At 56.3% G+C, this 57,671-nt stretch carries 53 protein-coding genes (1 of these 53 running past the window's edge); 41 read left to right on the plus strand and 12 right to left on the minus strand.

What is annotated here, in order from left to right:
* From ACNQ0W_RS00005 to ACNQ0W_RS00025, 5 genes are all read left to right on the plus strand, one after another.
* Positions 1–1,174: DUF1983 domain-containing protein (locus tag ACNQ0W_RS00005; protein ID WP_417933157.1), on the plus strand; the 1,174-nt coding region annotated here is incomplete at its 5' end.
* A complete protein-coding gene (locus ACNQ0W_RS00010) occupies positions 1,171–1,437 on the plus strand; it encodes a hypothetical protein (protein ID WP_127353258.1) in 267 nt (88 codons plus the stop codon). The genes ACNQ0W_RS00005 and ACNQ0W_RS00010, both read left to right, overlap by 4 nt.
* 337 nt (positions 1,438–1,774) lie before the next feature.
* Complete coding sequence (locus ACNQ0W_RS00015; protein ID WP_052948721.1) at positions 1,775–2,326, plus strand: hypothetical protein; 552 nt, start codon at positions 1,775–1,777, stop codon at positions 2,324–2,326.
* A 182-nt stretch (positions 2,327–2,508) separates the two neighbouring features.
* Entirely contained in the window at positions 2,509–2,682 is a 174-nt protein-coding gene (gene cor / locus ACNQ0W_RS00020; RefSeq protein ID WP_074165530.1) for a phage exclusion lipoprotein Cor, read from the plus strand.
* Between the two features lie 58 nt (positions 2,683–2,740).
* On the plus strand, positions 2,741–4,060 hold the full coding sequence (locus ACNQ0W_RS00025) for a phage tail protein (protein ID WP_417933158.1): 1,320 nt from the start codon (positions 2,741–2,743) through the stop codon (positions 4,058–4,060).
* A gap of 81 nt (positions 4,061–4,141) precedes the next feature.
* Here ACNQ0W_RS00025 and ACNQ0W_RS00030 read toward each other — a convergent pair whose 3' ends face one another.
* Entirely contained in the window at positions 4,142–4,408 is a 267-nt protein-coding gene (locus ACNQ0W_RS00030) for a DinI family protein (RefSeq protein WP_116329931.1), read from the minus strand.
* Between the two features lie 85 nt (positions 4,409–4,493).
* Between ACNQ0W_RS00030 and ACNQ0W_RS00035 the strand changes: the two genes are divergently transcribed.
* The 9 genes from ACNQ0W_RS00035 (at position 4,494) to acpS (ending at position 11,790) form a co-directional block, all read left to right on the plus strand.
* Positions 4,494–4,733 carry a hypothetical protein gene (locus tag ACNQ0W_RS00035; RefSeq protein ID WP_058657732.1) on the plus strand — a complete coding sequence of 80 codons (240 nt, stop codon included), beginning with the start codon at positions 4,494–4,496 and terminating at the stop codon, positions 4,731–4,733.
* Positions 4,733–5,122, plus strand: a complete 390-nt coding sequence (locus ACNQ0W_RS00040) for a S24 family peptidase (RefSeq protein WP_126787203.1) — start codon at positions 4,733–4,735, stop codon at positions 5,120–5,122. Before ACNQ0W_RS00035 ends, ACNQ0W_RS00040 begins: the two co-directional genes overlap by 1 nt.
* A 154-nt stretch (positions 5,123–5,276) precedes the next feature.
* Positions 5,277–7,082 (plus strand): translation elongation factor 4, encoded by a 1,806-nt coding sequence (gene lepA, locus ACNQ0W_RS00045; protein ID WP_003860714.1) that lies wholly within the window; start codon positions 5,277–5,279, stop codon positions 7,080–7,082.
* Between the two features lie 15 nt (positions 7,083–7,097).
* Complete coding sequence (gene lepB, locus ACNQ0W_RS00050; RefSeq protein WP_006811565.1) at positions 7,098–8,072, plus strand: signal peptidase I; 975 nt, start codon at positions 7,098–7,100, stop codon at positions 8,070–8,072.
* A gap of 223 nt (positions 8,073–8,295) precedes the next feature.
* Positions 8,296–8,976 carry a ribonuclease III gene (gene rnc / locus ACNQ0W_RS00055; protein WP_003860711.1) on the plus strand — a complete coding sequence of 227 codons (681 nt, stop codon included), beginning with the start codon at positions 8,296–8,298 and terminating at the stop codon, positions 8,974–8,976.
* The gene (gene era / locus ACNQ0W_RS00060; RefSeq protein WP_003860709.1) at positions 8,973–9,878 is read left to right on the plus strand and encodes a GTPase Era; all 906 of its coding nucleotides are present in this window, start codon (positions 8,973–8,975) and stop codon (positions 9,876–9,878) included. Before rnc ends, era begins: the two co-directional genes overlap by 4 nt.
* A 17-nt stretch (positions 9,879–9,895) precedes the next feature.
* Positions 9,896–10,603 carry a DNA repair protein RecO gene (gene recO / locus ACNQ0W_RS00065; RefSeq protein ID WP_062933314.1) on the plus strand — a complete coding sequence of 236 codons (708 nt, stop codon included), beginning with the start codon at positions 9,896–9,898 and terminating at the stop codon, positions 10,601–10,603.
* Positions 10,604–10,678: 75 nt separating this feature from the next.
* The gene (pdxJ, locus tag ACNQ0W_RS00070) at positions 10,679–11,410 is read left to right on the plus strand and encodes a pyridoxine 5'-phosphate synthase (RefSeq protein WP_062933313.1); all 732 of its coding nucleotides are present in this window, start codon (positions 10,679–10,681) and stop codon (positions 11,408–11,410) included.
* The gene (gene acpS, locus ACNQ0W_RS00075; protein WP_015572144.1) at positions 11,410–11,790 is read left to right on the plus strand and encodes a holo-ACP synthase; all 381 of its coding nucleotides are present in this window, start codon (positions 11,410–11,412) and stop codon (positions 11,788–11,790) included. The genes pdxJ and acpS overlap by 1 nt, the downstream gene beginning before the upstream one ends.
* On the opposite strand, the gene ACNQ0W_RS00080 is transcribed toward acpS, so the two are convergent.
* Together ACNQ0W_RS00080 and ACNQ0W_RS00085 are read right to left on the minus strand one after the other, a co-directional pair.
* Entirely contained in the window at positions 11,787–12,047 is a 261-nt protein-coding gene (locus ACNQ0W_RS00080; RefSeq protein WP_003860704.1) for a YfhL family 4Fe-4S dicluster ferredoxin, read from the minus strand. The genes acpS and ACNQ0W_RS00080 overlap by 4 nt on opposite strands.
* 56 nt (positions 12,048–12,103) lie before the next feature.
* The gene (locus tag ACNQ0W_RS00085) at positions 12,104–12,952 is read right to left on the minus strand and encodes a MurR/RpiR family transcriptional regulator (RefSeq protein WP_062933312.1); all 849 of its coding nucleotides are present in this window, start codon (positions 12,950–12,952) and stop codon (positions 12,104–12,106) included.
* 118 nt (positions 12,953–13,070) lie between these two features.
* Here ACNQ0W_RS00085 and murQ point away from each other — a divergent pair, with 118 nt between their 5' ends.
* The 4 genes from murQ to tadA are packed head-to-tail and all read left to right on the plus strand — an operon-like array spanning position 13,071 to position 16,544.
* Positions 13,071–13,967 carry an N-acetylmuramic acid 6-phosphate etherase gene (murQ, locus tag ACNQ0W_RS00090; protein WP_015572145.1) on the plus strand — a complete coding sequence of 299 codons (897 nt, stop codon included), beginning with the start codon at positions 13,071–13,073 and terminating at the stop codon, positions 13,965–13,967.
* Between the two features lie 9 nt (positions 13,968–13,976).
* Positions 13,977–15,341 (plus strand): PTS transporter subunit EIIC, encoded by a 1,365-nt coding sequence (locus tag ACNQ0W_RS00095; RefSeq protein WP_062933311.1) that lies wholly within the window; start codon positions 13,977–13,979, stop codon positions 15,339–15,341.
* A gap of 3 nt (positions 15,342–15,344) precedes the next feature.
* A complete protein-coding gene (gene yfhb, locus ACNQ0W_RS00100; protein ID WP_040117993.1) occupies positions 15,345–15,980 on the plus strand; it encodes a phosphatidylglycerophosphatase C in 636 nt (211 codons plus the stop codon).
* 24 nt (positions 15,981–16,004) lie between these two features.
* Positions 16,005–16,544 (plus strand): tRNA adenosine(34) deaminase TadA, encoded by a 540-nt coding sequence (gene tadA / locus ACNQ0W_RS00105; RefSeq protein WP_022651606.1) that lies wholly within the window; start codon positions 16,005–16,007, stop codon positions 16,542–16,544.
* Here tadA and mltF read toward each other — a convergent pair.
* Positions 16,432–17,982 carry a membrane-bound lytic murein transglycosylase MltF gene (gene mltF / locus ACNQ0W_RS00110; RefSeq protein WP_047050324.1) on the minus strand — a complete coding sequence of 517 codons (1,551 nt, stop codon included), beginning with the start codon at positions 17,980–17,982 and terminating at the stop codon, positions 16,432–16,434. The genes tadA and mltF overlap by 113 nt on opposite strands.
* Before the next feature lie 267 nt (positions 17,983–18,249).
* On the opposite strand from mltF, the gene purL reads away from it, so the two are divergent.
* The 5 genes from purL to glnB all read left to right on the plus strand — a co-directional run bounded on the left by purL (position 18,250) and on the right by glnB (position 26,605).
* On the plus strand, positions 18,250–22,137 hold the full coding sequence (gene purL / locus ACNQ0W_RS00115) for a phosphoribosylformylglycinamidine synthase (RefSeq protein ID WP_039270178.1): 3,888 nt from the start codon (positions 18,250–18,252) through the stop codon (positions 22,135–22,137).
* A gap of 532 nt (positions 22,138–22,669) precedes the next feature.
* The gene (qseE, locus tag ACNQ0W_RS00120) at positions 22,670–24,103 is read left to right on the plus strand and encodes a two component system sensor histidine kinase QseE/GlrK (protein WP_162268483.1); all 1,434 of its coding nucleotides are present in this window, start codon (positions 22,670–22,672) and stop codon (positions 24,101–24,103) included.
* A complete protein-coding gene (gene qseG, locus ACNQ0W_RS00125) occupies positions 24,100–24,852 on the plus strand; it encodes a two-component system QseEF-associated lipoprotein QseG (protein ID WP_062933309.1) in 753 nt (250 codons plus the stop codon). Before qseE ends, qseG begins: the two co-directional genes overlap by 4 nt.
* Positions 24,849–26,186: a two-component system response regulator GlrR gene (glrR, locus tag ACNQ0W_RS00130; RefSeq protein ID WP_015572150.1), complete on the plus strand. Its 1,338-nt coding sequence runs from the start codon at positions 24,849–24,851 to the stop codon at positions 26,184–26,186. Before qseG ends, glrR begins: the two co-directional genes overlap by 4 nt.
* 80 nt (positions 26,187–26,266) lie before the next feature.
* Entirely contained in the window at positions 26,267–26,605 is a 339-nt protein-coding gene (gene glnB / locus ACNQ0W_RS00135) for a nitrogen regulatory protein P-II (protein WP_003860685.1), read from the plus strand.
* A 75-nt stretch (positions 26,606–26,680) separates the two neighbouring features.
* On the opposite strand, the gene hmpA is transcribed toward glnB, so the two are convergent.
* Positions 26,681–27,871: an NO-inducible flavohemoprotein gene (gene hmpA / locus ACNQ0W_RS00140; protein ID WP_047050321.1), complete on the minus strand. Its 1,191-nt coding sequence runs from the start codon at positions 27,869–27,871 to the stop codon at positions 26,681–26,683.
* 304 nt (positions 27,872–28,175) lie between these two features.
* On the opposite strand from hmpA, the gene glyA reads away from it, so the two are divergent.
* Positions 28,176–29,429: a serine hydroxymethyltransferase gene (glyA, locus tag ACNQ0W_RS00145; protein ID WP_003860678.1), complete on the plus strand. Its 1,254-nt coding sequence runs from the start codon at positions 28,176–28,178 to the stop codon at positions 29,427–29,429.
* Between the two features lie 53 nt (positions 29,430–29,482).
* Here glyA and ACNQ0W_RS00150 read toward each other — a convergent pair whose 3' ends face one another.
* Positions 29,483–29,905, minus strand: coding sequence for a DoxX family protein (locus ACNQ0W_RS00150; RefSeq protein WP_003860675.1), 423 nt, complete (start codon positions 29,903–29,905; stop codon positions 29,483–29,485).
* 172 nt (positions 29,906–30,077) lie between these two features.
* Between ACNQ0W_RS00150 and ACNQ0W_RS00155 the strand changes: the two genes are divergently transcribed.
* Positions 30,078–31,217 carry a 3-phenylpropionate MFS transporter gene (locus ACNQ0W_RS00155; RefSeq protein WP_003860673.1) on the plus strand — a complete coding sequence of 380 codons (1,140 nt, stop codon included), beginning with the start codon at positions 30,078–30,080 and terminating at the stop codon, positions 31,215–31,217.
* Here ACNQ0W_RS00155 and csiE read toward each other — a convergent pair whose 3' ends face one another.
* Positions 31,218–32,495, minus strand: a complete 1,278-nt coding sequence (gene csiE, locus ACNQ0W_RS00160) for a stationary phase inducible protein CsiE (RefSeq protein ID WP_062933308.1) — start codon at positions 32,493–32,495, stop codon at positions 31,218–31,220. It lies immediately after the preceding gene.
* Positions 32,496–32,620: 125 nt separating this feature from the next.
* Here csiE and ACNQ0W_RS00165 point away from each other — a divergent pair, with 125 nt between their 5' ends.
* Positions 32,621–33,259, plus strand: a complete 639-nt coding sequence (locus ACNQ0W_RS00165) for a DUF1007 family protein (RefSeq protein ID WP_047736719.1) — start codon at positions 32,621–32,623, stop codon at positions 33,257–33,259.
* Positions 33,250–34,230, plus strand: a complete 981-nt coding sequence (locus ACNQ0W_RS00170) for a nickel/cobalt transporter (protein ID WP_062933307.1) — start codon at positions 33,250–33,252, stop codon at positions 34,228–34,230. The genes ACNQ0W_RS00165 and ACNQ0W_RS00170 overlap by 10 nt, the downstream gene beginning before the upstream one ends.
* A gap of 61 nt (positions 34,231–34,291) precedes the next feature.
* Here the strand turns inward: ACNQ0W_RS00170 and suhB are convergent, their stop codons facing one another.
* Positions 34,292–35,095 carry an inositol-1-monophosphatase gene (gene suhB / locus ACNQ0W_RS00175; protein ID WP_003860668.1) on the minus strand — a complete coding sequence of 268 codons (804 nt, stop codon included), beginning with the start codon at positions 35,093–35,095 and terminating at the stop codon, positions 34,292–34,294.
* 132 nt (positions 35,096–35,227) lie between these two features.
* Between suhB and trmJ the strand changes: the two genes are divergently transcribed.
* From trmJ to sseB, 11 genes are all read left to right on the plus strand, one after another.
* The gene (gene trmJ / locus ACNQ0W_RS00180; RefSeq protein ID WP_062933322.1) at positions 35,228–35,953 is read left to right on the plus strand and encodes a tRNA (cytosine(32)/uridine(32)-2'-O)-methyltransferase TrmJ; all 726 of its coding nucleotides are present in this window, start codon (positions 35,228–35,230) and stop codon (positions 35,951–35,953) included.
* Between the two features lie 216 nt (positions 35,954–36,169).
* Entirely contained in the window at positions 36,170–36,661 is a 492-nt protein-coding gene (gene iscR, locus ACNQ0W_RS00185) for a Fe-S cluster assembly transcriptional regulator IscR (protein ID WP_022649018.1), read from the plus strand.
* A gap of 119 nt (positions 36,662–36,780) precedes the next feature.
* Complete coding sequence (gene iscS / locus ACNQ0W_RS00190; protein ID WP_003860663.1) at positions 36,781–37,995, plus strand: cysteine desulfurase; 1,215 nt, start codon at positions 36,781–36,783, stop codon at positions 37,993–37,995.
* 24 nt (positions 37,996–38,019) lie between these two features.
* Positions 38,020–38,406, plus strand: a complete 387-nt coding sequence (iscU, locus tag ACNQ0W_RS00195; RefSeq protein WP_003860661.1) for a Fe-S cluster assembly scaffold IscU — start codon at positions 38,020–38,022, stop codon at positions 38,404–38,406.
* A gap of 13 nt (positions 38,407–38,419) precedes the next feature.
* A complete protein-coding gene (gene iscA, locus ACNQ0W_RS00200; RefSeq protein ID WP_003860659.1) occupies positions 38,420–38,743 on the plus strand; it encodes an iron-sulfur cluster assembly protein IscA in 324 nt (107 codons plus the stop codon).
* A gap of 76 nt (positions 38,744–38,819) precedes the next feature.
* Entirely contained in the window at positions 38,820–39,335 is a 516-nt protein-coding gene (hscB, locus tag ACNQ0W_RS00205) for a co-chaperone HscB (protein WP_003860657.1), read from the plus strand.
* A 14-nt stretch (positions 39,336–39,349) separates the two neighbouring features.
* Entirely contained in the window at positions 39,350–41,200 is a 1,851-nt protein-coding gene (hscA, locus tag ACNQ0W_RS00210; RefSeq protein WP_062933306.1) for a Fe-S protein assembly chaperone HscA, read from the plus strand.
* Position 41,201: 1 nt separating this feature from the next.
* Entirely contained in the window at positions 41,202–41,537 is a 336-nt protein-coding gene (gene fdx / locus ACNQ0W_RS00215) for an ISC system 2Fe-2S type ferredoxin (RefSeq protein WP_003860652.1), read from the plus strand.
* Between the two features lies 1 nt (position 41,538).
* Positions 41,539–41,739, plus strand: a complete 201-nt coding sequence (gene iscX, locus ACNQ0W_RS00220) for a Fe-S cluster assembly protein IscX (RefSeq protein WP_003860650.1) — start codon at positions 41,539–41,541, stop codon at positions 41,737–41,739.
* 53 nt (positions 41,740–41,792) lie between these two features.
* Positions 41,793–43,079: an aminopeptidase PepB gene (gene pepB, locus ACNQ0W_RS00225; protein WP_062933305.1), complete on the plus strand. Its 1,287-nt coding sequence runs from the start codon at positions 41,793–41,795 to the stop codon at positions 43,077–43,079.
* A 111-nt stretch (positions 43,080–43,190) separates the two neighbouring features.
* Positions 43,191–43,967: an enhanced serine sensitivity protein SseB gene (sseB, locus tag ACNQ0W_RS00230; RefSeq protein ID WP_417933159.1), complete on the plus strand. Its 777-nt coding sequence runs from the start codon at positions 43,191–43,193 to the stop codon at positions 43,965–43,967.
* 17 nt (positions 43,968–43,984) lie between these two features.
* On the opposite strand, the gene ACNQ0W_RS00235 is transcribed toward sseB, so the two are convergent.
* The 4 genes from ACNQ0W_RS00235 to ACNQ0W_RS00250 form a co-directional block, all read right to left on the minus strand.
* A complete protein-coding gene (locus tag ACNQ0W_RS00235; RefSeq protein ID WP_015572161.1) occupies positions 43,985–44,755 on the minus strand; it encodes a MurR/RpiR family transcriptional regulator in 771 nt (256 codons plus the stop codon).
* Complete coding sequence (gene sseA, locus ACNQ0W_RS00240) at positions 44,755–45,600, minus strand: 3-mercaptopyruvate sulfurtransferase (RefSeq protein WP_062933303.1); 846 nt, start codon at positions 45,598–45,600, stop codon at positions 44,755–44,757. Before sseA ends, ACNQ0W_RS00235 begins: the two co-directional genes overlap by 1 nt.
* Positions 45,601–45,689: 89 nt before the next feature.
* Positions 45,690–47,057 (minus strand): 6-phospho-alpha-glucosidase, encoded by a 1,368-nt coding sequence (locus ACNQ0W_RS00245; RefSeq protein WP_062933302.1) that lies wholly within the window; start codon positions 47,055–47,057, stop codon positions 45,690–45,692.
* A 12-nt stretch (positions 47,058–47,069) separates the two neighbouring features.
* Entirely contained in the window at positions 47,070–48,614 is a 1,545-nt protein-coding gene (locus ACNQ0W_RS00250; protein ID WP_062933301.1) for a PTS transporter subunit EIIC, read from the minus strand.
* A gap of 286 nt (positions 48,615–48,900) precedes the next feature.
* Between ACNQ0W_RS00250 and ACNQ0W_RS00255 the strand changes: the two genes are divergently transcribed.
* The 3 genes from ACNQ0W_RS00255 to ACNQ0W_RS00265 all read left to right on the plus strand — a co-directional run.
* Positions 48,901–53,853, plus strand: a complete 4,953-nt coding sequence (locus ACNQ0W_RS00255; RefSeq protein WP_062933300.1) for an alpha-2-macroglobulin family protein — start codon at positions 48,901–48,903, stop codon at positions 53,851–53,853.
* Between the two features lies 1 nt (position 53,854).
* A complete protein-coding gene (gene pbpC, locus ACNQ0W_RS00260) occupies positions 53,855–56,182 on the plus strand; it encodes a peptidoglycan glycosyltransferase PbpC (protein WP_062933299.1) in 2,328 nt (775 codons plus the stop codon).
* An 88-nt stretch (positions 56,183–56,270) separates the two neighbouring features.
* Positions 56,271–57,671 carry the 5' portion of a DMSO/selenate family reductase complex A subunit gene (locus ACNQ0W_RS00265; protein ID WP_062933298.1) on the plus strand. 978 nt of this gene lie beyond the right edge of the window, so only the first 1,401 of its 2,379 coding nucleotides appear in the window; the start codon lies at positions 56,271–56,273; its stop codon lies off the right edge, out of view.

Below are 57,671 nucleotides of genomic sequence, written 5' to 3' on the forward strand. Positions count from 1 at the left end.
GACAGCCGAAGCAATTATCGGCAATGCTCTGGCTATTGCTGATGTTGTTGTGCGGCAGACTGCGCAGCAGGGCGCAAACTCTGCGACATTCGAACAGCTTCGGGAGGTGATTGCCACTGAGACGGAGGCGCGAGTTACTGATGTTACCCGTCTTGAGGCAAAAAATGCGCAGAATGAAGCCGGTATTACTGATGTTCGCCAGGCATTAGCGACGGAAACTGAAGCGCGCGCTTCTGCGGTAAGCCAATTGACTGCTGCCACGCAGGTCGCCTCTGATAAAGCTGATTCAGCTGCTGCTGTAGGTGCTCAGAATACAGCATCAATCACTGATCTTAGCCAGGTTGTCACAGACCTCGATTCCTCAATGGCATCACGTCTGGAAGAACTGGGTGCACAAACTGATAAGGCCAGCGGCGGTATTCAGAACAATGCTATAGCGCTGATCACCAGCACGCTCGCGCAGGTTAACCAGCGTAACCTTCTGAGCGTGCAATATGGCGATAACAAAGCCGGTATTGAGCGGGTCGATAATGTAATGGCCGATGCCAGCAAAGCTGTTGCTGAGTCGTTGCGCACCCTTGACTCCAGTGCCGGTGGAAACACCGCGAATGTCACTGATCTGTCAAAGACGCTTGCTGACTTCACACAGGCTTCGGCAACTCAGATCAATTCGCTGAAGGTCACCGTTAATGGCCAGCAGGCCGCTATTGTCCAGAATGCTCAGGTATCAGCGGACATCAACAATAACCTGAATGCGATGTACAGCATTAAGGTGGCTATTGATGCCAACGGTCGTCAGTATGCTGCAGGCATGGGTATTGGTGTTCAGAACACTCCATCCGGCATGCAGTCGCAGGTGTTGTTCCTGGCAGACCGATTTGCCGTCATGAACCAGGCAGGAGGTAATGTTACGCTGCCGTTCGTTATCCAGAATGAACAAGTCATTATCAGGGACACGGTCATCGGCGACGGGACCATCAGTAATGCCAAAATCGGCAACTATATCCAGTCCAATAACTACGTCGCAGGTTCGGTAGGTTGGAAACTTGATAAAGGGGGCACGCTGGAAATGAATGGTGCCACATCAGGGCAGGGCAGATTAACGCTGAATAATACCCGCATGGATGTTTATGATCAGAATGGAACGCTTCGCGTAAGAATAGGACAATTATGATGATTAAATTTTTGGCTATTACAACCTGTTTTATCCTGACTGGATGCGCTTATAAAGAATCAACGGTTGATGCTGACTGCACAGCAGTTTATACGCTGAAAACATTTGTGGTCGGAGGTGATTATCCTGTGAAGATTAATGCGGTCAGGCATGACAGATTTGGGCGAGTTTATTATCGTGCAGCACCAGGGCAATCGTATGTGAATTTTTATGGTCGCTGGCAGCCAGCGACTTCATTTATGCATGGAGACTGCCCACGATGAGCTATGGATACCAAATATTTGATGATACTGGAGTGGATATAACTGGCCTAATTACTCCCATATTTTTCCTTGACAAGTTGACATCGCCATCAGGGACCAAAACATACCCTGCCCCACCGGCAGGTAAAACGCTTAAGGCATTAGTGATAAATTCCATGCTCTGGAATGGTTCGGCAGGTAATTCGTCAGTTAGCGTCAGCGGAAATACTGTGACGTGGAGCGGTCTTGCAGGGAATTCTACATTTTTTGCCATGGTTTACTGGGGGTAGTGATGTCATATGGTATGCAGATTTTGCGGCCGGACGGAAATTTATGGCTAAGTCCTGAGGTAACACCGATGAATCTTATTGATAAAGGTGTCATGGCTGGAATTAATGGCGAGGTATTTCAGACGCGCATCCCATCAGGAATACCGGCTATCTTCTTTGTAAGAATGCAGAATGAATTGTACGCATCATTCAGCCAGATTGACCAAAACGGATACAACTCACTCAGGATTGATGTTAATGCAGGTGTGGGGAGTATCCATATTTATGCTTTTGCTGCGATGGTGGTTGCTTCTCCAGCATTTGGGATCGCGATGTATGACGCTTCAGGTAAAATGATTTATCACGGAAATATGAGGCCACTTGAGTGCTATCAGGTTGCAAGTCAGGGAACAAACACCCGTATTGATGTTGGATATCTTGCCGCCGTGTGTCCTGTGCAGATGTCAGTATATTCAGTTGTTAACTCATCGGTTGGTGGATGGAATATATTCGTATCTTCATCATCAGCAAGTGGAAGCATTGTTTCCACGCCAAGCCGACAAGTTGCAAACACATCTGGTCCGGCGGGTTTCATATGGAGCAATTCAATGTTGGTCATTAATGCATCAAAATATGATTAAGGATTCATAATGTCTGCAGGAACTATCACCCTGACAAACGGGTCCGCTGTTGTTGGCGGTTCCTGAACCTCATTCGCAACCGAACTCGCCGCAGGTGACTTTATTGTCTCTACTGTTGGCGGTGTACCGTATACATTGCCCGTAAAATCGGTAGAGAGTAATGCGCAACTTACGCTGGCGTTATTGAGAAGCAGCAACCCGTATGCACCGGAACAGCCCTGGTCGGCGGACAGGAAAGCAGCGTCAAGATCTACGGAGTCCGTAAACAAAACAATCAGACACAGTACCGCGCCGGTTATCCCTTTAACTGGACCTGGGTCAGCGCCAACACGTTCACCAGCACTACCTGCCAATAACTCATTCAATTTTGAACAAACCCCGCTCCGGCGGGGTTTTTTATTGCCTGGAGAAAACATGATTTATACCACTGGCACTATCGCCATCAGCGGAAACACCCTTACAGGTACCGGCACAAACTTCACTGCTGCTGGTTCTCTTATTCGTAACGGCTGTACCGTTATTGCAATGACCAGCCCTGTGCAGGTATTTCAGATTACCACCATCGGCAGCGCAACAAGTCTCACCGTAACGCCAGCAGCTAACCCAACTGTTCCCGCCGGAACCCGATTTGCCATTCTTCTGAGTGACAGTCTGAGCGTGGATGGTCTGGCGCAGGATATCGCTGAAACCTTCACGATGTACCAGCGCTACATGAGTGGGTTCGCTGATGTAATGAACGGGACATCTGATGTCACCATCACTATCAACGGCACTGCCGTTACCGTGCCGGGTCAGAAGTCACTGGCCAAGAAAGGCGCTAACAGTGACATTACCAGTCTTGGCGGATTTACAACTGCGCTAAGTATTTCGCAGGGTGGTACAGGTTCGACAAGCGCATCAGGCGCTCGAACAAACCTTGGTTTGGGAGACAGCGCAATCAAGAACACTGGTGAGGGTGATAATAATGTGCTGGTGTCTGGGGCGTTTGGCTTGGGTTCTAAAAATTTACCAGTAATCAACGACATCTGGGACAAAAGCCATGGAACCCGCTTTTGCAATGTTAATCCCGCGACCTCTGGCGGTCCTGGAATGTATGGTTCTGGCATCCGGTTATCAGACCGTAATATTGGGAGTGGAAGCACTCCGGTAGCGCAACAATCATTTGCTGCGCTGATTCTTAGCGGGAAAATTATTCAGTTCATGAGTATGGCGGATGGTAATGATTCTGGCTGGATGCAGATTTACCACACTGGAAATACGACCCGTGCATCTGACGGTACGTTAAAAGCCGCTTCTCCGATTGTACAGTTGTTCAGTGATGGTTCGTGTCAGCTTAACGATGAATCTGAAGGATGCACTGTAACCCGCCAGGCTATCGGTGAGTATCTGATTGAAGGGTGTATGGGGCTGAATGCTGACGCTACATGGGGTGGGATTGATGGCGGCTTTGAAATACCCACTGATCGAAATAAGCAGCCTTTAATCTGGCTGGACTATAAGGTTAAGGCTGACGGTTCTATCTTGGTGAAAACCTACCACCGCACACATCCTTCGGCACCTGCTTATGCCAGAAATGAACGTGACGGGATCAATGACGGAGAGCCTATTGATATCCCGTCAGATCAGTTCGTCAGCGTTCGAGTAGAAATGCCTGCTAACAGCATCTGGAATCAAAAACAGCTGGCTGCTAAAAAAGCTCTCGATGACGCTCATGAATTAGAAGCCAACAAATAGAGTGGCTCTTGATAGGGCTGCCGCCCATCGCATGAAAAACGGGCGGCAACTGGTTGCTCTGTATTCATGCCCGAGTAAAATTTACAGGCCAACCTGGCGAACGGTCGGGGACTCAGAAACCAGCCACATATCGGACTCTTCAAACATTTCCTCCAGCATGCGGTTCAGTTTTTCCCGATCACTTTTGCTGGCATCGCTATTTAAACCGTTCGCCTGCATTGGCTTCACCTTCACTTCGGCATCGGGGAAAATCTGGTGCACCCGCTTCTTCAACTCGGCCAGTATGATCTCTCTGGCCCCTTTGAGCCCCTCAACATTACGCTTGTCATAAACTAGTTCAACGAACATAACCATCCCTCTCGCTTACTTGATCTCTGCAAATAAAAATACTACTGTATGCATATACAGTCAATGTGTCATGAGGGCTATACTTATGCCTCGTAAATCAGATATTCATGCAGCTTTTTTAGCCTCTATAGAACAGAATCAAAAGGGTTACCTTTGTCTCAATACAAATAAATTCATCAATAAGTTGCGCGAGAAGAGCTGGCATTTCAGCCAGGCGGATGCAAATACATGGATCGAGCGATACCAGCCGGACTTCGCCGATAAGACGACAAACGGCAGCGAGAACCGGTACTGGATCCTGCGTAACATGGGGAGGGTTTTCTAATGGGCTTTCCTTCGCCGGCTACGGATTACGTTGAACAGCGTATATCGCTTGACGAGCGCATCATCACCAGGCCAGCGGCTACGTACTTTATGCGGGCCGGTGCAACGCATTACCGAGAAGGTATCCTCAATGGTGCTTTGCTGGTTGTCGACGCGTCAATGTCTCCATGTGATGGTTCATTGCTGGTTTGCACAGATAGCGGTGAGTTTAGGATTAAGCGGTATCGCACACACCCGCGGCCACACCTGGAAAACCTTGAGAACGGTAAACGGGAGAGTTTGCCAGATAAGGATGAGGTATCCGACACTTCGCGTCCGGTATTTGGGGTGATCACGTATATCATCAACGACGCGCGGTCTGGTGAGTTTGATGATTGTCCGGTGATGTAACATCGTATGTTAATGAAGAGATCGTATGCTGACGATTTCGGCGCTACAGTGTAATATGCAGGCCAGTCGTTGATGGGGTAGTTACTGTGGGATGTCCACCGCTGTGTCCATCAAGAACCAATTATCTGCATAGCGAGTTAAAAAATTCATATTTATGAAGAACATAAGAAACTTCTCCATTATTGCTCACATTGACCACGGTAAGTCGACGCTGTCTGACCGTATTATCCAGATTTGCGGTGGCCTGTCTGATCGTGAAATGGCAGCCCAGGTTCTGGACTCCATGGACCTGGAACGCGAACGCGGTATTACCATCAAAGCGCAGAGCGTGACGCTCGACTATAAAGCTTCCGATGGTGAAACCTATCAGCTGAACTTTATCGACACCCCAGGGCACGTTGACTTCTCTTATGAAGTGTCACGCTCGCTGGCGGCCTGCGAAGGTGCGCTGCTGGTGGTGGATGCCGGGCAGGGCGTAGAGGCCCAGACGCTGGCAAACTGCTACACCGCCATGGAAATGGATCTTGAAGTGGTGCCGGTTCTGAATAAAATCGACCTGCCAGCCGCCGATCCTGAGCGCGTAGCGGAAGAGATTGAAGACATCGTCGGTATTGATGCGACCGATGCAGTGCGCTGCTCGGCGAAAACTGGCGTCGGCGTTCCGGATGTACTGGAACGTCTGGTGCGTGATATTCCGCCGCCGGAAGGCGACCCGGATGCGCCGCTACAGGCGCTGATCATCGACTCCTGGTTTGATAACTACCTCGGCGTTGTCTCGCTGGTGCGTATTAAAAATGGCACCATGCGTAAAGGCGACAAAATCAAGGTCATGAGCACCGGCCAGGTCTACAACGCTGACCGTCTGGGCATCTTCACGCCAAAACAGGTTGACCGTACCGAACTGAAATGCGGCGAAGTGGGTTGGCTGGTCTGTGCAATTAAAGACATCCTCGGCGCGCCAGTAGGCGATACCCTGACCGGCGCACGTAACCCGGCAGATAAAGCGCTGCCAGGCTTCAAAAAGGTGAAACCACAGGTTTATGCGGGTCTGTTCCCGGTCAGCTCCGACGATTACGAGAACTTCCGCGATGCGCTCGGAAAGCTGAGCCTCAACGATGCCTCCCTGTTCTACGAGCCAGAAAGCTCAACGGCGCTGGGCTTCGGCTTCCGCTGTGGCTTCCTCGGTCTGCTGCACATGGAGATCATTCAGGAACGTCTGGAGCGTGAATACGATCTGGATCTGATCACCACCGCCCCGACGGTTGTCTACGAAGTAGAAACCACGTCGAAAGAGGTGATCTACGTTGACAGCCCGTCCAAGCTCCCGCCGCTGAACAATATTCAGGAACTGCGCGAGCCTATCGCAGAGTGTCACATGCTGCTGCCGCAGGAGTTCCTCGGTAACGTGATCACCCTGTGTATTGAGAAGCGTGGCGTGCAGACCAACATGGTTTACCACGGTAACCAGGTGGCGCTGACCTATGAAATTCCGATGGCGGAAGTGGTGCTCGACTTCTTCGACCGTCTGAAGTCTACCTCCCGTGGCTATGCGTCGCTGGACTACAACTTCAAACGCTTCCAGGCCTCGAACATGGTTCGTGTGGACGTGCTGATCAACGGTGAGCGTGTGGATGCGCTGGCGCTGATCACCCACAACGATAACGCACCGTACCGTGGTCGTGAGCTGGTTGAGAAGATGAAAGATCTGATCCCGCGTCAGCAGTTTGACATTGCGATTCAGGCGGCCATTGGCAACCACATCATTGCCCGTTCAACCGTGAAACAGCTGCGTAAAAACGTTCTGGCTAAGTGTTACGGCGGCGACGTCAGCCGTAAGAAAAAGCTGTTGCAGAAGCAGAAAGAAGGTAAGAAGCGTATGAAGCAGGTCGGTAACGTTGAGCTGCCGCAGGAAGCATTCCTTGCCATCCTTCATGTTGGTAAAGACGGTAACGGTAAATAACCTTAAGGAGTTGGCATGGCGAACATGTTTGCCCTGATCCTGGTCATCGCTACCCTGGTGACAGGTCTGTTGTGGTGCCTGGATAAGTTTATCTTCGCCCCAAAACGCCGTGAACGTCAGGCTGCCGCGCAGGCAGCCACGGGCGATGCGCTGGACGCGAAAACCCTGAAAAAAGTCGGCCCAAAACCGGGCTGGCTGGAGACAGGGGCATCGGTATTCCCGGTGCTGGCGATTGTGCTGGTGGTGCGTTCATTTATCTATGAACCGTTCCAGATCCCGTCAGGATCGATGATGCCAACGCTGCTGATCGGTGATTTCATTCTGGTTGAGAAGTTTGCTTATGGCATCAAAGATCCGATCTACCAGAAAACGCTGATCGAAACGGGTCATCCGAAACGTGGCGACATCGTGGTGTTTAAATATCCGGAAGATCCGCGGCTGGATTATATTAAACGCGCGGTAGGTCTGCCGGGCGATAAAGTGACCTACGATCCGGTGGCGAAAGAGGTGACCATTCAGCCAGGCTGTAGCTCTGGCACCGCATGTGAAAATGCGCTGCCAGTCACTTACTCCAACGTTGAGCCAGCTGATTTTGTGCAGACCTTCGCCCGCCGTAACGGCGGTGAAGCGACCAGCGGATTCTTCCAGGTGCCAAAAGGTGAAACCAAAGAGAATGGCATTCGTCTGGTTGAACGCAAAGAGACGCTGGGCGATGTCACTCACCGCATTCTGACCGTGCCCATCGCACAGGATCAGCTGGCAATGTACTACCAGCAGCCAGGCCAACAGCTGGCGACCTGGATTGTGCCGCCGGGACACTACTTCATGATGGGTGACAACCGCGATAACTCTGCGGACAGCCGTTACTGGGGCTTTGTGCCGGAAGCGAATCTGGTCGGTAAAGCAACAGCTATCTGGATGAGTTTTGAGAAGCAGGAAGGCGAGTGGCCGACCGGCGTTCGCCTCAATCGTATTGGCGGAATTCATTAATTTTCGTCAAAAATAACACGTAGCGGCTTTTATTCGCCGCTACGTGAATTATTTCAGCGATAAATCTCTTTGAACTAACGACATCCCCTGTCGTTGTGTATAGAATATTCCCCCGAAGTTTAAGGTTGGCCCTGCAAGGGTGCCACGGCACACGAAACCGCGTTGGTTTTCTCAGGTCGGTTTCGTGTGCTGCATTTTTGACGCATTCATTTATTGGTATCGCATGAACCCCATCGTAATTAATCGGCTTCAACGGAAGCTGGGCTACACTTTTCATCATCAGGAGTTGTTGCAACAGGCATTAACCCATCGCAGTGCCAGCAGCAAACATAATGAGCGTCTCGAGTTTTTAGGCGACTCTATTTTAAGTTTCGTGATTGCAAATGCGCTTTATCATCGTTTTCCGCGTGTGGACGAAGGTGATATGAGCCGCATGCGCGCCACGCTGGTGCGCGGCAATACCCTCGCTGAAATCGCACGCGAGTTTGAGCTGGGTGAATGTCTGCGTCTGGGGCCAGGTGAGCTGAAAAGTGGTGGTTTCCGTCGTGAATCCATCCTTGCCGATACGGTCGAGGCATTGATCGGTGGCGTGTTCCTGGACAGCGATATCCAGACCGTAGAAAAGCTGATCCTGAACTGGTATCAGACCCGCCTGGACGAAATCAGCCCGGGCGATAAACAAAAAGATCCTAAAACGCGTCTGCAAGAATATTTGCAGGGTCGTCATCTGCCGCTGCCATCCTATCTGGTGGTGCAGGTGCGTGGCGAAGCCCACGATCAGGAATTTACCATCCATTGCCAGGTCAGTGGCCTGAGTGAACCGGTGGTCGGCACGGGTTCAAGCCGTCGTAAGGCTGAACAGGCTGCCGCCGAACAGGCGTTAAAAATGCTGGAGCTGGAATGAGCATCGACAAAACTTATTGCGGATTTATTGCCATCGTCGGACGTCCGAACGTTGGCAAATCCACCCTGCTGAATAATCTGCTTGGGCAGAAGATTTCCATCACCTCGCGTAAGGCGCAGACCACGCGTCACCGCATCGTCGGTATCCATACTGAAGGCGCGTATCAGGCGATCTACGTCGATACCCCGGGCCTGCACATGGAAGAGAAGCGCGCCATCAACCGTCTGATGAACAAGGCGGCGAGCAGCTCCATTGGCGACGTAGAGCTGGTGATTTTCGTTGTGGAAGGCACCCGCTGGACGCCGGACGACGAAATGGTCCTGAACAAGCTGCGCGACGGCAAAACGCCGGTGATCCTCGCGGTCAATAAAGTGGACAACGTGCAGGAAAAAGCCGATCTGCTGCCGCACCTGCAATGGCTGGGCAGCCAGATGAACTTCCTGGACATCGTCCCGCTGTCTGCGGAAACGGGTCTGAACGTTGATACCATCGCGGGCATCGTGCGCAAGCATCTGCCGGAAGCGACTCATCACTTCCCGGAAGACTACATCACCGATCGCTCTCAGCGTTTTATGGCGTCTGAAATCATCCGTGAGAAGCTGATGCGTTTTCTGGGCGCCGAGCTGCCGTACTCTGTGACGGTGGAGATCGAGCGTTTCCAGAGCAACGAGCGCGGCGGTTACGATATCAACGGTCTGATCCTCGTTGAGCGAGAAGGGCAGAAGAAGATGGTGATCGGCAATAAAGGCGCCAAGATCAAAACTATCGGAATCGAAGCCCGTAAAGACATGCAGGACATGTTTGAAGCACCGGTTCACCTGGAACTGTGGGTGAAAGTGAAATCTGGCTGGGCCGATGATGAGCGTGCGCTGCGCAGCCTCGGTTACGGCGAAGATCAGTAACTCAAGACGACGAGCATATGGATGGATGGCAGCGCGCCTTTGTCCTGCATAGTCGTCCCTGGAGCGAAACCAGCCTGATGCTGGACGTCTTCACGGAAGAGTCCGGTCGCGTGCGCCTTGTTGCCAAAGGCGCACGTTCCAGACGTTCTAATCTGAAAGGTGCCTTGCAGCCTTTCACCCCGCTGCTGGTCCGCTTTGGCGGGCGAGGGGAAGTCAAAACCCTGCGCAGTGCTGAAGCCGTCTCCCTGGCGCTTCCTCTTTCTGGTATCACGCTCTACAGCGGTTTGTATGTTAACGAACTCATCTCACGGGTTCTTGAACATGAGACCCGCTTCTCTGAACTTTTCTTTGATTACCTGCACTGTATTCAGGCACTTGCTGGCGCAACCGGCACCCCTGAGCCTGTGCTGCGTCGTTTCGAACTGGCGCTGCTCGGGCACCTTGGTTACGGCGTCGATTTTCTACACTGTGCGGGAAGCGGAGACGAGGTAGAAGACACCATGACCTATCGCTATCGTGAGGAAAAGGGCTTTATTGCCAGTGTCGTCGTCGATAACAGCACCTTTACCGGGCGCCAGCTCCGGGCGCTTTATGAACGCGAGTTCCCGGACGCCGACACCCTGCGTGCGGCAAAACGCTTTACCCGAATTGCGCTCAAGCCGTATCTTGGGGGCAAACCTTTAAAGAGCCGCGAATTATTCAGGCAGTTTATGCCGAAAAGCTAATGTTTTACCCCTCACCCCAGCCCTCTCCCGGAGGGAGAGGGAGAAGGTAAATGAACAAAAATACCGAGGATTGTCATGGCTGAATTACTGTTAGGCGTCAACATCGATCACATCGCCACGTTACGTAATGCACGCGGTACCGCGTATCCCGATCCGGTTCAGGCGGCGTTTATCGCCGAGCAGGCTGGCGCCGACGGCATTACCGTTCACCTGCGTGAAGATCGTCGCCACATCACCGACCGCGACGTACGTATCCTGCGTCAGACGCTGGACACCCGCATGAACCTGGAGATGGCGGTCACCGAAGAGATGCTGACCATTGCCTGCGACACCAAACCGCATTTTTGCTGCCTGGTGCCGGAAAAGCGTCAGGAAGTGACCACCGAAGGCGGTCTGGATGTGGCCGGGCAGCTCGACAAAATGCGCGATGCCTGCAAACGCCTGGCGGATGCCGGTATCCTGGTTTCTCTGTTTATCGACGCCGATTTCACCCAGATTAAAGCCGCTGCCGACGTGGGTGCGCCGTATATTGAAATTCACACCGGCTGCTATGCCGATGCCGAAAACGACGCAGCGCAGGCGAAAGAGCTGGAGCGAATCGCCAGAGCGGCAACCTACGCCGCGAGCCTGGGACTGAAGGTTAACGCCGGACACGGCCTGACCTATCACAACGTAAAAGCCATCGCTGCCCTGCCGGAAATGCACGAGCTGAACATCGGTCACGCCATTATTGGTCGTGCGGTGATGAGCGGTCTGAAAGAAGCGGTTTCCGAGATGAAGCGCCTGATGCTGGAAGCGCGTCAGTAATGGCTATTCTGGGCTTAGGCACCGACATCGTTGAAATAGCCCGCATTGAAGCGGTGATCGCCCGGAGCGGCGATCGCCTCGCAAGACGCGTGCTGAGCGATAACGAATGGGCTATCTGGGAGGCGCATCAACAGCCGGTGCGCTTTCTGGCAAAGCGTTTCGCGGTAAAAGAGGCGGCGGCGAAAGCGTTCGGCACGGGCATTCGTAACGGCCTGGCGTTTAACCAGTTTGAAGTGTTTAACGATGAGCTGGGTAAGCCACGTCTGCGTTTATGGGGCGAGGCGCTTAAGCTGGCGGAAAAGCTCGGCGTGGCGCACATGCACGTAACGCTAGCCGATGAACGCCACTACGCCTGTGCGACGGTGATTATCGAAAGTTAAATTTTGTCCGCATGGTGCATCAGGACAAACTTATCCCACAGCTGTTCTTCGTTCTCGACGTGTGCCGGATCTTTTAAGATCGTATTGGGAATGGGGCACACCTTCTGGCAGGTCGGCGTCTCATAGTGGCCGATGCATTCGGTGCAGCGGTCGCTGTTAATCTCATAAATGCTGTCGCCCATCGAAATCGCCTCGTTCGGGCATTCGGGTTCGCACATATCGCAGTTGATGCATTTTTTGGTGATTAACAGCGCCATCAGGAAATTCTCAGAAACATCACAAACAGGGCGGGCATTATACGCTCATTCGTTGTTCAGACCAGTTTTTTTACCAGCTCTTCGCTGTGACGAATACGCTCTGGCGCACGCTCCAGATCCTGCTGAACCAGCGCCATAAACAGCAGGTCCGTCAGCATCATCTGCGCACTCGTCGACGAAATCGCCGCGCTGCGAGTGGCCTGTTCCTCGGCAATGGTATACAGACAGCGGGAGGCCCGCTGCTGGAGCGCATTCGGACTAAAACCGGTAATCGCCAGAATTTTTCCGCCTACGCGCAGGGCTTCGTCGGTAGCCATATTAATTTCACGGCGCTCGCCGGAATAGGAGATGGCCAGCAGTAAATCGTCAGGATCCATGGCCTGCACGGTCGCCAGCAGCGCGTGCATATCCTGTTCAACGATGGCGTTATAGCCGATTTTTGTCAGCTTCCAGCCAAAGTTACGCGCAACCAGTCCGGAGGCGCCGATTCCGGTCAGCACAATACGCCGCGCGTCGCGAAGCATGGCTACGCTTTCCAGCAGCTTCTCTTCCGTGTTCACATCCAGCGTGGCATGCATTGCCGCCACGTTCTCCTTGATCAGCTTTTCGCCGACCAGACGCATCGGATCGTCGCCGCGGATCTGGTTATGCACCGGCATTGACTGCGGATTAGGGTTGCTTACCAGTGCTTCACTGATCGCCAGTTTTAGCGCCGGAAAGCCCTTATAGCCTATCTTCTGGGCAAATTTCACCACGCTCGACTGGCTCACCCCGGCTTCGCCTGCCAGCTGCTGGGAGCTGAGGTGTCGCGCGCGATCGGGCTGGGAAAGTAAATAATCCGCCAGCTTTTTGTCACTCTGGGCAAACCCTGCGTAGCGCTGGCGAATACGAATTAAACAGTTCATACGGTCTCCTGGCGAAAATGTGATTACCCGCGCAAATACGAATTTTGCTCGCCTGAATGAATTTTATATTCCATTATAGTGCGTTTATTATGAATTAAAAATTCCAGAGGTAAATAACATGAATCTAGGCTCTCTTGTTTCTGAAACGCGTAACCCGCAAACCATGGATCTTGATGCACTGTCCACGCTGGAGCTGGTAAACCGCTTTAATCAACAGGATACCCTCGTCGCGCTGGCAGTCAAAGAGACATTGCCCGAGGTGGCGAAAGCCGTAGACGCCGCTGCCGACGCTCTGAAAGCAGGAGGACGCATTATTTACATGGGGGCGGGTACCAGTGGGCGCCTCGGTGTGCTGGATGCCTCAGAATGTCCGCCGACCTTTGGCGTTCCGCACGGTCTGGTCGTTGGCCTGATTGCCGGTGGCCCCGGCGCGCTGCTGAAAGCGGTGGAAGGGGCAGAAGACAATAAACAGCTTGGGGAAGACGATCTCAGGGCGCTGAACCTGACCGCGCAGGATCTGGTCGTCGGGCTGGCGGCTTCTGGTCGTACGCCGTACGTCATTGGTGGGCTGGAATACGCCAGACAGACGGGATGTACCACGGTAGCCATCTCCTGTAACCCGGGCTCGCCGATTGCGCAGGTGGCCGCCATTGCCATCTCTCCGGTCGTCGGGCCGGAAGCGCTTACCGGCTCCACGCGCCTGAAATCCGGAACCGCGCAGAAGCTGGTGCTCAATATGATCTCCACCGGCGCGATGGTGAAATTTGGCAAGGTCTACCAAAACCTGATGGTGGATATGCAGGCCACCAACGTCAAGCTGGTGGACAGAGCCTGCCGCATGGTGATAGAGGCGACAGGGGCAGGTCGGGAAGAGGCGGAAGCGGTACTCAAACAGACCGATTACGACGTCAAACCCGCCATTCTGATGATATTAACCGGGCTGGATGCAGCCGCGGCCAGAGCCAGGCTCGAAGCCCATCACGGGTTTTTACGGGCGGCATTAGAACACCAATAAGAGGCGTGTATGGACAAAACAGCAGCGCTCGCCAGCGACATCCTGCTCGGGATCGGTGGGGAAAAAAATATTCAGCGTCTGGAAAACTGCATGACGCGTGTACGCGTCGAGGTGCACAACGACGAAAAGCTTGATGTAACGCGCCTGAAGCAACTCCCCGGCGTGAGCGGGTACGTTAAACAGGGGCAACAGCACCAGCTGATTGTCGGTCCGGGCAAAGCGGCGCAGGTGGTTGATGCCATGCGCGCCCTGATGACGGGCGGTGAAACGGCTCCCACCTTTGACGACGCGGAACGCACCAAAGCGCAGGCGAAAGCCAAATACAAAGCCCCCATGAGCGATGCGCTGCGCCAGCTGGCAAACGTCTTTATTCCTCTGATCCCGGCGTTTATCGCGTCGGGGCTGATCACCGGGATTATCAATATCCTCAAGCGTCCGGATATTGTCGGGAATTTTGCCACCCAGTATCCGAACCTGCTGGGTATTCTGGCGATTTTCGGCAGCGCGGTGTTTGCCATCATGAACATTCTGGTGGGGGTGAACACGGCCAAAGTGTTCGGCGGCTCGCTGGCGATGGGCGGCGTAATGGCGGGGATCCTCTCCAGCCCGCAACTGGCGCAGATTACGCTGTTTGGCGAGGCGCTTCAGCCTGGCCGCGGTGGGGTGATTGCCGTGCTGCTGGTGGTCATTCTGATGTGCTGGATCGAGAAAAAGCTGCGCGCGTTGCTGCCCGGCTCGATTGAGCTGATCCTCAACCCGCTGCTGACCACATTGATTACCGGGAGCGTGGCGATTGTGGCGCTGCAACCGTTAGGCGGCGTGATCTCTGAAGCCATCGCTCACGGCGCGTCTCTGGCGATCGATCGCGGCGGGCTGCTGGTGGGGGCCGTGCTGTCCGGGACCTTCCTGCCGTTAGTGCTGACCGGTCTGCATCAGGGGCTGGTGCCGATCCATGTCGAACTGGTACAGGCGCACGGCTATAACGCACTGCTGCCGATCCTGTCGATGGCGGGCGTTGGGCAGGTCGGCGCGGCCATCGCGGTGCTGATGAAAACCCGCAACGCGCGTCTGAAAAAGGTCATTAAAGGGGCGCTGCCGGTCGGGTTACTCGGTATCGGCGAACCGTTGATTTTCGGCGTGACCTTGCCACTGGGTAAACCGTTCCTGGCCGCCTGTCTCGGTGGCGCGGTGGGCGGGGCGTTAATCAGCTACTGGAAAGTGGCGACCGTCATTACCTTCGGGATCTCCGGTTTACCGCTGGCATTAACCATCGTGACCGGAAAAGTGATGCTCTATCTGTTAGGCTATCTGGTAGCGGTGATCGCCGGGTTCCTGTTTACCTGGCTGTTAGGATTCAACGACCCAGAGGAGTAAGGTTTGGCCAGTCACGAGCGTCGCGTTGTCTTTTTTGATCTGGATGGAACGCTGCATCAGCAGGATATGTTCGGTACCTTTATGCGCTACCTGCTGCGGCGCCAGCCCCTTAACGCGTTGCTGGTATTACCCCTGTTACCCGTTATTGGCATCGCGCTGCTGGTGAAAGGCCGAGCAGCGCGCTGGCCGATGAGCCTGCTGCTCTGGGGATGCACGTTTGGTCATAGCGAAGCGCGCCTTAAGCAGCTCGAACAGGATTTTGCGCATTGGTTTCGCGGGCACGTCGCCGCGTTTCCCGTGGTACAGGCGCGCCTGACCAGCTATCTCGACGCCAACGATGCTGATATCTGGCTGATTACCGGCTCCCCGCAGACGCTGGTGGAGCAGGTCTATTTTGATACGCCCTGGCTGCCGCGCGTGAATCTTATTGCGACACAAATCGCGCGCGGCTACGGCGGCTGGGTGCTGACTATGCGCTGCCTCGGACATGAAAAAGTGGTGCAGCTGGAGAAACGCATCGGTACGCCGCTGCGTCTGTACAGCGGCTACAGCGACAGCAAGCAGGACAACCCGCTGCTCTATTTTTGCCAGCATCGCTGGCGCGTTACTCCCCTCGGTGAACTTCAGCAACTCGAATAGTCTTATCTATAAGGGCTGTGTATAATGCCGCCCGCTTTTCGACTGGAGTATCAGCCCTTGTCCAACCCTGAACACAATCATGAATACTGGATGCGCCATGCGCTGGCGCTGGCTCAGCGCGCCTGGGAAGAAGGCGAAGTGCCCGTGGGCGCGGTGCTGGTCCATAACAATCAGGTGATTGGGGAAGGGTGGAACCGTCCGATTGGCCGTCACGATCCTACCGCGCATGCTGAAATTATGGCCCTGCGTCAGGGCGGACTGGTGCTGCAAAACTATCGTCTGCTTGATACCACCCTGTATGTTACCCTTGAGCCGTGCGTGATGTGCTCCGGGGCGATGGTGCACAGCCGAATCGGTACGCTGGTGTTTGGCGCGCGGGATGAAAAGACGGGCGCTGCTGGTTCACTGATGGACGTACTTGGTCATCCGGGGATGAATCACCAGGTGAAAACTATCGGCGGGGTACTTGCACCAGAATGTTCGGGTCTGTTAAGTGACTTTTTTCGAATGCGTCGGCAGCAGAAAAAGCAACAAAAGGCAGAATTGAAGCCGCAGGGTGATTAAGCTCGTCCGGTGCGACCACCGGATAGCTTTCAGCCAGCTGTTGCGCCTCGGTCGCCTCTTTTTCTTTCTCCAGCAGATATCCCACCAGACTTATCTGGTACTTACGAATATTTTCCACGTAGGCATACGCTTCATGCCCGCGCGCATAGCCGTACGTCAGCTTCTGGTACCACTGTTTCTGGCTAAGCAGCGGCAGGCGCTGTTTTACATCTGACCAGCTGTCCGGGTTACCTTTGGTTTTTGCCGTCAGCGCCCGCGCGTCGAGCATATGCGCATAACCCATGTTATAGGCGGCCAGCGCAAACCAGATACGCTCCCCTTCCGGGACCGTCTCCGGCACTTTCGCCATCATATCCTGTAAATACTGCGCGCCGCCGCTGATGCTCTGTTCCGCATCGGTCCGGTCGCTGATGCCGAGGCTCTGGGCGGTATTTTTGGTCAGCATCATCAACCCGCGCACGCCCGTGGGGGAGGTGGCCTGAGCATCCCAGTGCGATTCCTGGTAGGAAATCGCCGCCAGCAGCTTCCAGTCAATCTCCTGGGCGTACTTCTCAAACAGCGGTTGCAGATCCGGCAGCACGCTGTCCACCGCGCGCAGGAAGGTGCGGGTGTCAACGTAATCAAAATCGTCCCCGTGACCGAGATATTTCTCTTCCAGACGCGCCAGGGTGCCGTCTTCATTGATGGAATTAAAGAAATCGAGCATAGCCGCAGAGACGGTTTGATCGTCGTCCAGTTGGGTAAACCAGGTCACCGGCTGTTCGTCGGTCACATCCAGCGCCACGGCGATTTCAGGATGAACGCGCTGGAAAAGGCTGATCGCCACCGAATCAGCAATGGTATAGGCCAGCTTTTTATCTTTTACCTGCTCCAGCAATTCAGTCGTGCCGAGTTTAGGATCGACCGTCCAGCTGAGGTTCGGGTATTTTTTCTCTTTCAACGCCCGCAGATCGTCAATCACCACATGGCCTGGCGCAATGGTCAATTGCTGGTCGGTGATGTCGGCCAGTGAGCGCGGGCGCAGGCTACCCACACGATAAACCACCTGCTGCGACACGGAGTAGTAGGTCGGGCCCGGCTGATAGTTTTTGCTGCGTTCGCTGTTGTACACCAGACCTGCGGCGAGAATATCGGCACGGTCATGGTCCAAATCATCAAACAGCTGGTTGATGTTCTGCCGCACGGTAACTTTAAGCTTCACGCCCAGATAGTCCGCAAACAGCTGTGCCAGTTCGTAATCAAGACCGATGGTTTTACCGTTGATATCATCGTAAATAAGCGGGGAGGAGAGGGTACTGACGCGCAACTCCCCCCGCTCCTGAATGGCGGCGATACGGTTTTCGGCCTTGCCGAACCATGGGATAGACGGCCAGAGGGCCACTGCCAGCAGCAACGTAACAATGCCGATGAGCAGATAATTAATCTTTAATTTTTTCAATTAGTTAATTCTCTGCGACGCCGGTTGCCTCAGTGTGCTGTAGTCATGTTAAGAGTAGAGTTTGCCATTGATTGAGCGGCATTTTGCGCAAAGTAGCGCCAGTTGGCAACCAATTAGAGAGACAGGTCACATCTATTGTTAAACATAAAGGATGATTTTATTTCGACGCAAACGGTTTCGTCGGCGCTCAGGATTCTCTATAATGACGCCCGTTTTCCCCCCTTGCGCACACTGTAAGCGCCCCGGCGCTTCGAAGACGAGAGACTTATGATGGAAATTCTGCGTGGTTCGCCTGCACTGTCTGCCTTCCGTATTAACAAACTGCTGGCACGTTTTCAGGCGGCCGACCTTCCGGTAAGCAATATTTACGCTGAGTATGTCCATTTTGCTGACCTGAATGCCCCCCTGAATGCAGAGGAGCGCGTACAGCTGGAACGCCTGCTTAAATATGGCCCAAGCCTGAGCAGCCATACGCCGACCGGCAAATTAATCCTCGCCACGCCACGCCCTGGCACCATCTCCCCCTGGTCTTCCAAAGCCACCGACATCGCTCACAACTGCGGCCTGAGCCAGATTAACCGTCTGGAGCGCGGCGTAGCGTACTATGTGGAAGCATCAACCCTGAGCGACGCGCAGTGGCAGGTGGTTGCCGCAGAACTGCATGACCGCATGATGGAGAGCGTGTTTGACTCTCTGGATGATGCGCAGAAACTGTTCTCCCACCATCAGCCTGCGCCGGTACAGAGCGTGGATCTGCTGGGGCAGGGGCGTCAGGCGCTGATCGACGCAAACCTGCGTCTTGGTCTGGCGCTCGCAGAAGATGAAATCGACTACCTTCAGGATGCATTCGTTAAGCTGAATCGCAACCCGAACGATATCGAACTGTATATGTTCGCGCAGGCCAACTCCGAGCACTGCCGCCACAAGATTTTCAACGCCGACTGGATTATCGACGGCGAACAGCAGCCGAAGTCGCTGTTCAAAATGATCAAAAACACCATGGAGCAAACCCCTGACCACGTGCTGTCTGCCTATAAAGACAACGCCGCGGTAATGGAAGGTTCCGAGGTGGGCCGCTTCTTCGCCGACCGCGAAGCAGGGCGCTATGACTTCCACCAGGAGCCTGCGCATATCCTGATGAAAGTGGAAACCCACAACCACCCGACGGCCATTTCTCCGTGGCCGGGTGCGGCGACCGGCTCCGGCGGTGAAATCCGTGACGAAGGTGCGACCGGTCGCGGCGCGAAACCAAAAGCGGGTCTGGTCGGTTTCTCCGTTTCCAACCTGCGTATACCGGGCTTTGAACAGCCGTGGGAAGAAGATTTCGGCAAGCCAGAGCGCATCGTGACCGCGCTGGATATCATGACCGAAGGCCCGCTGGGCGGCGCGGCGTTCAACAACGAATTTGGTCGTCCGGCGCTGAACGGTTACTTCCGTACCTACGAAGAGAAAGTGGACAGCCATAACGGCGAAGAGCTGCGCGGCTACCACAAACCGATCATGCTGGCGGGCGGGATCGGCAACATTCGCGCCGATCACGTGCAGAAAGGCGAGATCGTCGTCGGCGCGAAGCTGATCGTGCTCGGCGGCCCGGCCATGAACATCGGTCTGGGCGGCGGGGCAGCCTCGTCTATGGCCTCCGGCCAGTCTGATGCGGATCTCGACTTCGCGTCCGTGCAGCGCGACAACCCGGAAATGGAGCGCCGCTGTCAGGAAGTGATCGACCGCTGCTGGCAGCTGGGCGATGCCAACCCGATTCTGTTCATCCACGACGTGGGCGCGGGCGGCCTGTCCAACGCTATGCCTGAGCTGGTGAGCGACGGCGGTCGCGGCGGGCGCTTCAACCTGCGCGATATCCTGAGCGATGAGCCAGGCATGAGCCCGCTGGAAATCTGGTGTAACGAATCCCAGGAGCGCTACGTGCTGGCGGTTGCCGCCGATCAGCTGCCGCTGTTTGACGAGCTGTGCCGCCGCGAGCGCGCGCCGTATGCCGTTATTGGTGAAGCGACCGAAGAGCAGCACCTCTCCTTAAGCGACACCCATTTTGACAACCAGCCGATCGATCTGCCGCTGGACGTGCTGCTCGGCAAAACGCCGAAGATGACCCGCGACGTGCAGACCCGTAAAGCGGCGGGCAAAGCGCTGGATCGTCAGGATATTACCGTTGCTGACGCGGTTAACCGCGTACTGCACCTCCCGGCGGTGGCAGAGAAAACCTTCCTGGTCACCATCGGCGACCGTACCGTGACCGGTATGGTATCGCGCGATCAGATGGTCGGCCCGTGGCAGATCCCGGTCGCTAACTGCGCCGTGACCACCGCGAGCCTCGACAGCTACTACGGCGAAGCGATGGCCCTGGGCGAACGCACCCCGGTGGCGCTGCTGGACTTCGCTGCCTCTGCCCGTCTGGCGGTCGGTGAAGCGCTGACCAACATCGCCGCGACGCAGATTGGCGATATCAAACGCATCAAACTTTCCGCGAACTGGATGGCCGCTGCCGGTCACCCTGGCGAAGATGCCGGCCTGTACGAAGCGGTGAAAGCGGTGGGTGAAGAGCTGTGTCCTGCGCTCGGCCTGACCATTCCGGTGGGTAAAGACTCCATGTCAATGAAAACCCGCTGGCAGGAAGGTAACGAGCAGCGCGAGATGACCTCTCCGCTGTCGCTGGTGATCACCGCGTTTGCGCGCGTGGAAGACGTGCGCCATACCGTTACGCCGCAGCTTTCCACTGAAGATAACGCCCTGCTGTTGATTGACCTCGGCAAAGGCCACAACGCGCTGGGCGCCACCGCGCTGGCGCAGGTTTACCGCCAGCTCGGCGATAAGCCAGCCGACGTGCGCGACGTCGCCCAGTTGAAAGGCTTCTACGACGCTATTCAGGCGCTGGTGGCGCAGCGTAAGCTGCTGGCCTACCACGACCGTTCCGATGGTGGCCTGCTGGTGACGCTGGCAGAGATGGCCTTCACCGGTCACTGCGGCGTTGAAGCAAACATTGCAACGCTTGGCGAAGACCGCCTGGCGGCGCTGTTTAACGAAGAGCTGGGTGCCGTCATTCAGGTACGCGCCGCAGATCGCGACGCGGTGGAAGCGATTCTGGCGCAGCACGGTCTGGCAGACTGCGTACACTATCTCGGTAAAGCGGTGCAGGGCGACCGTTTCGTGATTGAAGCCGACGGCCACGCGGTGTTCAGCGAAAGCCGCACCACGCTGCGTATGTGGTGGGCGGAAACCACGTGGCAGATGCAACGCCTGCGTGACAACCCGGAATGCGCCGATCAGGAACACAACGCGAAGGCGAACGACAACGATCCTGGCCTGAACGTGAAGCTCAGCTTCGACATTAACGAAGACATTGCCGCGCCGTACATTGCGACCGGTGCGCGTCCGAGAGTGGCCGTGCTGCGCGAGCAGGGCGTTAACTCCCACGTTGAGATGGCGGCCGCCTTCCACCGCGCGGGCTTTGACGCCATCGACGTCCACATGAGCGACCTGCTGGCCGGGCGTACCGGGCTGGATGATTTCCAGGCGCTGGTTGCCTGCGGGGGGTTCTCCTACGGTGACGTGCTGGGCGCGGGCGAGGGCTGGGCGAAGTCTATCCTGTTCAACAGCCGCGTGCGCGATGAGTTCGAAACCTTCTTCCACCGTCCGCAGACGCTGGCGCTGGGCGTGTGTAACGGCTGCCAGATGATGTCTAACCTGCGCGAGCTGATCCCTGGCAGCGAAGCCTGGCCGCGCTTTGTGCGTAACCAGTCTGACCGCTTCGAAGCGCGCTTCAGCCTGGTAGAAGTGACCCAAAGCCCGTCTCTGCTGTTGCAGGGAATGGTCGGTTCACAGATGCCAATCGCGGTTTCGCACGGTGAAGGTCAGGTTGAAGTGCGTGATGCGGCGCACCTGGCTCAGCTTGAAAGCAAAGGACTGGTGGCGCTGCGCTTTGTTGATAACTTCGGCAAGGTCACCGAAACCTATCCGGCTAACCCGAACGGTTCGGCAAATGGCATTACCGCGGTCACCAGCGAAAGCGGTCGGGTGACGATCATGATGCCGCACCCGGAGCGTGTCTTCCGTACCGTTAGCAACTCCTGGCACCCGGAAAACTGGGGCGAGGACAGCCCGTGGATGCGCATTTTCCGCAACGCGCGTAAACAACTGGGTTAAGTTTCAACGCACTGACTGTAGGCCCGGTAAGCGCGAGCGCCACCGGGCTTTTTTGTACCTGTCGCAAAATCGCGACAATTCTCTGGGTTGAGTGTCTCCAATAAGAGACATTTAACTTATTGATTTATATATGGCAGGAAAGGTTCCCGTTAAGGTGTTGCTTAATAGCGACACTTAGCCTGGAAATCATTCACGTCACAATCAATGCATTTTAATAATAAAACGGTTATTAATCATAAGGATAATATGAATCTTTGCAATCTGGCACGCACGTTGCATAATAGTAACCAGTGGCTCATTCACCTTCTTATGTCAGCCCCTTCGGGACGTGCTACATAAACTTCGAATGACGCACAAAAAGGTGCCTGCCGTCCAACTACTGATTATTGCAATGCTTTATCAGGCCAGGGCGAAACGTCGAGTTAGGCACCGCCTTATTCCATGACAAAGCCGGGTTTTTACCCGGCTTTGTTGTATCTGAAGGGCAGACTCAGTTACGCTCTCCTCAAACCCGGATGATGAGAGTAATGTGTTGAAACGCTGGCCCGCTTTCCCTCGCTCCCTGCGACAGCTCGTTATGATGGCCTTCCTGCTGATCCTGCTACCTTTACTGGTTCTGGCGTGGCAGGCATGGCAAAGCCTGAATGCGTTAAGTGCCCAGGCGGCCCTGACTAACCGCACCACGCTTATTGATGCCCGGCGTAGCGAGGCAATGACCAACGCCGCGCTGGAGATGGAGCGTAGCTATCGCCAGTACTGCGTGCTGGACGACCGCACGCTGGCGAGGGTCTATCAGAATCAGCGTAAACGCTACAGCGAAATGCTGGATGCCCATGCCGGGGTCTTGCCGGATGACAAACTCTATCAGGCGTTGCGTCAGGATCTGAACGATCTGGCGCAGCTCCAGTGCAAAAACAGCGGTCCTGATGCCGCCGCCGCCGCCCGACTTGAAGCCTTCGCGAACGCCAATACGGAGATGGTGCAGTCCACCCGTACGGTTATCTTTTCCCGTGGACAGCAGCTCCAGCAGGAGATTGCCGAGCGCGGCCAGTTCTTCGGCTGGCAGGCGCTGGTGCTATTCCTCGTCAGTCTGGGGCTGGTACTGCTCTTTACCCGCATGATCATCGGCCCGGTAAAGGGGATCCAGCGGATGATTAACCGCCTGGGGGAGGGCAAATCTCTCGGGGATACGGTTGTTTTTAAAGGCCCGCGCGAGCTGCGCTCGGTCGGTCAGCGCATCATCTGGCTTTCTGAACGCCTGGCGTGGCTGGAATCGCAGCGTCACCAGTTCCTGCGCCATATCTCACACGAACTCAAAACACCGCTGGCCAGTATGCGTGAAGGTACGGAGCTGCTGGCAGACGAAGTAGCGGGGCCGTTAACGCCTGAGCAAAAAGAGATCGTGGCGATTCTGGATGCCAGTAGCCGCAATTTACAAAAACTTATTGAACAACTGCTGGACTATAACCGCAAGCTGGCGGATGGTGCTGTGGTGCTCGAAAGCGTTGAGATTGAACCGCTGGTGGACATGGTGATCTCCGCCCATAGCCTGCCAGCAAGAGCTAAAATGATGCATACCCAGGTGGATCTTATTGCGCCATCCTGCCTGGCAGAGCCGATGCTGTTAATGAGCGTACTGGATAATCTTTATTCCAATGCGGTGCACTATGGTACTGAATCCGGTACCATTTATATCAGAAGCAATAACAACGGTTCGCGGGTATTTATTGACGTAGCGAATACGGGAAGCCCGATTCCGGATGATGAAAAAACGATGATCTTTGAGCCCTTCTTCCAGGGGAGTCATCAGCGAAAAGGTGCGGTAAAAGGAAGTGGTCTGGGGCTGAGTATTGCCCGCGACTGCATACGACGCATGCAGGGTGAGCTTAACATCGTGAGTGATGAACGCGCCGATGTCTGTTTTCGTATCGAACTGCCTCTTGAGCCGGAAAAATCAATGAAATGAATAACAACCTGGTGAGTATGTCACACGTCTTTTACCGCGCACTGCGCGCGGTGTTTTCCAGCAAAAATGTGCGCCTGAGCCTGCCCTGCTTACTGCTGGCCGGCTGTGTAACCCATGCGCCGAAAAGTGCAATTAGCCACAAACAGGAAGATAAATGGCCGCAAAAACAGCTGGCCGATTTCCTTTCAACATCTTGCGATGATATCTGGAACCTGTCGGGGCGTGATGTTGAATCCAATCCGCTGTTCTGGCTGCGCGGAATAGACTGCGCCCAGCGGCTGGCGCCCGCTGAGGCCCGTGCCCAGGCGGCGATGCTGGTGGACGATACCTGGCAGGACGCGTTTAAACGTGGGATCGTGATGGCGGATGCCAGAATCACGCCTGTCGAACGCCGCGCCAACGTGACGCGGCTGGATACATACGTGATCAATATTCCCCCCCAGGTGCGCCCGGTCTATCAGCTCTGGCGGGACGGACAAACCCTGCAATTACAGCTGTCCGAAGAGCGTTTCCGCTACAGCAAATTGCAGCAGTCGAGCGACAGCGAGCTTGATGCGCTTCGCCAGCAGCAGGAGTCGCTGCGCGAGCAGCTGGAAACCACCACCCGCAAGCTTGAAAATCTGACCGATATCGAAAGACAGCTCTCGACGCGTAAGCCGGCAGGCAGCTATCTGCCCGATGGGTCGAAAGGCAACTCTGCCACGACGCCAGACAGTGAGACGCCGAAACAAGAGGATGTGAAGCCATGACAAGCCGTAAACCTGCCCATCTGTTACTGGTGGATGACGATCCCGGTCTGTTAAAGCTGCTGGGGATGCGTCTGGTCAGCGAAGGCTACAGCGTGGTCACCGCTGAAAGCGGGCAGGAGGGGCTGAAAGTGCTCAGCCGCGAGAAAATCGATCTGGTGATCAGCGATTTGCGCATGGATGAAATGGATGGCCTGCAACTGTTCACGGAGATCCAGAAGCAGCAGCCCGGGATGCCGGTGATTATCCTTACCGCTCACGGATCTATTCCTGATGCGGTGGCCGCGACGCAGCAGGGGGTATTCAGCTTCCTCACCAAACCGGTGGATAAAGACGCCCTCTATAAAGCAATCGACAGCGCCCTTGAGCACGCGGCGCCATCCGGCGACGACGCCTGGCGTGAATCCATCGTGACGCGTAGCCCTGTGATGCTGCGCCTGCTGGAACAGGCGCGGATGGTGGCGCAATCCGACGTTAGCGTGCTGATCAACGGCCAGAGCGGGACCGGGAAAGAGATCCTGGCCCAGGCGATCCACAACGCCAGCCCGCGCAGTAAAAATGCCTTTATTGCCATCAACTGTGGCGCGCTGCCGGAACAACTGCTTGAGTCTGAGCTCTTCGGCCATGCCCGCGGCGCCTTTACCGGCGCGGTGAGCAGCCGTGAAGGGCTGTTCCAGGCGGCTGAGGGGGGCACGCTGTTTCTTGATGAAATTGGCGATATGCCCGCGCCGTTGCAGGTTAAACTGCTGCGCGTGTTGCAGGAGCGAAAAGTGCGTCCGCTTGGCAGCAACCGCGATATCGATATCAACGTGCGTATTATTTCCGCTACCCATCGCGATTTACCCAAGGTGATGGCGCGCAACGAGTTCCGCGAAGATCTCTACTATCGACTGAATGTCGTCAACCTGAAAATCCCGGCGCTGGCCGAGCGTGCGGAAGATATCCCGCTGCTGGCTAATCACCTTTTGCGCCAGGCCGCTGACCGCCACAAACCCTTCGTGCGCGCGTTCTCCACCGATGCGATGAAACGCCTGATGACCGCAAGCTGGCCGGGCAACGTACGCCAGCTGGTGAACGTGATTGAGCAGTGCGTGGCGCTGACGTCATCACCGGTGATCAGCGATGCGCTGGTGGAGCAGGCGCTGGAGGGGGAAAACACGGCCTTACCGACGTTTGCGGAAGCGCGAAACCAGTTCGAGCTGAACTATCTGCGCAAGCTGCTGCAAATCACCAAAGGCAACGTGACCCACGCGGCGCGCATGGCCGGGCGTAACCGTACCGAGTTTTATAAATTGCTCTCACGCCACGAGCTGGAAGCGAACGATTTTAAAGAGTAATACCGCAAAATTCGCCTGAATATGATACTGTGAGCAACCGATTACGAGGCTGCTTACTGGCAAGAGTTTAAGGACCCACCATGAAAAAGATTGATGCGATTATTAAACCTTTCAAACTGGATGATGTACGTGAAGCGCTGGCAGAAGTAGGCATCACCGGGATGACCGTAACTGAAGTAAAAGGTTTTGGTCGTCAGAAGGGCCACACCGAGCTATACCGTGGCGCAGAGTACATGGTGGACTTTCTGCCGAAAGTGAAAATCGAGATCGTGGTGAGCGATGATATCGTCGATACCTGTGTGGACACCATCATCCGCACGGCGCAGACCGGCAAAATTGGCGACGGGAAAATCTTCGTCTTTGACGTGGCGCGCGTGATTCGTATCCGTACTGGCGAAGAAGACGACGCAGCGATTTAAAAAAGATTTGGTAGGCCGGGTAAGGCGTAGCCGCCACCCGGCGAAAAAAAGCCCCTCGTTGAGGGGCTTTTTGCATTACAGCACTTTATGCGGGCCGAAACATTCGTAATGAATGTTGTCTTTATTCACGCCCAGCTCAACCAGCTGCTTCGCGGCATACTGCATAAACGCTACCGGCCCACAAACGTAGAACTGCATCCCCGGTGCGCTGAACGCCCCTTCATGCTGCCCTAAATTCATCAGGCCTTCGCTGTCGAAACGAGCCGCTGCGCGGTCGGCTTCCGTCGGCAGGCGATACCAGGTATGAGCGGTAAAGTGTGGCAGACCCGCTCCCAGCGCTTTCACTTCGTCCGCGAAGGCGTGAACATCACCGTTCTCCGCCGCGTGGAACCAGTTAACCTGCGCGCTGTGGTTTGCTTTCGCCAGCGTATCCAGCATCGCCAGCATAGGCGTCTGACCCACGCCTGCGGAGATCAGCGTCACCGGGGTATTCGTTTCAACGGCCATAAAGAAATCGCCCGCCGGTGCCGCCAGATGGACCACGTCGCCCACGCTGGCTTCGTTATGCAGCCAGTTGGATACCTGACCGCCTTCCTCACGTTTAACCGCAATGCGATAGCCTTTGCCGTCTGGCTTGCGGGTCAGGGAGTACTGGCGAATCTCCTGGTGCGGGAAGCCTTCAGGCTTCAGCCAGACGCCCAGATACTGGCCCGGCTGGTAATCGGCAACCGGCTGACCGTCCACTGGCTCAAATTCAAAGCTGGTGATCAGTGCGCTACGCGGGGTTTTCTCAACGATGCGGAAGGCGCGCGTGCCTTCCCAGCCGCCATTCTTGCTGGCGTTTTCGCTGTAGATCTGCGCTTCACGGTTGATGAACACGTTTGCCAGCACGCCATAGGCCTTACCCCAGGCATCCAGTACTTCCTGGCCCGGGCTGAACATTTCGTCCAGGGTTGCCAGCAGGTGACTGCCGACGATGTTGTACTGCTCAGGTTTGATCTGGAAGCTGGTGTGCTTCTGGGCGATTTTTTCCACCGCAGGCAGCAGAGCCGGCAGGTTTTCGATGTTGCTGGCATAGGCGGCAATAGCGTTAAACAGCGCTTCGCGCTGATCGCCGTTACGCTGGTTGCTCATGTTGAAAATCTCTTTGAGCTCCGGGTTATGCGCGAACATGCGATCGTAGAAATGGGCGGTCAGTTTAGGACCCGTTTCAACCAGCAGGGGGATTGTGGCTTTTACGGTAGCGATGGTTTGGGCGTCGAGCATAGCAGCTTCCTTCTGATGTTACTTTAATGATGTATTTTATATGCATCTTATAAAAATACCCCTGCAATGTAAATGGTTCTTTGCAACGTGAAAAATATGCATCACAAAGCTGAAAAGAAATCCGTTGAAAATGGCGAGAGCTTTATTGCTCAAAGCCTTGCGCGGCGTGGAGGTAAACGTTTGCGTAAAATCGTTTGTCAAGACCTGTTATCGCAGAACTATTCAGTTATACTGTTGCCCGTCGTCCAACAGGACTGCCTTTTCAGGCCAAAAATTTACTTGTTAGCTGAGTCAGGAGATGCGGATGTTAAAGCGTGAAATGAACATTGCCGATTATGATGCCGAACTGTGGCAGGCTATGGAGCAGGAAAAAGTACGTCAGGAAGAGCACATCGAACTGATCGCCTCCGAAAACTACACCAGCCCGCGCGTGATGCAGGCGCAGGGCTCTCAGCTGACCAACAAATATGCTGAAGGTTATCCGGGCAAGCGCTATTACGGCGGTTGCGAATACGTTGATATCGTTGAGCAGCTGGCGATTGACCGTGCGAAAGAACTCTTTGGCGCTGACTACGCGAACGTCCAGCCGCACTCTGGCTCTCAGGCTAACTTCGCTGTTTACACCGCGCTGTTGCAGCCGGGCGATACCGTTCTGGGTATGAACCTGGCGCAGGGCGGCCACCTGACTCACGGCTCCCCGGTTAACTTCTCCGGCAAACTGTACAACATCATCCCTTACGGTATTGATGAGTCCGGCAAAATTGACTACGAAGACATGGCGAAGCAGGCCAAAGAGCACAAGCCGAAGATGATCATCGGTGGCTTCTCTGCTTACTCCGGCATCGTTGACTGGGCAAAAATGCGTGAAATCGCGGACAGCATCGGCGCGTACCTGTTCGTCGACATGGCGCACGTTGCCGGTCTGATTGCGGCAGGCGTTTACCCGAACCCGGTTCCACATGCGCACGTTGTGACCACCACCACCCACAAAACCCTGGCGGGTCCACGCGGTGGCCTGATTCTGGCGAAAGGTGGCGACGAAGAGCTGTACAAAAAACTGAACTCCGCCGTGTTCCCAAGCGCCCAGGGCGGCCCGCTGATGCACGTTATCGCCGCGAAAGCCGTCGCGCTGAAAGAAGCGATGGAGCCAGAGTTCAAGGTTTATCAGCAGCAGGTTGCTAAAAACGCCAAAGCGATGGTGGAAGTGTTCCTGAACCGTGGCTACAAAGTGGTCTCTGGCGGGACGGAAAACCACCTGTTCCTGCTGGACCTGGTTGATAAGAACCTGACCGGTAAAGAAGCTGACGCAGCCCTCGGCCGCGCCAACATCACCGTCAACAAAAACAGCGTGCCAAACGATCCGAAGAGCCCGTTCGTGACCTCCGGTATCCGTATTGGTTCTCCGGCCGTCACTCGCCGCGGTTTCAAAGAAGCGGAAGTGAAAGAGCTGGCGGGCTGGATGTGTGACGTTCTGGACAACATCAATGACGACGCGGTTATCGAGCGCGTTAAAGGTAAAGTGCTGGACATCTGCGCACGCTTCCCGGTGTACGCATAATTCTCTGCGTCGCAGAACTGAAAAAGGCCGCTCATGCGGCCTTTTTTTATGGGCTAACGTCGGTCAAGGGAGATGGCCCCCGGCCCGGTAATCGCCAGCAAAATAAAGGCGCCAGCGATACTCACATTTTTGTAGAAGTTAATCATATTTGGCAGAACCGCATCGCCCGTCATATCCCAGTAGTGGTGACCAATCACCGCCGTTCCCAGCGTATAGAAGACAAAGATCACCGCGAGGGGGCGGGTGAAAAAGCCCAGCACGATCAGAATCGCGGCGGGGACTTCCATCACCACCGCAATAATGGCGGCCAGCATGGGCATGGGGGCGCCGAGCGACGTCATATACTGAACGGTGCCGCTAAACCCCGTCAGCTTGGGATAACCGAAAATAATAAACAGGACCACGATAGCAATGCGGGCAATTAAAAGCAGGAGTGAACGAGAGGAGCCGAAATCAAAATAACGTAAGCTGTTCATGGCAAACGACCTCTTCAGGCGATGTCTTATAAACGTAATACAGTTTTACCGCTCTCGCCATACGCTGTCCGGCTGGTGATGATGTTAATTTATCGTTAATTTATAGCGCGCTAACGACTTGCTAAAGTCAGGGATTAACGCCAGACTATCGCCTCCATTTCGGGAGGGATTCATGGTCTTGCATTCCACACGCTGGCTGGCGCTCAGCTACTTTACCTATTTCTTTAGTTACGGTATTTTTTTGCCTTTCTGGAGCGTCTGGCTCAAGGGAATTGGTCTGACGCCTGAGACCATTGGCATCCTGCTGGGCGCGGGGCTGGTGGCACGTTTCTTGGGTAGCCTGCTGATTGCGCCCCGCGTCAGCGATCCCTCCTTACTGATTAAAGCGGTGCGAATTCTGGCCCTGCTGACGCTGGTCTTTGCGGCCTGCTTCTGGGTCAGCCATCAGTTTGCCTGGCTGATGGTGGTAATGGTTGGTTTTAACCTGTTCTTCTCCCCGCTGGTACCGCTGACGGATGCCCTGGCGAACACCTGGCAAAAGCAGATCACCATGGACTATGGCCGCGTGCGCCTGTGGGGATCGATTGCCTTCGTGATCGGCTCTGCGCTGGTCGGGAAACTGGTCAGCCTCTATGACTATCGTGCCATTCTGGCGCTGTTAACGCTCGGCATCGCCTCGATGCTGCTCGGTATGTTGCTGCGTCCGTCGGTGATGCCGCAGGGCGAAAGCCGCCATCAGGAGAGCGCCGGCTGGCCCGCCTGGCGCTCGCTGGTGGCGCAAAGCTGGCGTTTCCTGGCCTGCGTCTGTCTGCTTCAGGGGGCGCATGCGGCCTATTACGGCTTCAGCGCCATCTACTGGCAGGGGGCGGGTTACTCGGCTTCTGCGGTAGGCTACCTGTGGTCGCTCGGCGTGGTGGCGGAGGTTATTATCTTCGCGCTGAGCCAAAAACTGTTCCGTCGCTTCGGGGCGCGTGACCTGCTGCTGCTTTCCGCCGTGTGCGGCGTGGCGCGCTGGGGCATCATGGGCTGGACGACGGAGCTGCCGTGGCTGATTGTGGCGCAAATTCTGCACTGCGGAACCTTCACCGTGTGCCATCTGGCGGCGATGCGCTACATCGCGGCGCGAGAGGGTGGGGACGTTATTCGTCTTCAGGCGGTCTATTCAGCGGTGGCGATGGGCGGCAGTATTGCGGTGATGACCGTATTTGCCGGTTTCCTCTATCAGCACCTGGGGCACGGTGTGTTCTGGGTGATGGCGCTGGTCGCTTTACCGGCCATCGTCATCCGCCCTAAAGTCGCTGCTCGCACGTAACTATGATTCGAGCATAACGCGAATATGTTCCTGCTGCTGCGTGTTCAGGGTCTCAACGGCATGAATGAGCGGCGGCGAGAACAGCGGCAGGGCGGTTGGATAAGGCGTAATGACCAGCGCTGCCTCGCGGGGGGCGCCCTCCTTCTTAAACGCCTCCAGGCTAAGATAACGAATATTGAGCGGCAGAAGCGTCAGCTCGCGAAGCTGCTGCTCAATTAACGCTTCACAGGCTTTATCTTCCCCCGTTAACAGGACCACCTGTTTTTCATGCAGGTCGGTCTCCTGCATCAGCCAGGCACCAAAAATCACCGCCACCAGAGCCATCTCTTCACCGGAGAATCGCAGACCAAATTCGGCTTCCAGCTCAAACAGCGCCTCTTTAGTGGTGCGCAGCAGCCGGGGGTATAAACGGTGGATCTCTTCCGGCAGACTGTTGTCGATGCCGATGTCAAATAAGGAGCGGTCCAGCGCCTGAGCCAGATGAATATAAAGCTGATCGGTCAGCCCTTGCTCATCGCTGAAGTTCATCCCGGTTTGCGCCCGGAAACGGGCAATCATGCGCACGATAGCGCGACGCAGGCGCTGATCCTGCTGGTGTTTATCCATCACCGGGTCGGGTGTGCGAAGCATCATAAACAGCAGCGCCAGGAACAGCTGTTCATCGCTGTGCGTTCCCTGCGGGACGCGCCGTTTCCAGTGGCGGACAATTTCCTGCGCCGTAAAGTATTCCCCTCGGGACTGCGTCCAGCTGCGCTGAACGGGCGAAAACTCCGGCGTATTGCCCAGATGATGCTGAATCAGACAATATTGCAGATAAAGCTGTAAAAACTGTACGTCGCGGGACTCAAACTGGCGCTGAAGCTTGCGTGCACAAAAGTTGATAAGCGCCCGAAGATTCGCATCGTCGTAAAGCGGGCGGGCAATGCCGTGCTGTTTAAGCGCGGTTTTTAAGGCAGGGGTAAACTGCTGGGCGACAAAATGTGGACACAGCCGAAGCGCCCTGCGCAGCCAGTGCAGCAGGCACAAACGTTGATTCAGGGCGGAACCCTCAATTCGGTAGCAGCCATCATGGTGCGTGACGATATCAAGCCGATGATAGCGCTGGATTTCATCGCGCGTCTCGGCTATATCTTGCCGTGCCATGACGTCGTCCACGCCGTTGGCAGCGATTATGCTCTGTGCGGTGACGGCAGCATCGGGCAGGTAAAGCATCAAAAGCACCTGGCAGCGGCGCTGCGAACTGGAAAGCACAGATGGAATTTCAAGCGTCGTCATCATCTGTCGGGTATCCAGTGTGAATGTTTGATAAGAATAGCTAAAGGATGGGCGCTGAAAAGCGCACCGGCAGGCCTTTCACTCAGGATTGCTGGCGAACATCACAGAATTTTTGACGTGAGGAACAGATGCAAATAGTTAAACAAAGCGCGGTAGCGTTATTTTTGGCGGTTTTCACTTTCGCCGCCGGCGCACATCCTCACAGTTTTATCAGCCTGAAAACCGAACTGGTGACGGACGGCACGCAGCTCAGTGGCCTGAAGATGCGCTGGACGATGGATGAAATCACCTCCGCCGACCTGCTGTACGATGCCGGAAACGCAAAGCCCGGCGATGAGATCTGGAAAAAGCTGGCGGCGGAAGTGATGGCCAACGTGCTGGGTCAGCACTACTTCACCGAGTTCTGGCACAACGGACAAAAGGTGAAATTTCTCAACCGTCCCACGGAGTACGGCATGACCCGCGACGGTCATCAGGCGGTGCTGACCTTTATCCTTCCGCTGGCGCACCCTCAACCGCTGGCCGGGCAGAAGTACACGTTTTCCACGTTTGACCCAACCTACTATGTCGACATGCGCTATGACAATGACAGCGACGTACGGCTGCCGGACGCGCTGCAAAAAAGCTGCAAAATTGCCGTGCACACCCCGAAACCCAGCGAAGAGATGCTGAACTTTGCCGTTTCTCTTGATAAAGAGGATGCGCCCCCTGAAGACATGGAGTTAGGTAAACAGTTTGCGCAGGAGGTGACGTTACAATGTCAGTGATCTCTTCTCCCGTCAGTAAGCCGCGTCGCTGGCTGCACCTCTGGCCTCTGGCGCTTTTTTTGTTGTTAGCGGTTGGCGGCGCGCTCTGGCTGTGGCAGGCATGGCCGCAGGTGATGGTGAAAAGCATCCTCTGGCAGCGGGAAGTTAATCAGCAGATGAGCGGTCTGCTGAAGGCCGTGGCGGAAAATCCGACCAAAGCGGGCGGCGCTCTTTTGGCGTTCAGCTTTATCTATGGCGTGCTGCATGCCCTGGGACCGGGGCACGGCAAAATCGTTATCACGACCTGGCTTGCCACGCATCCATCGAAGCTGAAATCGAGTATCGGCCTGACGCTGGCGTCCTCTTTACTTCAGGGCGGTGTGGCGATTGCGCTGGTCGTGGTCGTCCTTTCGCTGCTACAGCTGCCGGCCCGCCAGCTGCATATGAGCAGCTTCTGGCTGGAAAAGGGGAGTTACGCGCTGGTAGGCGTGCTGGGGCTGATCCTCTGCTGGCGGGCGCTGAAAAAATTGCGCGCGTTGCTGCGAAAACCAAAATTCAAATCCTTTACACCGCATCACGTTCACCATGAAAACTGCGGGTGCGGGCATCAGCATCTGCCGACGCAGGAGCAATTACAGAACGGTGACGACTGGCGTGCGCGCCTGATGATTGTTCTCTCAATGGGGATGCGTCCGTGCTCGGGTGCGATCATGGTTCTGCTGTTCAGTAAGGTTATTGGCGTGTTTGGCTGGGGCATGCTGTCCGCGCTGGCGATGGCGGCGGGAACGTCTCTCACCATTTCGTCTTTAGCGTTGCTGGTACACAGCTTCCGTCAGCTGGCGGTCAAACTCAGCGGCAATAAAACGCCGGTATTGTGGCGACAGGTTGGCTGGACGACGCTGGCGCTGGCGGGCGGGGTGATTCTGCTGGTGGCTGCGGTCACGATGTGGATAAGCGCGGTGCCGGTGGGAAGGGGGTTGCGGCCTTTCTAGCCGTATCTGAGGCGTGTTGTAAGCCCGGTAAACGTAGCGCCACCGGGCTTAACAGACTGAATTAACGCTTCAGCGCATCGCTCAGTTCATCACGCATGTTTGCCAGCATGGCTTTAACAACGCGCGGGTTACCTGCAACGATGTTGCCGGTAGACATATAGTTATGGCCGCCGGTGAAGTCGCAAACAATCGCGCCAGCTTCACGAGCGATCAGCTCGCCCGCCGCAAAGTCCCACGGCTTCAGTGACAGCTCAAAGTAACCGTCAACGCGGCCGGTCGCCACGTAGGCCAGATCCAGTGCAGCAGAGCCGGTGCGACGGAAGTCCGCGCATTCGGTGAACAGCTTGCCCAGGATATTCATATAAGTGGTTGCGTGCTGCTTCGCCTTGAACGGGAAGCCGGTCGCCAGAATCGTGCCGTCCAGATCGCGTGCATTGCTGCAACGCAGACGGTAGCCGTTCAGCTGCGCGCCCTGACCGCGGGTCGCGGTGAACAGTTCGTTACGCATTGGATCGTAAACAACGGCGACTTCAGTACGGCCTTTGATGCGTACTGCGATAGACACAGAGAAGTGTGGCAGGCGTTTGACGAAGTTGGTGGTGCCATCCAGTGGATCGATAACCCATTGAACATCCTGATCGGTACCTTCATGTTCACCGCTTTCTTCGGTGATGATGGTGTGCTGCGGGTAAGATTTGCGGATCGTTTCGATAATAATCGCTTCTGCGGCTTTATCGACGTTCGTCACGAAATCATTGCTGCCTTTCTGGCTGGTTTCTACGGAGTCTGGGGTTTCGTAGTGTTTGGCAATTACATTACCCGCCTTGCGCGCTGCGCGCACGGCGATGGTCAGCATCGGATGCATCGGTCTCTCTCACTGGATGTTAAAGAACAGGAAAATCGGCGCAGAGTATAGCAGCGGGATCGGATTATGTCTCTCGTTTATGATAATATGCCCGAATATTCTTCAGACACTGAATCCAGACATCTAAAAATTATGCTGCAAAACATTCGAATCGTGCTGGTCGAAACATCGCACACCGGCAACATGGGCTCTGTGGCCCGCGCTATGAAAACCATGGGCTTAACGAACCTGTGGCTGGTGAATCCGCTGGTGAAACCAGACTCTCAGGCTATTGCTCTGGCGGCCGGCGCCAGCGACGTGATCGGGAATGCGCAGATCGTGGACACCCTGGATGAAGCCCTGGCCGGTTGCAGCCTGGTGGTGGGCACCAGCGCGCGCTCCCGTACGCTGCCCTGGCCGATGCTGGACCCGCGCGAATGCGGCCTGAAAAGCATCTCAGAAGCGGAACAGGCGCCGGTTGCACTGGTGTTTGGCCGTGAACGCGTTGGCCTGACCAACGAGGAATTACAGAAGTGCCACTATCACGTGGCGATTGCCGCCAACCCGGAATACAGCTCGCTGAATCTGGCGATGGCGGTGCAGGTGATTGCCTACGAAGTGCGCATGGCATGGCTGGCGACGCATGAGAAACCGGTGGAACCTAAAGAAGAGACGGCCTACCCGCTGGTGGACGACCTTGAGCGTTTCTACGGTCATCTGGAACAGACGCTGCTCTCAACTGGCTTTATCCGTGAAGGCCACCCGGGCCAGGTGATGAATAAGCTGCGCCGTATGTTCACCCGCGCGCGTCCGGAAAGCCAGGAGCTGAACATCCTGCGCGGGATTCTGGCGTCGATTGAGCAGAAGAATAAAGCGTAGTGTCGATTTCCCCCTCTCCCCGTGGGAGAGGGCTGGGGTGAGGGCATCAGGCCGCACCTATATTATGAAGGCACAGAAGGTTAAATACCTGACTAAAACAGTCAAGTAAATAGTTGACCAATTTAGTCAGGAATGTCAGACTTGGCCCTGCTATGCAATACCCCCATTTTACAATAAAAAACCCCGGGCAGGGGCGAGTTTGAGGTTAAGTAAGACATGAGACTGACATCTAAAGGGCGTTATGCCGTGACCGCGATGCTGGACGTTGCGCTCAACTCCGAAGCGGGCCCGGTTCCGTTGGCTGATATTTCTGAACGACAAGGGATCTCCCTCTCTTACCTGGAACAGCTGTTCTCCAGACTGCGTAAAAATGGACTGGTGTCCAGCGTTCGTGGCCCGGGCGGCGGTTATCTGCTGGGTAAAGACGCGGGCAGTATTGCGGTTGGCGAAGTGATTAGCGCGGTTGACGAATCCGTTGACGCGACCCGTTGCCAGGGTAAAGGCGGCTGTCAGGGCGGCGATAAGTGCCTGACCCACGCGCTGTGGCGCGATCTGAGCGACCGTCTGACCGGCTTCCTGAATAACATCACCCTGGGTGAACTGGTTAATAACCAGGAAGTTCTGGATGTCTCTGGTCGTCAGCATAGTCAGGATTCACAGCGCAGCACCCGTTCGCAGGACGCAATCGACGTTAAACTGCGCGCGTAATAAAAAGATAAGTATTTCAGAATCAGGCCGGGGCGTTAGCTCGCCCCGTGTACTCGGTCGTACATCCAGCCGGTTGCCTGATTCCTTGCATTGAAGCGATGTACGGAGTTTATAGAGCAATGAAATTACCGATTTATCTCGATTACTCCGCAACCACGCCGGTGGACCCGCGTGTTGCCGAGAAAATGATGCAGTGTCTGACCCTGGACGGAAACTTTGGTAACCCAGCTTCCCGTTCTCACCGTTTTGGCTGGCATGCTGAAGAGGCGGTTGATATCGCCCGTAATCAGATTGCTGACCTGGTTGGTGCCGATCCGCGTGAAATTGTTTTCACCTCCGGCGCGACCGAATCCGACAACCTGGCGATCAAAGGTGCGGCCAACTTTTATCAGAAAAAAGGCAAGCACATCATCACCAGCAAAACCGAACACAAAGCCGTGCTGGACACCTGCCGTCAGCTGGAGCGTGAAGGGTTCGAAGTGACTTACCTGGCGCCGCAGAGCAACGGGATCATCGACCTGAAAGAGCTCGAAGCGGCGATGCGCGATGACACCATCCTGGTTTCCATCATGCACGTTAACAACGAAATCGGCGTTGTGCAGGACATCGCGACCATCGGCGAAATGTGCCGTGCGCGCGGCATCATCTACCACGTGGATGCGACCCAGAGCGTGGGCAAACTGCCTATCGACCTGAGCCAGCTGAAAGTGGACCTGATGTCCTTCTCCGGTCACAAAATCTATGGCCCGAAAGGCATCGGCGCGCTGTACGTTCGTCGTAAGCCACGTATCCGCATCGAAGCACAGATGCACGGCGGCGGTCACGAGCGCGGCATGCGTTCCGGTACGCTGCCTGTTCACCAGATCGTGGGCATGGGCGAAGCGTATCGCATCGCGAAAGAAGAGATGGAAACCGAGATGGCACGCCTGCGTACGCTGCGTAACCGTCTGTGGGACGGCGTGAAAGATATGGAAGAAGTGTATCTGAACGGCGATCTCGAGCAGGGCGCGCCAAACATCCTTAACGTCAGCTTCAACTATGTTGAAGGCGAATCGCTGATCATGGCGCTGAAAGACCTGGCGGTTTCTTCCGGTTCTGCCTGTACGTCTGCAAGCCTGGAGCCATCCTACGTGCTGCGTGCGCTGGGCATGACTGACGAGCTGGCACACAGCTCTATCCGTTTCTCTTTAGGTCGTTTTACTACCGAAGAAGAGATTGACTACACCATCAAGCTGGTTCGTAACTCCATCGGCCGTCTGCGCGACCTTTCTCCACTGTGGGAAATGTTCAAGCAGGGCGTGGATCTGAACAGCATTGAATGGTCACATCACTAATCGGTACATAAGGAGAATTCAATCATGGCATACAGCGAAAAAGTTATCGATCATTACGAGAACCCGCGCAACGTTGGCTCTTTTGACAACAGCGATGAATCTGTCGGTAGCGGTATGGTTGGCGCGCCAGCGTGTGGCGACGTGATGAAGTTGCAGATTAAAGTCAACAATGAAGGTATCATTGAAGACGCGCGCTTCAAGACCTACGGCTGCGGTTCAGCTATCGCTTCCAGCTCCCTGGTCACCGAATGGGTGAAGGGCAAGTCTCTGGACGAAGCACAGGCAATCAAGAACACGGATATTGCTGAAGAACTCGAACTGCCGCCGGTGAAAATTCACTGCTCAATTCTGGCAGAAGACGCGATCAAAGCCGCCATTGCGGATTACAAAAGCAAACGTGAAGCAAAATAATTGAGGTTTGAGTATGTCGATTACCCTTAGCGACAGCGCTGCCGCGCGAGTAAGCTCTTTTCTGGCGAACCGTGGTAAAGGCTTTGGCCTGCGACTGGGCGTACGTACCTCCGGCTGTTCTGGTATGGCTTACGTACTGGAGTTTGTTGACGAACCGGCGTCTGATGACACCGTGTTTGAAGACAAAGGCGTGAAGGTGGTGGTCGATGGCAAAAGCCTGCAATTCCTCAACGGCACTCAGCTGGACTTCGTAAAAGAAGGCCTGAACGAAGGGTTCAAATTCACGAACCCGAACGTCAAAGACGAGTGTGGTTGCGGCGAAAGCTTCCACGTTTAACCGCGCGTCATCCGAAACCCCACCGTGGCTTTGCTACGCGTGGGGTTTGTTCTAACAGGCTACCCCTGAGATTGTTATGGATTACTTCACTCTCTTCGGACTACCCGCTCAATACCCGATCGATCTCCAGGCGCTGACGGTCCGTTTTCAGGATCTCCAGCGTCAGTACCATCCGGATAAATTCGCCAGCGGGACGCAGGCAGAGCAGCTGGCTGCGGTATCACACTCCGCAACCATCAACCAGGCCTGGCAAACGCTGCGTCATCCGCTGGCGCGTGCAGAATATCTGCTCTCGCTCCACGGTTTCGATCTGGCGAGCGAACAGCATACCGTGCGCGACACGGCGTTTCTGATGGAACAGCTGGAGCTGCGCGAAGAGCTGGATGAAATCGAACAGGCTAAAGACGAAGCGCGTCTGGAAAGCTTTATCACGCGCGTAAAGGGCATGTTCGATACCCGCCATCAGCAGATGGTAGAGCAACTGAACAACGAGACCTGGGACGTGGCGGCAGACACTGTGCGCAAACTCCGTTTTCTCGATAAACTGCGAAGCAGTGCTGAACAACTCGAAGAAAAGCTGCTCGATTTTTAATTTCGGAAGCAATTATGGCCTTATTACAAATTAGTGAGCCTGGCTTAAGTGCCGCACCGCACCAGCGTCGTCTGGCGGTCGGTATTGATCTGGGCACCACCAATTCTCTCGTGGCGACCGTGCGTAGCGGCCAGGCGGAAACGCTGGCTGACGAGCAGGGGCGCCATCTGCTGCCTTCCGTGGTCCACTACCAGCAGCAGGGCCACGCGGTCGGGTTTGATGCCCGGGCTAACGCCGCGCGCGATCCGGCCAATACCATCAGCTCCGTCAAGCGCATGATGGGCCGCTCGCTGGCTGATATCCAGACCCGTTACCCGCATCTGCCGTATCAGCTCCAGGCCAGCGAAAACGGCCTGCCGATGATCGCAACGTCTGCCGGTCTGCTGAACCCGATTCGCGTTTCTGCTGACATCCTCAAAGCGCTGGCGGCACGCGCCACGGCGACGCTCGGCGGCGATCTCGACGGCGTGGTGATCACCGTTCCGGCCTACTTTGACGATGCACAGCGTCAGGGCACCAAGGACGCCGCGCGTCTGGCGGGCCTGCACGTGTTGCGTCTGCTGAACGAACCGACGGCGGCGGCCATTGCCTACGGCCTCGATTCCGGTCAGGAAGGGGTGATTGCGGTTTACGATCTCGGCGGCGGGACGTTTGATATCTCAATCCTGCGCCTGAGCCGCGGGGTGTTTGAAGTGCTGGCGACCGGCGGGGATTCCGCGCTCGGCGGCGATGACTTCGACCATCTGCTGGCAGACTACATCCGCGAGCAGGCGGGCATCAGCGATCGCAGCGATGCGCGCGTGCAGCGTGAACTGCTGGATGCCGCCATCGACGCCAAAATCACCCTGAGCGATGCACAGTCCGTCAGCGTGAACGTCGCAGGCTGGCAGGGTGAACTCACCCGCGACCAGTTCAGCGAACTGATTGCGCCTCTGGTTAAGCGTACCCTGCTGGCCTGCCGTCGCGCATTGAAAGATGCGGGCGTGGAGGCCAGCGAGGTGCTGGAAGTGGTCATGGTTGGCGGCTCAACCCGCGTGCCGCTGGTGCGCGAGCGCGTGGGCGAATTCTTTGGCCGCACGCCGCTGACCTCTATCGACCCGGACAAAGTGGTTGCTGTGGGTGCCGCTATCCAGGCCGATATCCTGGTCGGCAACAAGCCGGACAGCGAAATGCTGCTGCTGGACGTCATCCCGCTGTCTCTGGGTTTAGAAACCATGGGCGGCCTGGTGGAGAAAGTCATTCCGCGTAACACCACCATTCCGGTGGCGCGCGCGCAGGAGTTTACTACCTTCAAAGACGGCCAGACCGCGATGTCCATCCATGTGATGCAGGGCGAGCGCGAGCTGGTGCAGGACTGCCGCTCTCTGGCGCGCTTTGCGCTGCGCGGCATTCCGGCGCTGCCAGCGGGCGGGGCGCATATTCGCGTCACCTTCCAGGTGGATGCGGACGGCCTGCTGAGCGTCACGGCGATGGAAAAATCGACCGGCGTGGAATCGTCCATCCAGGTGAAGCCGTCCTACGGCCTGACCGATGGCGAAATCGCCTCCATGATTCAGGACTCAATGAGCTACGCCGAGCAGGATGTGAAGGCGCGTATGCTGGCTGAACAAAAAGTGGAAGCCGCACGCGTGCTGGAAAGCCTGAACGGCGCGCTCGCTGCCGATGCCGCGCTGTTAAGCGCCGCTGAGCGCCAGGTCATTGACGACGCTGCCGCGCGCTTACGCGCAGTCGCTGAAGGCAATGACGCTGACGCAATAGAAGAAGCCATTAAAAACGTTGATAAACAAACCCAGGACTTCGCCGCTCGCCGCATGGACAAATCTGTCCGCGTCGCGCTGAAAGGCCAGTCCGTGGACGAGGTTTAATATGCCAAAGATTGTAATTTTGCCTCATGCGGACCTCTGTCCGGATGGCGCTGTTCTGGAAGCGAAGACCGGTGAAACCATTCTCGATGTTGCCCTGCGTGCAGGTATCGAAGTGGAACACGCCTGTGAAAAATCCTGTGCCTGCACCACCTGCCACTGCATCGTGCGTGAAGGTTTTGATTCTCTCGCCGAGAGCACCGAAGACGAAGACGACATGCTGGATAAAGCATGGGGTCTGGAGCCAGACAGCCGCCTGAGCTGCCAGGCCGCGGTGACCGATGAAGATCTGGTCGTGGAGTTCCCACGCTACACCATCAACCACGCACGCGAGCATTGATATGGGACTGAAGTGGACAGACAGCCGTGAAATCGGCGAGGCGCTCTACGACGCGAACCCGGATCTCGATCCGAAGACCGTACGATTCACCGACATGCATCAGTGGATTTGCGATCTGGAAGATTTTGACGACGATCCAAACGCATCCAATGAAAAAATTCTGGAGGCGATTCTGTTAGTCTGGTTAGATGAAGCAGAGTAAATCACTTAACGGGCTGCCTTCAGGCGGCCCGTTTGCTAATAAGGATAAATAAAATGACCGAAGCGATGAAGATTACGCTCTCGAATCAGCCTGCTGACGCACGCTGGGGCGAAAAAGCCACCTACAGCATCAACAACGACGGTATTACCCTGCACCTGACGGGCAATGATGATTTGGGCCTGATCCAGCGCGCCGCGCGTAAAATTGACGGCCTTGGCATTAAGCATGTGTCGCTGGAAGGCGAAGGCTGGGACACCGACCGCAGCTGGGCATTCTGGGCAGGCTACAAAGGGCCGAAAGGCACCCGCAAAATCGAGTGGGCGAACCTCGACGAAGCCGGTCAGAAAGAGCTGGAAAGCCGCCTGAAAATTATCGACTGGGTACGCGATACCATCAACGCCCCGGCGGAAGAGTTAGGCCCTGAGCAGCTGGCGCAGCGCGCGGTTGACCTGCTGTGCGGCGTGGCGGGCGACAAGATGTCTTACCGCATCACCAAAGGCGAAGACCTGCGCGAGCAGAATTACATGGGTATCCACACCGTGGGCCGTGGTTCTGAGCGTCCTCCGGTCCTGCTGGCGCTGGACTACAACCCAACCGGCGATAAAGAAGCGCCGGTCTTTGCCTGTCTGGTCGGGAAAGGCATCACCTTCGACACCGGCGGCTACAGCCTGAAGCAGAGCGCGTTCATGGACTCTATGAAGTCCGATATGGGCGGCGCGGCCACCGTTACCGGTGCGCTGGCGTTCGCCATCACACGTGGTCTGAATAAGCGCGTGAAGCTCTACCTGTGCTGCGCGGACAACATGGTGAGCGGCAACGCCTTCAAGCTGGGCGACATCATTCGCTACCGCAACGGTAAAAACGTTGAGGTGATGAACACCGACGCCGAAGGCCGTCTGGTGCTGGCCGATGGTCTGATCGACGCCTCTGCGCAGAAGCCGGAGCTGATCATCGACATGGCGACCCTGACCGGCGCGGCGAAAACGGCCCTGGGTAACGACTACCACGCGCTGTTCAGCTTCGACGACAAGCTGGCCGCTCGCCTGCTGGCCAGCGCGGCGGCGGAAAACGAACCGTTCTGGCGTTTGCCGCTGGCCGAGTTCCACCGCAGCCAGCTGCCGTCTAACTTTGCCGAGCTGAACAACACCGCGAGCGCGGCGTACCCGGCGGGGGCAAGCACCGCAGCAGGCTTCCTGTCTCACTTCGTTGAGAACTACCATGAAGGCTGGCTGCACATTGACTGCTCCGCAACCTACCGTAAAGCAGCGGTTGAGCAGTGGTCTGCGGGTGCGACCGGTCTGGGTGTGCGTACCGTGGCGAACCTGCTGACGGCTGAGTAATCTTTTTTGCCCTCACCCTAACCCTCTCCCACAGGGAGAGGGGATGGTTTGCTCTCTCTCCCTTGAGGGAGAGGGCCGGGGTGAGGGGGAAATGCATCATCTGGAATTGTTATGTCCGAAACCAAAAACGAATTAGAAACCCTGCTGGAGCAGGCGGCGACCGAACCCACCCACCGTCCGGCCTTTTTCCGCACGCTGCTGGAATCCACCGTCTGGGTGCCGGGCACCGCGGCGGAAGGGGAGCAGGTTGTCGAAGACAGCGCGCTGGATCTGCTGCACTGGGAGAAAGACGACGGCACCTCGGTGATCCCGTTCTTTACCTCGCTCGAGGCCTTGCAGGAAGCGGTAGAAGACGAACAGGCGTTCGTGGTGATGCCGGTGCGCACGTTGTTCGAAATGACCCTGGGGCAGACGCTGTTCCTCAACGCCAAACTGCCGACCGGGAAAGAGTTTACTCCGCGCGAAATCAGCCACCTGATTGGTGACGAGGGCAACCCGCTCAGCACTCAGGAGGTGCTGGAAGGGGGCGAAACGCTGCTGCTGTCTGAAGTGGCCGAGCCGCCTGCGCAGATGATTGACTCCCTGACCACGCTGTTTAAAACCATCAAGCTGGTAAAACGCGCGTTCCTCTGCTCCATCAAAGAGAGCGCTGACGAAAAGCCTGTTCTGCTGATAGGGATTGAGGCCGACGGCGATATCGACGAGATCATCCAGGCGGCGGGAAGCGTAGCAACCGACACCCTGCCGGGCGATGAGCCGATTGATATCTGTCAGGTGAAGAAAGGTGAGAAGGGGATCAGCCACTTTATTACCGAGCACATCACCCCGTTCTACGAGCGTCGCTGGGGCGGCTTCCTGCGCGATCTCAAGACCAACCGCATTATCTGATTACGGCGGGGTGATCTTCACCCCGTTGCTTCCAGCAGCAGTAAATCCATCAGCAGCACCAGATTCGACTCAAACGACGTCACCCCTGCGGCTTCGGCGGCGAAATGTACCGCTTCGTCATAGAGGGCAAAATGCACGTCCGCCATGCCCGCCAGCGTATTGGCCGACGCGCGGGTAAACGCGACGATGGTCATGCCGACGTTTTTGGCGATCCGCGCTTTATCCAGTACCTGCTCCGTTTCGCCGCTGCGTGAAACGGCAATAAACACCTGATAGCGCGCGGCGTTGCTGAGAAAAATATTCCGGCTGTCTCCCGGCCCGGAGATGAACGCCGTTTTTCCCAGCACCTGCAACTTCTTGGTCAGGTACTCGGCAAAAAGATACGAAAACCCGGCGCCGTAGAGAAAGAAGCTCTCTTTCTGGCGCAGCAGGCTGGCAAACTGCTGGCGTTTGTCCTGAGTGACCCACTGGAAGGTCTGCTGATAGTTGGCAACGAACCGGGTAAAAAGCGCGGGCATTTCCGCATGTTGCTCAGGCTGTACGGTGATATGCGGCGTGTCAGAAAGCAGCTGCTTGCAGTGCCAGATAAACTCGCTAAAGCCGCTAAACCCCAGCTTCTGGCACAACCGCATAATCGTCGCGGTGGAGACAAATGTCGCCTGCGCCAGCTCGCGCACCGTGATGTTGCCCACCAGCAGCGGATGCTCAGTGAGGTGGGCGAGGACGCGATACTCCGCGCGGGTCAGCGACGACCCGCGCGTTAACAGCGTTGCCAGGCGGTTATCCATTATTTCGCCGGTTCAACCGGCAGATCGTCCCGTGCACCCCATTCACTCCAGGCGCCGTCGTACAGGGTCGCGTCATTCGCGCCAAGGGTAGCCAGCGCCAGGATCACCACGCAGGCCGTCACGCCGGAGCCGCAGCTGGCAATAACCGGACGATGCAAATCCACGCCCTGTCGTTCAAAAATGGCACGCAATTCATCGGTGGTTTTTAGCTCGCCTTCAAACACCAGATCGCCCCACGGCACGTTCAGTGCCCCCGGGATATGTCCTCGTTTCAGCCCCGGACGCGGCTCGTCCGCTTCTGCGTTGAAACGTGGAGCGGGACGCGCATCGACGATTTGCGCCGTCTTTTCGTGGCTCACGACCAGCACGTCGGTCAGGCGCTTGACCACGTTAGCGTCAAACGTCGCGTCAAATTCCCCTTCCGGCAGCGTGACGTCACCCTGCTGAAGCGGTAGTTCGTCGCGCTTCCAGCCTGCCAGTCCGCCCGCCAGAATCGATACCTTTTCCACGCCGAAGTTTTTCAGCATCCACCACGCCCGCGGCGCGGAAAACAGATTACCTTCATCGTAAACAACAAGATGTTTATCTTTGCTGATGCCCAGCTCGCGCATCGCCACGGAAAACGCTTCCGGGCGAGGCAGCATGTGCGGCAGGGGAGAGGTGTGATCGGAGAGGGCTTCGATATCAAAAAATACCGCGCCAGGCAGGTGCCCTGCACGGTATTCAGCGGGAACGTCACGATGCTCCTGGCCCGGAGGGGCCATGCGCGCGTCGATAATCTGAACTTCCGGGTCGTCGCCGTGCTCAATCAGCCAGTCGGCAGCGACAAAATATGAGGTGGACATGGTTGCCTCCATTCTTTTCCGTAAAAAAGGATTGTCGGTGTTTTTTCTGACACCGACAAGCTAACCACGTTCAACTCGCGAGCAAGCCCCTATTTTTTCACCGCTTCACCGTCCTGCCAGGCCTTTTGCAGCGCAGGCCAGTAGTCGCGGTTGGCTTCGATCATCTCATCCAGAATCGCTTTCGCGTGCTCCATGGTCGGCACGGTGCGGTTCAGGGTAAACGCCTGCAACGCTTTCTCGTAGCTGCCTTCGATGGTTGCCTCAACCAGCAGCTGTTCAGAGGCCAGCTGCTGCTGTAAAAGCGTCTGGTGGAACAGCGGCACCTGACCCACGCGGACAGGCTCCGGCCCTTCGGAGGTAATATAGGCAGGCACTTCCACCACTGCATCGTACGGCAGGTTGGTAATCGCCCCGCGGTTTTCCACCATCACCAGATGACGTTGGCGCAGGTTGAACGCCAGCGAACAGGCGACATCGACGATAAATTCGCCGTGAACACCTACGTGGAAGGCGTCCGGTAAGATCCCACTGCGCTGGTACTCTTCGGCGGCGGCAAACAGCTTTTTCTCACGCCCGTTCATCACTTCGTTGGCGCGGGTATAGTCCGGGTTCTGATGCTCCACAATCTGGTTCGGCATCAGGTAGTACTGTAGATACGGGTTCGGCAGGTACTCCGGGAAGTTATCCATAATCGGCTTGATGTTGCGCCAGGTTTTCACCCACGACGGATCCGAGTGCTGCGGGTCGGTTTTGGCAGCATCTTCCGTCAGCAGGCCAAACTTCGCGATATGTTTGCGCAGCTCCGGCAGCTTGTCCTCGCCGTCCACCCGCACGCGGGTAAACCAGCCGAAGTGGTTGAGGCCGAAATAGTCCACCTCCAGTTTATGACGATCCACGCCCAGAATGGCGCCCATATTGCGCATCGCGGCAACCGGCATATCGCAGATATTCAGCACGCGGGCGTTGGGGCGCAGGCGACGCACGCCCTCAGCGACAATCGCCGCCGGGTTGGAGTAGTTCACGATCCAGGCTTTCTCGTGCGCGTAGCGTTCCACCCGATCGATCAGCTCGACCATCGGCAGGATAGTACGCAGTCCGTAGGCCAGCCCGCCGGGGCCGCAGGTTTCCTGGCCGACCACGCCGTGGCGCAGCGGAATTTTTTCATCCTGCTCGCGCATTTTGTACTGTCCGACGCGCATCTGAGCAAAAACAAAATGCGCGCCGCTGAAGGCCACTTCCGGGTCGCTGGTGACGGTGAATTTGATGCTCTGGCTGTGGTCGCGAATAACCTTCTCCACCACGGGCGCAATGGTGTTCTGGCGCGCCTCATCAATGTCATACAGGCGGATCTCTGCCAGAGGGAAATCGTGCAGACGTACCATCAGGCTTTTCACTATACCTGGCGTGTAGGTGCTACCGCCGCCGGCAATCGACAGAATAAATGGGGGTGTAAACATCTTTAGCTCCTTTCAGAGAAACGTCTCAACGGCTTCTCGCATTTTTTTGACATGCAGCCCGTAGACCACCTGAACGTTGTTACCTTGTTTGATAACCCCTTTCGCGCCGGTCGCTTTCAGGCGCGGTTCGTCGATGATGGCGACGTCCTTCACCGTGACGCGTAAGCGGGTGTAGCAGTTATCCACTACCTCTATATTTTCCCGACCGCCCAGACCCACCACGATGGATTCGCCCAGCCCGTCGTTATTGCCCTTCGCCTGGTACTCCTGCTTGCTGTAAAGGCGCGTCTCCTGGTCCTCATCCTCACGCCCCGGCGTTTTCATGTTGAAGCGCAGGATCAGGAAGCGGAACACCACGAAATAAAGGGCGAACATGATCAGCCCGACCACGATGTACATGGGCCAGTTGGACTTCTCCGTGCCGAGCGGCAGGTTGTAGAGGATAAAATCGATAATCCCGTTGGCGCCGATGGCGTGAACGCCAAACAGCGAGAATAGCATCATGCCGATACCGGTCAGCACCGCATGCACCACGAACAAAAGCGGGGCGACAAACAGGAAGGAGAACTCAATCGGCTCGGTTACGCCGACCAGCAGCGAGGTCAGCGCCGCCGGGATCAGAATCGCTTTCGCAATCGCTTTACGCTCTGGCTTCGCGGTCATGTACATCGCCAGCGCGGCGGCAGGAAGGCCGAACATCTTGCTGATGCCGCGCGCATCCCACACCACGGTGCTGCTGAGCTGCTTCACGTCCGGGCAGGCCATCTCGGCGAAGTAGATATTGCGCGCGCCCTGATAAACCGTACCGCACACCTCCTGCGTACCGCCCAGTTCGGTATACAGGAACGGCGTATAGACCAGATGATGCAGGCCCGTCGGCACCAGAATGCGTTCAAGGAAACCGTAGATCGCCACGCCAAACGGACCGGACCCTTTGATCGCCAGCGCCAGGGCGCTTATTCCATGCTGTGCGTACGGCCAGAGTTCGCTCATGACCACGCCGAGCAGCATAGAGACAGGCAGCATCACAATCGCGACAAAGCAGTGGCCGGAGTAAATCGCCATCGCGCCGTTAAACTGGACACCGGAATATTTGTTGTACAGATAACCGGAGAGCGCCCCGGTCAGGATCCCGGCGAAAACGCCCATCTCCAGCACCTGAACGCCCAGCACCATGCTTTGTCCGGCGGCTTTCATCTGTTCCGCCGGGGCCAGTTCCCCCTGAAGCTGTAACGTCACGTTCATCGCGTTAATGAATACGATAAAGGTCACCAGCCCAATCAGCGCCGCGTAGCCTTTATCTCGGGTTGCCAGACCAATGGGGATCCCAACGGCAAATACCAGCGCCAGGTTGACCAGCACCGATACGGCAGATTTGGCGATCAGCTGGCCGACACTCTGGATCAGCGGATGGCCGAGAAACGGCAGGTACTCGGCCAGATTGCCGTTACCCAGCACATTCCCAAAGGCGATAAACAGACCGACGATGGGTAAGATAAGTACAGGTCCGTAAAGTGATTTTCCGAAATTTTGTAGGGCGTTCACGGCTCGTTTCATGGCTTTCTCTCTTATTGAACCGCGCACTCGGGGTGCGTCATGGTCATAAAACTAGCAGGCCTGATGCGAGCTTATCCAGCTATCTTCTTGTTTTAAAAACAAATGACGCGAAAGGTAACATGTTACGTTATGCGCTGTGATCGCGGTTCCAACACGGTGTGGCAGCGTGATGCCAATCTGCGAGGCGTTTTCAAGATTATAAAATTGGACTTTTTGTATTAACGAAACTTGCGGATAATACTTATCCGGACGACGACCAACAGGCCCATCAGGCCAGGGACACAGGATGAAACCGTTTCGCTTAGCTGCGATCTCTCTCGCGCTGCTCACCACCTTTACGCTTGTCGGCTGTGATAACAGCGATGACAAACCTCAGGCCGCTGCCCCCGCAGCGTCTACTGCATCAGAACAGAAAACCCCGGCAACACCGGATCCTGAAAAGCTGGCTAAGCTGGCCGCGCAGAGTCAGGGTAAGGCGTTGACGCTGCTGGATGCCTCTGAAGTGCAACTCGACGGCGCCGCGACGCTGGTTCTGACCTTCTCTGTACCGCTGGATCCCAGCCAGGATTTTGCGAAAACGGTGCACGTGGTAGATAAAAAAAGCGGCAAAGTGGACGGCGCCTGGGAACTGGCCCCCAATCTGAAAGAGCTGCGCCTGCGCCATCTGGAGCCGAATCGTAATCTGGTCGTCACCGTCGAACGTGATTTGCTGGCGCTGAACAAAGCGACATTCGGCATTGACTATGAAAAAGCGATCACCACCCGGGATGTTGAACCGACGGTCGGATTCGCCAGCCGCGGATCGCTGCTGCCGGGTAAGGTGGTGGAAGGGTTGCCAGTGATGGCGCTCAACGTCAACAATGTGGACGTGAACTTCTATCGTGTGAAGCCGGAGTCGCTGGCCTCGTTTGTCAGCCAGTGGGAGTACCGTAACTCGCTGACCAACTGGGAATCTGACAACCTGCTGAAGATGGCGGAACTGGTCTACACTGGCCGTTTCGACCTCAACCCGGCGCGCAACACGCGTGAAAAACTGCTCCTGCCGCTTAAAGATATTAAGCCGCTCCAGCAGTCTGGCGTCTATATCGCCGTGATGAATCAGGCTGGTCACTATAACTACAGTAACGCCGCGACGCTCTTTACCTTAAGTGATATTGGGCTGTCCGCTCACCGTTATCATAACCGCCTGGACATCTTCACCCAGAGTCTTGAAAACGGTGCGGCGCAGTCAGGCGTGACCATTACCCTTCTGAACGATAAAGGGCAGACCCTGGCCGAGGCGAACAGCGACGCCGATGGTCATGCGAAACTGGAAACCGATAAAGAAGCCGCGCTGATCCTGGCCAGTAAGGATGGCCAGACGACGCTTCTCGACCTCAAACTTCCGGCGCTGGATCTGGCGGAGTTTGATATCGCCGGTAACCCGGGTTACAGCAAACAGTTCTTTATGTTTGGCCCGCGCGATCTCTATCGTCCGGGTGAAACTGTGATCCTGAACGGCCTGCTTCGCGACAGCGATGGCAAACCGCTTCCCGATCAGCCGGTAAAACTTGACGTGCTGCGTCCGGACGGACAGGTGGCGCGTACGGTCGTTGTGCAACCTGAGAACGGCCTTTATCGCTTCAACTATCCGCTTGATAGCGGCGCCCAGACCGGCATGTGGCATATTCGCGCGAATACGGGCGATAACCAGCAGCGCATGTGGGATTTCCACGTCGAAGATTTTATGCCTGAGCGTATGGCGCTGAATCTGACCGGGCAAAAAACGCCGGTTTCCCCGCAAGATAATGTCGACTTTAACGTTGTGGGCTATTACCTGTATGGCGCGCCAGCTAACGGCAATTCTCTGCAAGGCCAGCTTTTCCTGCGTCCGCTACGTGACGCGGTGCCTGCACTGCCTGGCTTCCAGTTCGGTGATATTGCCGAGGAGAACCTGAGCCGCAGCCTGGATGAAGTTCAGCTTACGCTGGACGAACAGGGGCGCGGACAGGTTACCACCGAAAGCCAGTGGAAAGAGGTGCACTCGCCGCTGCAACTGATTTTGCAGGCCAGCCTGCTGGAATCAGGTGGGCGTCCGGTAACGCGACGCGCCGAGCAGGCTATCTGGCCTGCGGCTGAACTTCCGGGGATCCGCCCACAGTTCGCCAGCAAGGCCGTTTACGACTACCGTACCGATACCACCGTCAATCAGCCGATTGTCGATGAAAACGGCAACGCCAGCTTTGACATCGTCTATGCCGATGCCAGCGGGACGAAAAAAGCGGTATCCGGTTTGCAGGTGCGTCTGATCCGTGAGCGTCGCGACTACTTCTGGAACTGGTCCGAGAGTGAGGGCTGGCAGTCCCAGTTTGATCAAAAAGATCTGGTTGAGGGCGAACAGGAGCTAAACCTCAAGGCCGATGAAACCGGTAAAGTCACCTTCCCGGTGGAGTGGGGCTCATACCGTCTGGAAGTGAAAGCCCCTGATGACATGGTCAGCAGCGTGCGCTTCTGGGCGGGGTACAGCTGGCAGGATAACAGCGATGGCACGGGCGCTGCTCGCCCGGATCGTGTGACGCTGAAACTGGATAAGCCATCCTATCAGCCAGGCGATACCATCAACCTGCATATTGCAGCGCCAGCCGCAGGCAAGGGCTATGCAATGATCGAATCCAGCGAAGGACCGCTGTGGTGGAAAGAGATTGACGTGCCAGCAAACGGTCTGGATCTCGCCATTCCGGTGGATAAGGCCTGGAAACGTCACGATCTTTACCTCAGCACGCTGGTGGTTCGTCCTGGCGATAAATCCAAATCCGCCACGCCAAAACGGGCGGTTGGCCTGCTGCATCTGCCAATGGGAGACGAAAATCGTCGCCTGAACATCGCACTGGATAACCCGCAAAAAATGCGTCCGAACCAGACGCTTTCTGTGAAAGTGAAAGCCAGCGTAAAAGAGGGGACTGTGCCACAGAAGGTGAACGTGCTGGTCTCGGCTGTCGATAGCGGCGTGCTGAACATTACCGACTACGTCACGCCGGATCCGTGGGAAGCTTTCTTCGGTCAGAAGCGCTATGGCGCGGACATCTATGATGTTTACGGCCAGGTGATTGAAGGTCAGGGACGTCTGGCCGCACTGCGCTTCGGCGGAGACGGCGATGAACTGAAACGCGGCGGTAAGCCACCGGTGAACCATGTCACCATAATTGCCCAGCAGGCGCAGCCGGTTACGCTTGATGCCAACGGCGAAGGCACCATCACGCTGCCGATTGGCGATTTCAACGGCGAACTGCGTCTGATGGCGCAGGCCTGGACGGAAGACGATTTCGGCAGCAGCGAAAGCAAAATCATTGTAGCGGCACCGATTATTACCGAGCTTAATACGCCGCGATTCCTCGCAAGTGGCGATACCTCTCGCCTGACGCTGGACCTGACCAACCTTACTGACCAGCCGCAAACGCTGAACATTGCGTTAACCGCAACCGATAAGTTGTCGCTCGAAGGCGCTCAGCCAGAGCCGGTTAAGCTGCCGCCTGGCGCACGTACCACCCTATTTATTCCGGTGCGTGCCCTGGAGGGCTATGGCGATGGGGAAGTGACTGCTCAGGTGACGGGACTTCAGCTCCCTGGTGAGACGTTTGCGCCGCAGCAGAAGAGCTGGAAAATTGGCGTGCGTCCCGCATTCCCGGCGCAAACCGTGAATACGGGTACGATGCTGAACCCTGGCGAATCCTGGAGCGCGCCAGCACAGCATATCGCCGGTTTCTCGCCTGCCACGCTACAGGGGCAGCTGTTGCTCAGCGGTAAACCACCTTTGAACCTGGCGCGCTACATTCGTGAACTTCAGGCCTATCCGTATGGATGTCTTGAGCAGACCACCAGCGGCCTGTTCCCGTCCCTCTACACCAACGCGGCACAGCTGAAGGCACTGGGCATTAAGGGCGATACTGACGATAAACGCCGTGCGGCCATTGATATCGGGATCTCCCGTCTGCTGCAAATGCAGCGTGACGATGGCGGTTTTGCCTTGTGGGATAAAAACGGCCCGGAAGAGTACTGGCTGACCGCCTATGTCACGGACTTCCTGGTGCGGGCAGGGGAGCAGGGTTACAGCGTGCCTGCCGAGGCAGTGAATAACGCCAACAGCCGACTGCTGCGCTATTTACAGGATCCGGGGATGATGTCCATCCGCTACAGCGACGACACCCAGGCCAGCAAATTTGCTGTCCAGGCGTATGCTTCGCTGGTGCTGGCTCGTCAGCAAAAAGCGCCGCTCGGTGCGCTGCGTGAAATCTGGGATCGCCACGCTCAGGCTGCTTCCGGGCTTCCGTTGATGCAGCTGGGCATGGCACTCAAACTGATGGGGGATGCACCGCGCAGCCAGCAGGCGCTGGATCTGGCTCTCAAAACTCCCCGTAACGACAGCCGAAACTGGATGGCGGATTACGGCAGCCAGCTGCGTGATAATGCCCTGATGCTCTCCCTGCTGGAAGAGTACAAGCTGCTGCCGGATGCGCAAAACAGGCTGCTGAACGCGTTATCTGAAGACGCGTTCAGCCAGCGCTGGCTGTCTACCCAGGAGAGCAATGCGCTGTTCCTGGCCGGACGTTCACTGCAAACCTTGTCAGGTGCGTGGCAGGCAACGACCAGCCTCTCTGAACAGACCCAGAGCAGTGATAAAGCGCAGGTAGAAAACCTGAACGGCGCTCAGCTTGATGCGTTGCAGGTGACGAATACCGGCACTACGCCGCTGTGGGTACGACTGGACACGACTGGCTATCCGGAGTATGCGCCTCAGCCATCCTCTAATGTCTTGCAGATTGAACGTCATATCCTGGCGACAGACGGCGGCAGCAAGTCGCTCTCTTCTCTGAAGAGCGGTGAACTGGTTCTGGTATGGCTGGAAGTGAAGGCCAGCCAGAACGTGCCGGATGCGCTGGTGGTGGATCTACTCCCGGCAGGTCTGGAGCTGGAAAACCAGAATCTGGCGAGCAGCAGCGCCAGCTTGCAGGACAGCGGCAGTGAAGTGCAAAACCTGCTCAATCAGATGCAACAGTCTGATATTCAGCACATGGAATTCCGCGACGATCGCTTTGTGGCCGCGGTGCCGGTCAATGAAGGTCAGCCGGTCACGCTGGTTTACCTGGCCCGTGCCGTTACGCCGGGAACCTACCAGGTGCCTGTTCCGATGGTCGAGTCCATGTATGTTCCGCAGTGGCGGGCAACGGGGGCGGCCAGTGGCCCGCTGATCGTTGTTCCGTAAAATGCGGATAGCACGCCTGATTCGCTCCCGCTGGCTGTGGCTGGCGGGAGCGCTTCTCGTTTCAGGGGGGCTGATTGTCGTCGCTGACCGCGTGTGGCCGTTGCCCCTGAAAGAGGTCAACCCTGCGCGAGTGGTCGTGGATGAGCAGGGTGTTCCGCTGTGGCGTTTTGCCGACAGCGAAGGCATCTGGCGCTATCCGGTTACCATTGAAGAGGTTTCACCACGCTATCTCGAGGCGCTGATCCAGTATGAAGATCGCTGGTTCTGGGATCACCCGGGCGTCAATCCGCTTTCTGTACTGCGTGCCGCCTGGCAGGATCTCACCTCCGGGAGAGTGGTTTCCGGCGGGAGCACGCTTACCATGCAGGTGGCACGCCTTCTGGATCCGCATCCGCGTACCTTTGGCGGCAAATTCCGTCAGCTCTGGCGGGCGATGCAGCTGGAGTGGCATCTCTCCAAGCGTGAAATCCTGACGCTGTATCTCAACCGTGCCCCGTTTGGCGGCACGTTGCAGGGCGTGGGCGCGGCAAGCTGGACTTACCTTGGCAAACCGCCGTCTCAGCTGAGCTATTCCGACGCGGCGCTGCTGGCTGTACTGCCACAGGCACCCAGCCGTCTGCGCCCGGACCGCTGGCCGGAGCGTGCCGAAGCGGCGCGGAACAAAGTGCTCGACCGCATGCTGACTCAGGGCGTCTGGTCTGAAAAGCAGGTCAAAGAGTCCCGTGAAGAGCCGGTCTGGCTGGCCCCCCGGCAGATGCCGCAGCTGGCGCCGCTCCTTTCCCGCATGATGCTGAGTAAAAGTCGTGACACAAAAATAGTCACCACGCTTGATGCAGCATTGCAACGACAGCTTGAAGAGCTGGCAATGAACTGGAAATCACGCCTGCCTGCCCGCAGTTCGCTGGCGATGATCGTCGTGGATCATACATCCATGAAAGTGCGTGGCTGGGTAGGCTCGGTAGATATCAATGATGACAGCCGTTTCAGCCACGTGGATATGGTCAATGCGATCCGATCGCCGGGATCGGTCCTCAAGCCATTCATCTATGGCATGGCGCTGGACGATGGTCTGATCCATCCCGCTTCGTTATTACAGGATGTGCCAAGAAAAACGGGGGATTATCGTCCCGGCAACTTTGACAGCGGCTTCCATGGGCCGGTCAGTATGAGCGAAGCCCTGGTGCGTTCCCTCAACCTGCCTGCGGTGCAGGTTCTGGAAGCGTACGGCCCAAAACGTTTTGCCGGAATGCTGAGCAACGCGGGATTACCGCTCATTCTGCCTGCGGGGGCACAGCCCAACCTCTCCCTGATCCTGGGGGGTGCAGGCGCACGGCTGGCTGATATCGCTGCCGCCTATAGCGCCTTTGCGCGTCAGGGTAAGGCGGGCCGACTGCGTTTACAGCCGGGCGATCCGCTGATCGAACGTCCGCTGCTGTCGCCGGGGGCGGCGTGGATCATTCGTCGCATTCTCGCTAATGAAGCACAGCCCCTGCCGGACAGTGCGCTGCCCCAGGTTGCGCCGCTGGCGTGGAAAACGGGCACCAGCTATGGCTACCGGGATGCCTGGGCCATCGGCCTGAATGCCCGGTATGTCATTGGAATCTGGACCGGACGCCCGGACGGCACGCCCGTTGCCGGGCAGTTTGGTTTCGCCAGCGCGGTACCGCTCCTGAATCAGGTCAATAATATGCTTCAGTCCCGCTCGATGGTGGATGAAGCGCGCCTGCCGCGCGATCCGCGTCCTGCAAGCGTAGGACGGGGCGTGATTTGCTGGCCGGGCGGCCAGTCCCTGCCTGAAGGGAGCGAAAACTGTCGGCGTCGGCTGTCAACCTGGCTGCTGGAAGGCAGTGAACCGCCTACGCTGCTGCTGCCGGAACAGGAAGGTATTCGCGGGATCCGTTTCCCGGTCTGGCTGGATAAAGAAGGCAAACGCGTTGCGGCGGATTGTCCTGATGCGACAGAGAAAGTGCTGGATGTCTGGCCGCTGCCGCTGGAGCCCTGGCTGCCTGCTGCCGAAAAACGGGCTGCTCGTCTCCCCGCCCGTTCAGCGGTTTGCCCTCCGCTGGATAACCATAATGCGGCGCCGCTGATGTTGTCAGGCGTCAGAGAAGGGGCGGTAATTAAACGTCTTCCAGGTGAGAAAAATATTACCCTCAACGTTTCAACCAGCGGCGGAGAGGGGCAACGATGGTGGTTTTTGAATGGCGAACCGCTGGACGGGCATCAGAAGAATTATTCACTACAATTATATTTACCGGGTAAATATCAATTAATTGTATTGGATGAAACAGGACAAACGGCGACGGTGAATTTTGAATTAGATCGCTAAGTGTTACTCCTCAAGAGTTAGCTTGATAATTATCAATATTCGTTCCTGAAAAAAAACGAGAATGCGTTTTTATTTGAAGGAACGAGCAATGAAAAAAAATAAACATCAGGGAGAAGGGCTTATTCCCGCCATATCCCGGCGTCAGTTTATTCAGGCAGGGTCGGCGCTCGCCGCCCTGCCGTTTGTCGTCAAAACCGGCAAAGTACAGGCACAGGGCGCGGCGGTTTCAGACGCTACGCCTGAAGAAAAAGTGGTGCAAACCTGTAGTACGTTTGACTGCGGCGGCAAGTGTGATATTCGTGCTCACGTCAGTGATGGCGTTGTGACCCGAATTTCAACGCGTCCGGATAACGCGCTGGATCCGCAGATGCCAGTGATGCGCGCCTGCGTTCGTGGTCGGGCTTATCGGAAATTTGTTTATCACCCCGATCGACTGAAATATCCAATGAAACGTGTAGGTAAACGTGGTGAAGGAAAATTCGAGCGTATTACCTGGGATGAAGCCACCACCCTTATTGCGAATCAATTAAAAACTATTACGCAAAAATACGGTGCTGCGTCACGATATGTTCATGTGGGCACCGCGGTGTCCGGCGGGACCTTTTCCGGCGATAAAATGGTTCGTCGTCTGCTCAACTTAACCGGCGGCTATCTCGAAAGCTATCACTCGGTCAGTATGGGTAACACGGCGGCGGCAACGCCGTATACCTATGGCACCGCCGCCAGCGGCAGCTCTCTGGACACGCTGCTGGACACCAAACTGGTCATTCTCTGGGGGCATAACCCGACGGAAACCATCTTCGGGCACAGCAACCACTTCTACCAGAAGATGAAGCAAAACGGCACGCGCTTCATTGTTGTCGACCCACGTTATTCCGATACGGTTTCCTCCCTTGCCGATCAGTGGATCCCATTGCTTCCCACAACAGACAACGCCCTGATGGACGCGATGATGTATGTGATCGTCACGGAGAATCTGCACGATCGCGACTTTATTCAGCGCTACACCCTGGGCTTTGACGAAGACGCCATGCCAGAGGGCGTTCCGGCCAATGAATCCCTGATGGCTTACCTGAGCGGTGCAAAGGATGGCGTGGCGAAAACGCCCGAGTGGGCAGAGAAAATCACCCACGTGCCTGCACAAACTATTCGTCAGCTGGCGCGCGACTACGCAACCACCAAACCCGCCGCGCTGATCCAGGGCTGGGGTCCGCAGCGTCACAACTGCGGCGAGCGCACCGCGCGCGGCTCGACGATACTGGCCACGCTAACGGGTAACGTCGGGGTGAAAGGCGGCTGGGCAGCAGGCTATGGCGGCTGCGCAAACCGCAAATTTGCGGCCGGGCCAGAGATGCCGGACAACCCGGTCAAAGCCAAAATTTCGGTCATGAACTGGGTGCAGGCCGCGGATGATGCTTCTAAGGTAACCGCGGAAGATGGCCTGAAGGATGCTGAGAAGCTGGACAGCAATATCCGCATCCTGTTCTCG

Source organism: Enterobacter cloacae complex sp. 6730903, from assembly GCF_048283985.1.
Classification (GTDB): domain Bacteria; phylum Pseudomonadota; class Gammaproteobacteria; order Enterobacterales; family Enterobacteriaceae; genus Enterobacter; species Enterobacter hormaechei_C.

Coding starts and splice junctions, on each gene's coding strand:
- ACNQ0W_RS00010 (WP_127353258.1), top strand. CDS start 1,171: ATGATGATTAAATTTTTGGCTATTACAACCTGTTTTATCCTGACTGGA.
- ACNQ0W_RS00015 (WP_052948721.1), top strand. CDS start 1,775: ATGAATCTTATTGATAAAGGTGTCATGGCTGGAATTAATGGCGAGGTA.
- ACNQ0W_RS00025 (WP_417933158.1), top strand. CDS start 2,741: ATGATTTATACCACTGGCACTATCGCCATCAGCGGAAACACCCTTACA.
- ACNQ0W_RS00030 (WP_116329931.1), bottom strand. CDS start 4,408: ATGTTCGTTGAACTAGTTTATGACAAGCGTAATGTTGAGGGGCTCAAA.
- ACNQ0W_RS00035 (WP_058657732.1), top strand. CDS start 4,494: ATGCCTCGTAAATCAGATATTCATGCAGCTTTTTTAGCCTCTATAGAA.
- ACNQ0W_RS00040 (WP_126787203.1), top strand. CDS start 4,733: ATGGGCTTTCCTTCGCCGGCTACGGATTACGTTGAACAGCGTATATCG.
- lepA (WP_003860714.1), top strand. CDS start 5,277: ATGAAGAACATAAGAAACTTCTCCATTATTGCTCACATTGACCACGGT.
- lepB (WP_006811565.1), top strand. CDS start 7,098: ATGGCGAACATGTTTGCCCTGATCCTGGTCATCGCTACCCTGGTGACA.
- rnc (WP_003860711.1), top strand. CDS start 8,296: ATGAACCCCATCGTAATTAATCGGCTTCAACGGAAGCTGGGCTACACT.
- era (WP_003860709.1), top strand. CDS start 8,973: ATGAGCATCGACAAAACTTATTGCGGATTTATTGCCATCGTCGGACGT.
- recO (WP_062933314.1), top strand. CDS start 9,896: ATGGATGGATGGCAGCGCGCCTTTGTCCTGCATAGTCGTCCCTGGAGC.
- pdxJ (WP_062933313.1), top strand. CDS start 10,679: ATGGCTGAATTACTGTTAGGCGTCAACATCGATCACATCGCCACGTTA.
- acpS (WP_015572144.1), top strand. CDS start 11,410: ATGGCTATTCTGGGCTTAGGCACCGACATCGTTGAAATAGCCCGCATT.
- ACNQ0W_RS00080 (WP_003860704.1), bottom strand. CDS start 12,047: ATGGCGCTGTTAATCACCAAAAAATGCATCAACTGCGATATGTGCGAA.
- ACNQ0W_RS00085 (WP_062933312.1), bottom strand. CDS start 12,952: ATGAACTGTTTAATTCGTATTCGCCAGCGCTACGCAGGGTTTGCCCAG.
- murQ (WP_015572145.1), top strand. CDS start 13,071: ATGAATCTAGGCTCTCTTGTTTCTGAAACGCGTAACCCGCAAACCATG.
- ACNQ0W_RS00095 (WP_062933311.1), top strand. CDS start 13,977: ATGGACAAAACAGCAGCGCTCGCCAGCGACATCCTGCTCGGGATCGGT.
- tadA (WP_022651606.1), top strand. CDS start 16,005: ATGCCGCCCGCTTTTCGACTGGAGTATCAGCCCTTGTCCAACCCTGAA.
- purL (WP_039270178.1), top strand. CDS start 18,250: ATGATGGAAATTCTGCGTGGTTCGCCTGCACTGTCTGCCTTCCGTATT.
- qseG (WP_062933309.1), top strand. CDS start 24,100: ATGAATAACAACCTGGTGAGTATGTCACACGTCTTTTACCGCGCACTG.
- glrR (WP_015572150.1), top strand. CDS start 24,849: ATGACAAGCCGTAAACCTGCCCATCTGTTACTGGTGGATGACGATCCC.
- glnB (WP_003860685.1), top strand. CDS start 26,267: ATGAAAAAGATTGATGCGATTATTAAACCTTTCAAACTGGATGATGTA.
- hmpA (WP_047050321.1), bottom strand. CDS start 27,871: ATGCTCGACGCCCAAACCATCGCTACCGTAAAAGCCACAATCCCCCTG.
- glyA (WP_003860678.1), top strand. CDS start 28,176: ATGTTAAAGCGTGAAATGAACATTGCCGATTATGATGCCGAACTGTGG.
- ACNQ0W_RS00150 (WP_003860675.1), bottom strand. CDS start 29,905: ATGAACAGCTTACGTTATTTTGATTTCGGCTCCTCTCGTTCACTCCTG.
- ACNQ0W_RS00155 (WP_003860673.1), top strand. CDS start 30,078: ATGGTCTTGCATTCCACACGCTGGCTGGCGCTCAGCTACTTTACCTAT.
- csiE (WP_062933308.1), bottom strand. CDS start 32,495: ATGATGACGACGCTTGAAATTCCATCTGTGCTTTCCAGTTCGCAGCGC.
- ACNQ0W_RS00165 (WP_047736719.1), top strand. CDS start 32,621: ATGCAAATAGTTAAACAAAGCGCGGTAGCGTTATTTTTGGCGGTTTTC.
- ACNQ0W_RS00170 (WP_062933307.1), top strand. CDS start 33,250: ATGTCAGTGATCTCTTCTCCCGTCAGTAAGCCGCGTCGCTGGCTGCAC.
- suhB (WP_003860668.1), bottom strand. CDS start 35,095: ATGCATCCGATGCTGACCATCGCCGTGCGCGCAGCGCGCAAGGCGGGT.
- trmJ (WP_062933322.1), top strand. CDS start 35,228: ATGCTGCAAAACATTCGAATCGTGCTGGTCGAAACATCGCACACCGGC.
- iscR (WP_022649018.1), top strand. CDS start 36,170: ATGAGACTGACATCTAAAGGGCGTTATGCCGTGACCGCGATGCTGGAC.
- iscS (WP_003860663.1), top strand. CDS start 36,781: ATGAAATTACCGATTTATCTCGATTACTCCGCAACCACGCCGGTGGAC.
- iscU (WP_003860661.1), top strand. CDS start 38,020: ATGGCATACAGCGAAAAAGTTATCGATCATTACGAGAACCCGCGCAAC.
- iscA (WP_003860659.1), top strand. CDS start 38,420: ATGTCGATTACCCTTAGCGACAGCGCTGCCGCGCGAGTAAGCTCTTTT.
- hscB (WP_003860657.1), top strand. CDS start 38,820: ATGGATTACTTCACTCTCTTCGGACTACCCGCTCAATACCCGATCGAT.
- hscA (WP_062933306.1), top strand. CDS start 39,350: ATGGCCTTATTACAAATTAGTGAGCCTGGCTTAAGTGCCGCACCGCAC.
- fdx (WP_003860652.1), top strand. CDS start 41,202: ATGCCAAAGATTGTAATTTTGCCTCATGCGGACCTCTGTCCGGATGGC.
- iscX (WP_003860650.1), top strand. CDS start 41,539: ATGGGACTGAAGTGGACAGACAGCCGTGAAATCGGCGAGGCGCTCTAC.
- pepB (WP_062933305.1), top strand. CDS start 41,793: ATGACCGAAGCGATGAAGATTACGCTCTCGAATCAGCCTGCTGACGCA.
- sseB (WP_417933159.1), top strand. CDS start 43,191: ATGTCCGAAACCAAAAACGAATTAGAAACCCTGCTGGAGCAGGCGGCG.
- ACNQ0W_RS00235 (WP_015572161.1), bottom strand. CDS start 44,755: ATGGATAACCGCCTGGCAACGCTGTTAACGCGCGGGTCGTCGCTGACC.
- sseA (WP_062933303.1), bottom strand. CDS start 45,600: ATGTCCACCTCATATTTTGTCGCTGCCGACTGGCTGATTGAGCACGGC.
- ACNQ0W_RS00245 (WP_062933302.1), bottom strand. CDS start 47,057: ATGTTTACACCCCCATTTATTCTGTCGATTGCCGGCGGCGGTAGCACC.
- ACNQ0W_RS00250 (WP_062933301.1), bottom strand. CDS start 48,614: ATGAAACGAGCCGTGAACGCCCTACAAAATTTCGGAAAATCACTTTAC.
- ACNQ0W_RS00255 (WP_062933300.1), top strand. CDS start 48,901: ATGAAACCGTTTCGCTTAGCTGCGATCTCTCTCGCGCTGCTCACCACC.
- pbpC (WP_062933299.1), top strand. CDS start 53,855: ATGCGGATAGCACGCCTGATTCGCTCCCGCTGGCTGTGGCTGGCGGGA.